Source organism: Caldanaerobius polysaccharolyticus DSM 13641 (assembly GCF_000427425.1).
Taxonomy (GTDB): Bacteria; Bacillota; Thermoanaerobacteria; order Thermoanaerobacterales; family Caldanaerobiaceae; genus Caldanaerobius; species Caldanaerobius polysaccharolyticus.
In genome coordinates this window covers 557240-614910 of the sequence record NZ_KE386495.1, presented here as the reverse complement: position 1 = coordinate 614910, position 57671 = coordinate 557240, and the positions used below count along the sequence as shown (strand labels likewise).

At 45.3% G+C, this 57671-nt stretch carries 60 protein-coding genes (1 of these 60 cut by a window edge); 56 read left to right on the top strand and 4 right to left on the bottom strand.

Features of this window, described 5'->3' with window-relative positions; genetic code table 11:
* The first annotated feature begins 48 nt into the window (after positions 1-48).
* From CALPO_RS0109465 to CALPO_RS14690, 6 genes are all read left to right on the top strand, one after another.
* Complete coding sequence (locus CALPO_RS0109465) at positions 49-1362, top strand: ABC transporter substrate-binding protein (protein WP_026487094.1); 1314 nt, start codon at positions 49-51, stop codon at positions 1360-1362.
* 63 nt (positions 1363-1425) lie between these two features.
* Positions 1426-2415 carry a carbohydrate ABC transporter permease gene (locus CALPO_RS0109460; RefSeq protein WP_026487093.1) on the top strand — a complete coding sequence of 330 codons (990 nt, stop codon included), beginning with the start codon at positions 1426-1428 and terminating at the stop codon, positions 2413-2415.
* Positions 2416-2427: 12 nt separating this feature from the next.
* The gene (locus tag CALPO_RS0109455; protein ID WP_456059076.1) at positions 2428-3297 is read left to right on the top strand and encodes a carbohydrate ABC transporter permease; all 870 of its coding nucleotides are present in this window, start codon (positions 2428-2430) and stop codon (positions 3295-3297) included.
* 24 nt (positions 3298-3321) lie between these two features.
* Positions 3322-4230 carry a glycoside hydrolase family 130 protein gene (locus CALPO_RS0109450; RefSeq protein ID WP_026487091.1) on the top strand — a complete coding sequence of 303 codons (909 nt, stop codon included), beginning with the start codon at positions 3322-3324 and terminating at the stop codon, positions 4228-4230.
* A gap of 16 nt (positions 4231-4246) precedes the next feature.
* On the top strand, positions 4247-5140 hold the full coding sequence (locus CALPO_RS0109445; RefSeq protein WP_026487090.1) for a glycoside hydrolase family 130 protein: 894 nt from the start codon (positions 4247-4249) through the stop codon (positions 5138-5140).
* Between the two features lie 135 nt (positions 5141-5275).
* Positions 5276-5428, top strand: a complete 153-nt coding sequence (locus CALPO_RS14690) for a Spo0E family sporulation regulatory protein-aspartic acid phosphatase (protein ID WP_156940171.1) — start codon at positions 5276-5278, stop codon at positions 5426-5428.
* 10 nt (positions 5429-5438) lie between these two features.
* Here the strand turns inward: CALPO_RS14690 and CALPO_RS0109435 are convergent, their stop codons facing one another.
* On the bottom strand, positions 5439-5924 hold the full coding sequence (locus CALPO_RS0109435; RefSeq protein WP_051585948.1) for an HD domain-containing protein: 486 nt from the start codon (positions 5922-5924) through the stop codon (positions 5439-5441).
* A 164-nt stretch (positions 5925-6088) separates the two neighbouring features.
* Here CALPO_RS0109435 and CALPO_RS14255 point away from each other — a divergent pair, with 164 nt between their 5' ends.
* The 41 genes from CALPO_RS14255 to CALPO_RS0109225 all read left to right on the top strand — a co-directional run bounded on the left by CALPO_RS14255 (position 6089) and on the right by CALPO_RS0109225 (position 48561).
* Positions 6089-8155, top strand: coding sequence for a SpoIIE family protein phosphatase (locus tag CALPO_RS14255; protein WP_051585947.1), 2067 nt, complete (start codon positions 6089-6091; stop codon positions 8153-8155).
* A 54-nt stretch (positions 8156-8209) separates the two neighbouring features.
* Positions 8210-8890, top strand: a complete 681-nt coding sequence (locus tag CALPO_RS0109420) for a vWA domain-containing protein (RefSeq protein ID WP_026487087.1) — start codon at positions 8210-8212, stop codon at positions 8888-8890.
* The gene (locus tag CALPO_RS0109415) at positions 8887-9750 is read left to right on the top strand and encodes a serine/threonine protein kinase (protein ID WP_026487086.1); all 864 of its coding nucleotides are present in this window, start codon (positions 8887-8889) and stop codon (positions 9748-9750) included. Before CALPO_RS0109420 ends, CALPO_RS0109415 begins: the two co-directional genes overlap by 4 nt.
* Before the next feature lie 20 nt (positions 9751-9770).
* Entirely contained in the window at positions 9771-11186 is a 1416-nt protein-coding gene (tilS, locus tag CALPO_RS0109410; protein ID WP_026487085.1) for a tRNA lysidine(34) synthetase TilS, read from the top strand.
* On the top strand, positions 11149-11691 hold the full coding sequence (gene hpt / locus CALPO_RS0109405) for a hypoxanthine phosphoribosyltransferase (protein ID WP_407638224.1): 543 nt from the start codon (positions 11149-11151) through the stop codon (positions 11689-11691). The genes tilS and hpt overlap by 38 nt, the downstream gene beginning before the upstream one ends.
* A gap of 72 nt (positions 11692-11763) precedes the next feature.
* Entirely contained in the window at positions 11764-13563 is a 1800-nt protein-coding gene (gene ftsH / locus CALPO_RS0109400; RefSeq protein ID WP_026487083.1) for an ATP-dependent zinc metalloprotease FtsH, read from the top strand.
* A 73-nt stretch (positions 13564-13636) separates the two neighbouring features.
* Positions 13637-14044 carry a thioesterase family protein gene (locus CALPO_RS0109395; RefSeq protein ID WP_245589937.1) on the top strand — a complete coding sequence of 136 codons (408 nt, stop codon included), beginning with the start codon at positions 13637-13639 and terminating at the stop codon, positions 14042-14044.
* A gap of 10 nt (positions 14045-14054) precedes the next feature.
* On the top strand, positions 14055-15725 hold the full coding sequence (locus CALPO_RS0109390) for a formate--tetrahydrofolate ligase (protein ID WP_026487081.1): 1671 nt from the start codon (positions 14055-14057) through the stop codon (positions 15723-15725).
* A gap of 15 nt (positions 15726-15740) precedes the next feature.
* Entirely contained in the window at positions 15741-16934 is a 1194-nt protein-coding gene (gene folP, locus CALPO_RS15140; RefSeq protein ID WP_245589936.1) for a dihydropteroate synthase, read from the top strand.
* Complete coding sequence (gene folK / locus CALPO_RS0109380) at positions 16925-17419, top strand: 2-amino-4-hydroxy-6-hydroxymethyldihydropteridine diphosphokinase (protein ID WP_026487079.1); 495 nt, start codon at positions 16925-16927, stop codon at positions 17417-17419. Before folP ends, folK begins: the two co-directional genes overlap by 10 nt.
* 71 nt (positions 17420-17490) lie before the next feature.
* A complete protein-coding gene (locus tag CALPO_RS0109375; RefSeq protein WP_026487078.1) occupies positions 17491-19041 on the top strand; it encodes an acyl-CoA carboxylase subunit beta in 1551 nt (516 codons plus the stop codon).
* An 11-nt stretch (positions 19042-19052) separates the two neighbouring features.
* Positions 19053-19403 (top strand): OadG family protein, encoded by a 351-nt coding sequence (locus CALPO_RS0109370; RefSeq protein WP_026487077.1) that lies wholly within the window; start codon positions 19053-19055, stop codon positions 19401-19403.
* Between the two features lie 14 nt (positions 19404-19417).
* Complete coding sequence (locus CALPO_RS0109365; RefSeq protein ID WP_026487076.1) at positions 19418-19825, top strand: biotin/lipoyl-containing protein; 408 nt, start codon at positions 19418-19420, stop codon at positions 19823-19825.
* A 21-nt stretch (positions 19826-19846) separates the two neighbouring features.
* Positions 19847-21013: a sodium ion-translocating decarboxylase subunit beta gene (locus CALPO_RS0109360; protein ID WP_026487075.1), complete on the top strand. Its 1167-nt coding sequence runs from the start codon at positions 19847-19849 to the stop codon at positions 21011-21013.
* 43 nt (positions 21014-21056) lie between these two features.
* Positions 21057-22319 (top strand): Nramp family divalent metal transporter, encoded by a 1263-nt coding sequence (locus CALPO_RS0109355; protein WP_026487074.1) that lies wholly within the window; start codon positions 21057-21059, stop codon positions 22317-22319.
* 143 nt (positions 22320-22462) lie between these two features.
* Positions 22463-22981, top strand: coding sequence for an ECF transporter S component (locus tag CALPO_RS0109350; protein WP_245589935.1), 519 nt, complete (start codon positions 22463-22465; stop codon positions 22979-22981).
* Positions 22982-23071: 90 nt separating this feature from the next.
* A complete protein-coding gene (locus CALPO_RS0109345) occupies positions 23072-24082 on the top strand; it encodes a biotin--[acetyl-CoA-carboxylase] ligase (RefSeq protein ID WP_026487072.1) in 1011 nt (336 codons plus the stop codon).
* Positions 24075-25013, top strand: a complete 939-nt coding sequence (locus tag CALPO_RS0109340; protein WP_026487071.1) for a P1 family peptidase — start codon at positions 24075-24077, stop codon at positions 25011-25013. The genes CALPO_RS0109345 and CALPO_RS0109340 overlap by 8 nt, the downstream gene beginning before the upstream one ends.
* Before the next feature lie 16 nt (positions 25014-25029).
* Positions 25030-25800 (top strand): type III pantothenate kinase, encoded by a 771-nt coding sequence (locus CALPO_RS0109335; protein ID WP_026487070.1) that lies wholly within the window; start codon positions 25030-25032, stop codon positions 25798-25800.
* 61 nt (positions 25801-25861) lie between these two features.
* The gene (gene loaP, locus CALPO_RS13715; RefSeq protein ID WP_051585946.1) at positions 25862-26440 is read left to right on the top strand and encodes an antiterminator LoaP; all 579 of its coding nucleotides are present in this window, start codon (positions 25862-25864) and stop codon (positions 26438-26440) included.
* Entirely contained in the window at positions 26437-27363 is a 927-nt protein-coding gene (locus CALPO_RS0109325; RefSeq protein WP_026487069.1) for an SDR family oxidoreductase, read from the top strand. Before loaP ends, CALPO_RS0109325 begins: the two co-directional genes overlap by 4 nt.
* A gap of 63 nt (positions 27364-27426) precedes the next feature.
* The gene (locus CALPO_RS13710) at positions 27427-28629 is read left to right on the top strand and encodes a trypsin-like peptidase domain-containing protein (protein ID WP_084295246.1); all 1203 of its coding nucleotides are present in this window, start codon (positions 27427-27429) and stop codon (positions 28627-28629) included.
* A gap of 98 nt (positions 28630-28727) precedes the next feature.
* Complete coding sequence (gene pth, locus CALPO_RS0109315; RefSeq protein ID WP_026487068.1) at positions 28728-29303, top strand: aminoacyl-tRNA hydrolase; 576 nt, start codon at positions 28728-28730, stop codon at positions 29301-29303.
* Positions 29294-29683 carry a hypothetical protein gene (locus CALPO_RS0109310; RefSeq protein WP_026487067.1) on the top strand — a complete coding sequence of 130 codons (390 nt, stop codon included), beginning with the start codon at positions 29294-29296 and terminating at the stop codon, positions 29681-29683. Before pth ends, CALPO_RS0109310 begins: the two co-directional genes overlap by 10 nt.
* A complete protein-coding gene (gene mfd, locus CALPO_RS0109305) occupies positions 29673-33176 on the top strand; it encodes a transcription-repair coupling factor (protein WP_026487066.1) in 3504 nt (1167 codons plus the stop codon). The genes CALPO_RS0109310 and mfd overlap by 11 nt, the downstream gene beginning before the upstream one ends.
* A gap of 102 nt (positions 33177-33278) precedes the next feature.
* Positions 33279-34274, top strand: coding sequence for a peptidylprolyl isomerase (locus tag CALPO_RS13705; protein WP_051585945.1), 996 nt, complete (start codon positions 33279-33281; stop codon positions 34272-34274).
* An 84-nt stretch (positions 34275-34358) separates the two neighbouring features.
* Positions 34359-34907 carry a stage V sporulation protein T gene (gene spoVT / locus CALPO_RS0109295; protein WP_026487065.1) on the top strand — a complete coding sequence of 183 codons (549 nt, stop codon included), beginning with the start codon at positions 34359-34361 and terminating at the stop codon, positions 34905-34907.
* 105 nt (positions 34908-35012) lie between these two features.
* Positions 35013-35906 (top strand): sporulation peptidase YabG, encoded by an 894-nt coding sequence (gene yabG, locus CALPO_RS0109290; protein ID WP_026487064.1) that lies wholly within the window; start codon positions 35013-35015, stop codon positions 35904-35906.
* 64 nt (positions 35907-35970) lie between these two features.
* Positions 35971-36240 carry a Veg family protein gene (locus CALPO_RS0109285; protein ID WP_035172516.1) on the top strand — a complete coding sequence of 90 codons (270 nt, stop codon included), beginning with the start codon at positions 35971-35973 and terminating at the stop codon, positions 36238-36240.
* A 94-nt stretch (positions 36241-36334) separates the two neighbouring features.
* Positions 36335-37879: a DUF3794 and LysM peptidoglycan-binding domain-containing protein gene (locus CALPO_RS0109280; protein ID WP_026487062.1), complete on the top strand. Its 1545-nt coding sequence runs from the start codon at positions 36335-36337 to the stop codon at positions 37877-37879.
* A 105-nt stretch (positions 37880-37984) separates the two neighbouring features.
* Positions 37985-38842, top strand: coding sequence for a 4-(cytidine 5'-diphospho)-2-C-methyl-D-erythritol kinase (gene ispE / locus CALPO_RS0109275; protein ID WP_026487061.1), 858 nt, complete (start codon positions 37985-37987; stop codon positions 38840-38842).
* On the top strand, positions 38835-39506 hold the full coding sequence (locus tag CALPO_RS0109270) for a GntR family transcriptional regulator (RefSeq protein ID WP_026487060.1): 672 nt from the start codon (positions 38835-38837) through the stop codon (positions 39504-39506). Before ispE ends, CALPO_RS0109270 begins: the two co-directional genes overlap by 8 nt.
* A 15-nt stretch (positions 39507-39521) precedes the next feature.
* A complete protein-coding gene (locus CALPO_RS0109265) occupies positions 39522-40262 on the top strand; it encodes a nucleotidyltransferase family protein (RefSeq protein WP_026487059.1) in 741 nt (246 codons plus the stop codon).
* A gap of 74 nt (positions 40263-40336) precedes the next feature.
* Complete coding sequence (locus CALPO_RS0109260; RefSeq protein ID WP_026487058.1) at positions 40337-40549, top strand: CLC_0170 family protein; 213 nt, start codon at positions 40337-40339, stop codon at positions 40547-40549.
* A gap of 6 nt (positions 40550-40555) precedes the next feature.
* A complete protein-coding gene (locus CALPO_RS0109255; RefSeq protein ID WP_026487057.1) occupies positions 40556-42139 on the top strand; it encodes a spore germination protein in 1584 nt (527 codons plus the stop codon).
* Positions 42126-43238, top strand: coding sequence for a GerAB/ArcD/ProY family transporter (locus CALPO_RS0109250; RefSeq protein ID WP_026487056.1), 1113 nt, complete (start codon positions 42126-42128; stop codon positions 43236-43238). Before CALPO_RS0109255 ends, CALPO_RS0109250 begins: the two co-directional genes overlap by 14 nt.
* Positions 43222-44367: a Ger(x)C family spore germination protein gene (locus CALPO_RS0109245; protein WP_026487055.1), complete on the top strand. Its 1146-nt coding sequence runs from the start codon at positions 43222-43224 to the stop codon at positions 44365-44367. The genes CALPO_RS0109250 and CALPO_RS0109245 overlap by 17 nt, the downstream gene beginning before the upstream one ends.
* A 59-nt stretch (positions 44368-44426) precedes the next feature.
* Positions 44427-45074: a stage II sporulation protein R gene (gene spoIIR, locus CALPO_RS0109240; protein WP_026487054.1), complete on the top strand. Its 648-nt coding sequence runs from the start codon at positions 44427-44429 to the stop codon at positions 45072-45074.
* A 129-nt stretch (positions 45075-45203) separates the two neighbouring features.
* Positions 45204-46670, top strand: a complete 1467-nt coding sequence (locus CALPO_RS0109235; protein ID WP_026487053.1) for an aminotransferase class I/II-fold pyridoxal phosphate-dependent enzyme — start codon at positions 45204-45206, stop codon at positions 46668-46670.
* Positions 46671-46875: 205 nt separating this feature from the next.
* The gene (locus tag CALPO_RS0109230) at positions 46876-48165 is read left to right on the top strand and encodes an ammonium transporter (RefSeq protein ID WP_407638230.1); all 1290 of its coding nucleotides are present in this window, start codon (positions 46876-46878) and stop codon (positions 48163-48165) included.
* A gap of 57 nt (positions 48166-48222) precedes the next feature.
* Positions 48223-48561: a P-II family nitrogen regulator gene (locus CALPO_RS0109225; protein WP_026487051.1), complete on the top strand. Its 339-nt coding sequence runs from the start codon at positions 48223-48225 to the stop codon at positions 48559-48561.
* A 35-nt stretch (positions 48562-48596) separates the two neighbouring features.
* On the opposite strand, the gene CALPO_RS0109220 is transcribed toward CALPO_RS0109225, so the two are convergent.
* From CALPO_RS0109220 to CALPO_RS14475, 3 genes are read right to left on the bottom strand one after another with little or no spacing between them, the layout of a single operon-like run.
* Positions 48597-49169 carry a manganese catalase family protein gene (locus CALPO_RS0109220; protein WP_026487050.1) on the bottom strand — a complete coding sequence of 191 codons (573 nt, stop codon included), beginning with the start codon at positions 49167-49169 and terminating at the stop codon, positions 48597-48599.
* Positions 49170-49186: 17 nt separating this feature from the next.
* On the bottom strand, positions 49187-49429 hold the full coding sequence (locus CALPO_RS0109215) for a spore coat protein CotJB (RefSeq protein ID WP_026487049.1): 243 nt from the start codon (positions 49427-49429) through the stop codon (positions 49187-49189).
* Complete coding sequence (locus tag CALPO_RS14475) at positions 49429-49590, bottom strand: spore coat associated protein CotJA (protein WP_084295243.1); 162 nt, start codon at positions 49588-49590, stop codon at positions 49429-49431. The genes CALPO_RS0109215 and CALPO_RS14475 overlap by 1 nt, the downstream gene beginning before the upstream one ends.
* 136 nt (positions 49591-49726) lie before the next feature.
* On the opposite strand from CALPO_RS14475, the gene CALPO_RS0109205 reads away from it, so the two are divergent.
* The 9 genes from CALPO_RS0109205 to CALPO_RS0109165 all read left to right on the top strand — a co-directional run.
* Positions 49727-50227, top strand: a complete 501-nt coding sequence (locus tag CALPO_RS0109205) for a cell wall hydrolase (protein ID WP_026487048.1) — start codon at positions 49727-49729, stop codon at positions 50225-50227.
* A 12-nt stretch (positions 50228-50239) separates the two neighbouring features.
* Positions 50240-51589 carry a germination protein YpeB gene (gene ypeB, locus CALPO_RS0109200; RefSeq protein ID WP_035172514.1) on the top strand — a complete coding sequence of 450 codons (1350 nt, stop codon included), beginning with the start codon at positions 50240-50242 and terminating at the stop codon, positions 51587-51589.
* A 40-nt stretch (positions 51590-51629) separates the two neighbouring features.
* Positions 51630-51824: a small, acid-soluble spore protein, alpha/beta type gene (locus tag CALPO_RS0109195; protein WP_026487046.1), complete on the top strand. Its 195-nt coding sequence runs from the start codon at positions 51630-51632 to the stop codon at positions 51822-51824.
* A gap of 134 nt (positions 51825-51958) precedes the next feature.
* Entirely contained in the window at positions 51959-53023 is a 1065-nt protein-coding gene (locus tag CALPO_RS0109190; RefSeq protein ID WP_026487045.1) for a D-alanine--D-alanine ligase family protein, read from the top strand.
* Entirely contained in the window at positions 53023-53826 is an 804-nt protein-coding gene (gene murI, locus CALPO_RS0109185) for a glutamate racemase (protein ID WP_026487044.1), read from the top strand. Before CALPO_RS0109190 ends, murI begins: the two co-directional genes overlap by 1 nt.
* A gap of 26 nt (positions 53827-53852) precedes the next feature.
* Positions 53853-54275, top strand: coding sequence for a DUF1934 domain-containing protein (locus CALPO_RS0109180; protein ID WP_026487043.1), 423 nt, complete (start codon positions 53853-53855; stop codon positions 54273-54275).
* On the top strand, positions 54275-55957 hold the full coding sequence (gene argS / locus CALPO_RS0109175; RefSeq protein ID WP_026487042.1) for an arginine--tRNA ligase: 1683 nt from the start codon (positions 54275-54277) through the stop codon (positions 55955-55957). The genes CALPO_RS0109180 and argS overlap by 1 nt, the downstream gene beginning before the upstream one ends.
* Positions 55958-55969: 12 nt before the next feature.
* Entirely contained in the window at positions 55970-56623 is a 654-nt protein-coding gene (locus CALPO_RS0109170; protein WP_026487041.1) for an MBL fold metallo-hydrolase, read from the top strand.
* Between the two features lie 40 nt (positions 56624-56663).
* A protein-coding gene (locus CALPO_RS0109165) for a S41 family peptidase (RefSeq protein ID WP_026487040.1) crosses the window boundary here: on the top strand, positions 56664-57671 show its 5' portion. It continues 402 nt past the right edge of the window; the window shows 1008 of its 1410 coding nt (coding positions 1-1008); its start codon is at positions 56664-56666; the stop codon falls past the right edge of the window.

The window sequence follows — 57671 nt, the reverse complement described above, 5'->3', positions numbered from 1 at the left end:
ATACGCGACTGCATTTCTGGGTTATTATAAATAAAAGGAGGGATTTTTGTGAAAAAATTTTTCTCATTGTTTGCGATTTTGTTGGCTTCTTTATTAATAATTTCGGGATGCTCAGGTGGATCATCAAAATCCCAGAACAATGTCAGTCAACAGAAAAAGGAAAAGGTTACTATTCGCCTTTCTACATGGGCTGGAGCCGATGAAGCAAAGGAGTTACAAGGAATTATAGACAAGTTAAATAAAAAATCAGATACCTATAAGATCGTGCAAGACTCTAATCCTGCAGATTACGATACGCGCTTGACAACGCAGCTTTCAGGGAGCAGTGGACCCGATTTGTTCTGGGTTAGTGCCCAAAGGGCGGCACAGCTTGCGGCAAGAGGAGCTATGATGGACATAACGGATAAGCTGGCGTCTTCTAAGGATCCAGCTGCTAAAGTCTCTGATTATTTTGATGTGGCTTTGCAGCCGTTTAAAGTGAACGATAGGATATATGGGCTCCCATGGATTGAACAACCTGTAGTGCTTTACGTGAATAAGGATTTATTTGATAAAGCAGGGGTTCCGTTGCCTGATGAGACGTGGAACTGGGATAAATTTGTGGAAGCAGCTAAAAAGTTGACTGTTGATCAGAACGGTAAGCATCCTGGAGAAAGTGGATTTGATGCTAAAAACGTAAAACAATGGGGATTTACTCTCAACGGATGGCCTCCTGTACAGATGTTTGTATGGCAAAACGGTGGAGATGTTATAGCACCTGATTTTAGTACATCGCCTATAGATACTCCTCAAGCTAAGGCAGCTTTCAAATTCTACGCTGATTTAGTAAATAGCCCTATGGTCCCATCACAACAGATAATAAAGGATCGCGGCTTTGATACCATGTTTAAAGACCAGCAAGTGGCGATGTTCATGGGTGGGGCTGCGGATAATCTTGAAAACAAAGTAAGCTTCAAATGTGTAGTAAGTGAAGTGCCGGCTGGTCCTACGGGTAAAAGGGCGACTCTAGTGGATGTTTTGGGAATGGGCATCAACGCTAAGACCAAGAATCCTGATGCAGCATTTCAGGCGTTTATTGACTTAACTGATGCCATTCATCAGTGGAAAGTTATGCCGCCAAGGAAGTCCATGGTTACTCTTGACAATATGAAAAAGCTCCATCCGGAAAGAGCAGAGGCTATGCCGGTTATCATAAAATCTATGTCCTACGGAAGACAGTACAGGTACTATGAGAACTATCCGGATTGGGATAATGTCTTTTGGACTCAGTTAATGGATCCGATTATCAATAACCATGGGGATCCTGATAAGCTGATTCCTGTTGTAAAGCCGCAGCTTGACGCTAAGTTGCCTAAAAAATAATTTGTAAAGTGGGATAAAGGAGGTGTTGCTTGCCTCCTTTATCTTAATGAAAGAGGTGAAGCTATGGAAGGTTTTGCTGGTACTTTTGAGCGATGGCTTATTACGCCTATAATTCTTTTGTTAATTGGAGTCGCGATATACGCTTTACTTCGACGCTTGGGCTGGAAACAAAGGGAAGCCATAGGCTTTGCCCTTATTTCTCCATGGGTCGTGGGATTTCTAATTTTTACTGCATTTCCGTTAATATATTCATTTTATTTGAGCTTTACAGACTACCGGCTTTTTGGCACGCCTAAGTGGGTAGGACTTGGCAATTACATCTTTCTCTTTACAAAGGATATAGAATTCTGGCCTTCTGTCCGCATTACTTTATTATATGCGTTTTTGACTTTACCCATAGGGGTAATTGGCTCATTGCTTGTGGCTATGCTTTTAAACAGAAAGATTAAAGGCATAGGGGTTTTCAGAACGATATACTATTTGCCTGCAGTTCTCCCTGATGTGGCAGTAGCTTTGCTATGGAGATGGTTGTTTAACAGCGAATCTGGCCTGATAAATTATATAGCAAAGCCTTTTTTGCTGCTGTTTGGGGTGCAAAAGCCTAACTGGTTTGGCGATCCTAAATTCGTATTGCCTGCGTTTATCATTATGAGCATATGGGGTATTTTCGGCACAAATACCGTAGTGTTTTTAGCTGCATTACAAGAAGTACCGCGGAGTTTGTATGAGGTGGCTGATTTGGACGGTGCAAGTCCTTTCAAGAAGTTCTGGAATGTCACTGTGCCCATGATATCTCCGGTTATATTGTTGCAGATCGTTATGGGGATGATCGGTGCCTTGCAGATATTCACTGTCGCCATGTTTGTGCGCCCCACCACGGCTGCAGGGAAGTTTATGAACCAACTGGTTTACGAGCGTGGTTTTACGCAGCTTCATATGGGAGAAGCGTCGGCCATTGCATGGGTGTTGTTTACGATAATTCTTGTGCTTACCCTCTTGGTGTTTAAGACGACACCTGCGTGGGTGCATTACGAGGGAGAAATTAAGAGATAGGAGGTGAGCATATTGGAGAACAGCTTTAAAATCAGTGGCTCTATAAAGAGAAATAGGGTTGCAACTACTGTTTTAAGTTATATAATAATTATAGCGATTGCGATTGTGATTTTAATACCTTTTTTCTGGATGCTATCCACTGCTTTAAAGACCAACGCTGATATTTTTCAATGGCCACCGGTATGGATTCCGAAACCGTTAAAGTGGAGAAATTTTATAGATGCATGGAACTCGGTACCATTTTCTAAATATCTTTTCAATACATTATTCATTGTGGCGCTAGGAATGACAGCAGAGATAATCAGCGAGACAGTTGTAGCTTACGGATTTGCTCGGTTTAAGTTTCCGGGCAGGGATATAATCTTTTTCATACTTTTGAGCACAATGATGTTGCCTTTCCACGTAACTTTAATACCTACTTTTATAATATGGAATAAATTGGGTTTAGTAGGCCAGTTTGACCCTCTGGTACTAAGGGCGTGGACGGCATGGGGACCGTTTTATATATTCCTGTTGCGCCAGTTTTTCATGGGTATTCCTACAGAATTGGATGATGCTGCAGAAATAGACGGCGCATCTCCTTTTCAGACATTTTACTATGTGTTGCTACCTCAGCTAAAGACAGCGCTGGTGGCTGTGAGCATATTTGCCTTTAAAGGCTACTGGAATGATTTCTTAGGTCCATTGATTTATCTCACTGATATGAATAAGTACACGATGAACTTAGGTATGTATTTCTTTATGGGAGGGGTAAATGAGGCGCCAAAGTGGAATTATTTAATGGCTATGTCCATAGTCATTGCTTTGCCGATTATAGTTTTGTTTTTCATTGCTCAGCGCTATTTTGTAGAAGGAATATCTTTTACAGGTTTAAAGGAATAATGTCTGCAGAAAGGAGTCGTAGGATTGTTTAAGCTCAAGAGGTTATCAGATAAACCGGTATTATCTCCAATAAAGGAACATGGTTGGGAAAGAGCAGCGGTTTTTAATGCAGCGGCGATTTATGAAGGTGGTAAATTCCACCTGTTCTACAGGGCATCTGACAATGAATTTGTCTTAAACACCGAAAAACCGGAAGAAATGTATAAATTTGTATCTTCTATTGGATACGCCGTAAGTGACGACGGCGTAAGTTTTGAAAGGTTAAGTGAGCCCATTATGGTAGGTGAGACAGAGCAGGAAGGGTGGGGAGTAGAGGACCCCAGGATAACTAAGGTGGATGACAGATACTACATGCTCTATACAGGCTTTGGAGGGAGGGATTGGACAGATTTTAGGATATGCATGGCCTGGTCTGATGATTTAAAGCATTGGGAAGGGCACAAGGTGGTGCTTGATGAGCCCAACAAAGACGCAGCGCTTTTACCGGAAAAGGTCAATGGGAAATACGTGCTTTTTCACAGGAGGATGCCTCATATATGGATTGCTTATTCAGAGGATTTAATAACCTGGACTGATCATAAAATCGTGATGTCCCCTATTCCCGGCACATGGGAGTCAAAAAAAATAGGTATAGCAGGGCCTCCTATAAAGAGAGAGGATGGGTGGCTGCTTATATACCACGGGGTTGACGATAATAACGTGTACAGGCTAGGTGCAGCCCTGCTTGATTTAAGAGATCCTTCAAAGGTAGTCGCAAGGCAGGCAGAGCCTATACTGGAGCCTGAACTAAAGTGGGAAAAGGAAGGCCTTGTGCCTAATGTGGTGTTTAGCTGTGGCGCAGTAGAGGCAGATGGCGTATACTATGTGTATTATGGAGGAGCTGACACCCATATAGGTGTGGCCGCTGTAGAAAAAAGCAAAGTGAAGTTTTAGGAGGAGCGGATATTTTGTGATAAAGTTAGAGAGATTGACGGATAAGCCGGTTTTACAGCCCCTAAAAGAGCATGAATGGGAGAGAGAGGCGGTATTTAACTGCGCCGCCATATACGACAATGGGCTATTCCACCTGATTTATAGAGCCACTGATCTTGGACCGCACAAGAAATACGGCAGATATATTTCAAGGTTTGGATACGCTGTGAGCAAAGACGGCATCAATTTTCTAAGGCTTGACAAGCCCATACTCAGCAACGACGTTCCCCAGGAGATGAGGGGATGCGAAGATCCCAGGATTGTAAAAATAGACGACACTTATTATATGACGTATACAGGATTTGGCGACAGGTATGAAGGGGATTACAGGATATGCCTGGCATCATCAAAAAACCTTATAGACTGGTATAGGCACGGGGTGCTGCTGGATGAACCTAACAAGGACGCGTCGTTGTTCCCCGAAAAGGTAAACGGCAAATACGTGATGTTTCACAGAAGATACCCCGATATATGGATCGCGTTTTCAGATGACCTGGTAAATTGGTATGATCATACTCCTGTATTAAAACCCGTGGAAGGGACGTGGGAGAGCTCGAGGGTAGGTATAGCGGGTCCGCCGATTAAGACAAAAGACGGGTGGTTTGCCATATACCATGCGGCTGATGATAAAAACGTGTACAGGTTGGGCGGCGCACTTTTGGATCTAAAAGATCCTAAAAAAGTTCTGGCAAGGCAGCCTGAACCCATACTGGAGCCTGAGCTGGAATGGGAAGTAAGCGGCTACATCCCCAATGTGGTATTCAGCTGTGGCCATGCATTAAAAGAAGATAAGCTGTACGTGTACTACGGGGGTGCGGATACGGTTATAGGTGTTGCGGGTATAGATATGAAGGATATAACTTTTGATTAGGCCTGAGGGCGCCATTCTCCGAGGTAGGCGAGAATGGCGCCCTCTTGTTTTTTAAAGTGTAAATAGTTACTATTTGTATCATACGCGTTTTTGATGTAAAATTGTATCTACTCTAGCTTTTAAGGAGTGATTTCGATGGATCAAAAGGAGAAAATAGAAATGACAAGAAAACTCCTTAGCAATGCTATAAGTATGAACGTGGACAAAGAGATTATACTCAGAATAAGCCGGATAATCGATAAGAGTATCATTGAGTACCTTCGCTCCGCTGCAAAGCGCAATATATAAGCAAAAAGCCTTAGCTTTTTCCATCAGCCTTTTGCAGCATTATTATCTCTTTATCTACCGGATTTTTATCATTGTGGTGCTCGATTAAGTAAACGCAGCGCTTTGAAAGGCCGATTTTTGCTGCTATTTTTCCACCTATAGCGGGGTGATTGTAATAGGTGTAGAGAAATGGCCACCTTTTGGATAACTTTACGGCCAGAGACTGGGCTAATTTATCCAGCAATACGGCGATAGCCTTTTTCATAGGCGTGAGTGAATTGCCCTTTCCTATATCGTGCATTAAAGCTGCGATAACCAAATCGGAAGAGGCGTCAGGGCTCATGTTAAGGATGTTGTAAGCTACATCTAGGGAATGCCTCTGCTCGTATAAAGGTAGCTTTAAAAAAATTTTTAGCTGCTTTTCATTGAGATATTTCGACAGAAATTTCCAGTCTTCATCGCTAATCTTTGCGGTGTAGTAGGTATAAAATTGCTTTCCCCTGTACAGGTAATTCAATCCCTCTCACTCCTGAAATCATATTTAAAAATTATTTTACCATATCGCTAGCACCGGTTTAATATTGTCGATAAAAGTTTTTTGTTATTGCCAAAAAAATACAGACAATTTCATGACATGGTGGTATAATCCAGACGAACAAACTTGTTAAAGGGGGATTTACAGTGGAACGCATAGAATTGCTTCCATACCAAAGGGTTTACACCCATAAAATTCATAAAATTAGAGAAAAGAAAAAATTAAACCTGCAGATAGACGCAGGAACGGCGATGGTCATTATGCTGGGCTTTTTGATTTCCAGATCACTGTTTTTTGATCAAACACTGCCCTTTGGGCTGGCATTTTACGCTGCAGCGTTGAAAAAAGAGAAAAAATACCTTATGCTTATCGTCCCTATCATTTTGAGCATTACGTTGGTAATGGGCGCGTTTAATGCCTTATATTACGCTTTTGCAGTGATGGCATTTACGGTGATTTATCCTTGGATTAAAGATCGTGATATTACAGTATATGCTGTTATTGCATCTGTATTACAGTTTGTTTCACTGGGTTTTGGTTTGGTAACCAGGTTTATTTTGTACGACTTGATCGTTTTTGTGCTAAGCGCGGCAGCGTGTTTTTCCATGACCTTTGTTTTTTATCAGTGCATACCTGCTGTGACCGGTATGAATAGAAGAGTGCTGTCAAGGGAAGAAGCGATAGCGTGCGCTATTACGGCCGGAATTGTTTTATCGGGGTTTTCAGGGATTAAAATAGGTGATTTTTCAGTGACCGCTATACTGGCAGCTCTTAGCGCGATGACAGTGGGTTTTGCTGGGGGCGCTGGTGCTGGCTGTTCTACCGGCCTTGTGGTGGGATTTATATCAAACTTAACCCGGTTAAATCCCATGCTTATGGCAGTATATGGCTTGGAAGGGTTATTTTCGGGTCTGTTTAACAAATTGGGGAAAACAGGTTCCATGATAGGCTTTGCCTTTAGTTACATACTCCTGTACATCTACATACCTGCAATAGGGGCTTATGTGACGCCGTTAGAGATGGCTGCATCTCTTTTGATGTTTGTGCTGTTGCCCAGGTCCTTTGTTTGCACCTTGCGTGAATATCTGGATAAAGCTGTAAATAAACATAAGGCATTGGCTGATTACAGCTTAAGGGCTAAAAAGATGTCCCTGGAGAGGATAAAGGAGATTTCGACTCTGATGGATGAAATATCTGTGAGCATGCAAGAATTTGCAGGGGACAACGGTGTGGAAGCTATGGTGCAACAGTTTAAAGGCATATCCCGTATCCTGAACAATTTAGCTGGCGATATGGAGGCAGAGGTGGAGTTTTTAGATGATTTAGAAGAAAGCATAAGGGTAGAGCTGGACAAGCTGGGTTTTGACGTAAAGGATGTGTACGCCATTAGAAAGGGCGAGAGGCTGGAAGTCAAGATCCTAAAGAAGGTATGCTATGGCGACAAGGAGTGTTTTAAACATATCATTCCCATCGTATCCCGATGTGTAGGCAGAAAGATGGTTCAGGTCTGTGGCAAGTGCGATATAGACCGAGATCTTAGGACATGTTGTCTGAAACTGGAAGAAGCCGATAGGTATAATGTGGTTACTGCGGTGGTTAGCACCTCTAAGGAATCGGTAAATGGTGATAATTTTAGCTTTTCCCAGCTTCCTTATGGACAGTATATGATTGCATTAAGCGATGGCATGGGAACAGGAGAAAAGGCCGCTCGCGAAAGCAAGTTGGCTTTGAGGCTGATAGAGAGGTTTATCAAAGCAGGTTTTGCTGAAGAAACCGCAGTAAAGTGTGTAAATTCCCTTATGGCGCTGAGAAATATGGATTGCTTTACCACTCTGGACATATGCCTTTTTGATAAATATACAGGGGATGCAGAATTTATAAAAATGGGTTCTTCATCTACGTTTATAAAAAAAGGGGAGAAGGTAGAGGTCATTCACTCCTGCGAGCTCCCTGTGGGTATATTAAGCGATGTAAGCGTGTCGGTTAAAAACAGTGCTTTAAAGGAAGGCGATATACTGGTAATGGTAACCGATGGAGTGCTGGATGCCAACGACCTTATAAAGAGAGAGCAATGGCTTAAACAGCTGCTTATGGAAATAGATGGGACGCCTCAGGAAATCGCCCAAAAGATATCTGACGAGACGCTGAAAATAACGGGTGGTAGAGTAAAAGACGATATGACCGTTATGGTGTCAAAAATAGTAGCAGTGTAACGCTGTATAGCGGTGGGTTTTAATGGCAATAATTACTAAAAAGGAGGTATTGCTATGCCGTTAAAACTCATGACCGTTGTGACTGATGGTAAATCCAACATAGGTGGAAGCCCTGTAGAAGCAGCGAGGGACGCGAAAAAGGCGGGGATAGTCGTCAATGCCATAGGGATAGTGGATAGCGACAGCTTAGGAGTTATGGAGGTCAAAGAGATCGCGCGGGCAGGCGGCGGTTTATACGAACTGACGCGAATAGAAGACCTGTCCGAGACCATGCAGGCGTTGACGCAGAGATCGGTTCAGATGACTATAGAGGAGATAGTCAACAGCCAGATAAAAAACATTATAGGCAAGGATTTAAAAGACATTAACCCTTTGGTGAGAAGCCAGGTAGCTGAATATGTGGAATCGCTGTCTGATGAGACCGATGTGGAGATGGTTATTCTCTTGGACACCAGTGGGAGTATGCTGTATAAAATCCAGGCCGCCAAGTCCAGCGTCATAGATCTGTTAAATACATTGAGCGGCAGAAAAGGGCGTTTTTCGGTGGCATTGTTGCAATTCCCTGGTCCTGACAGCATGGTAAAGGTGCTTTGCGATTTTACCTTTGATCCACTAAAGCTGAAGGAGATTGTGACGGCAGTGGGTACAGGAGGAAATACCCCTACGGCTATTGCCATAAGGGAGGCTGTATCCATGTTGGTAAAACAGCCGCAGTTGGAAGAGTACACGTTATGAGGTTGGAAAAGGGATGTGTTATAGAAGGCCGCTGGAACCGCAGAGCTTACGAGATCTTGAAGAAGTTGGGTGAAGGCGGCCTTGGAGCTGTTTTTTTGACCCGATGTATGGATGATGGCCAAAAGTACGCTATTAAAGTCTTTGACAATTTGATGAGTGCGGCCAGGGAATACAGGCTTTTTAAGGAGTTTTCTTATATGGAATACATACCGAGGGTGTACGAACTGGATGATATGCTTTCATATCAGGCCAGTTTTATTGTTATGGAGTACATTCAGGGAGATAACCTGAGGGATTTTTTAAAAGGTTGCGTTCTTGAAGCTAAAAGTATCATAGGTTTATCCGTAGTGTTTTTAAGGTTGTTTAAAGAGTTTCACAAAAAGGGGTATGTTTTTGCTGACATAAAACCTGAAAATATAATGGTAGATAGGGAGAAAAAGCTGTTGCGCTTTGTAGATGTAGGCGGTTTGACAAAGATGGGCTCAGGTGTTGTAGAATACACGCCGTGGTACGACAGGGCCTCCTGGGGTTGTGGCTTAAGAAGAGCGGATGAGACCTACGACCTTTTTGGCATTGGAATAATATTGCTGGAGCTTTTGTACGGCAAAAGACATCCACCAGATAAAAAGGCGTTGAAAAAGCTGCTGCTGGGTGCCAAAAATCGATCGTCAGGGCTTTTTTACATTATACAGATGTGCCTTAACGGGACGGATGTGGATAAAATCCTCAACTACGCGTATACCATTTACAGCAGAGGGGATTTCGCTGCAAAAGTCGATATGGCCTTGAACGTACTTCTGGTGATAGGCGTTGTCTTTCTTTTTTTATTCTTAATGATATGGTATAATAATATAATATAAAAGCGCCTGGGGGAAATACCGTGTTAGCCGAAGATACCATAAAGAAGTACAACATGATACGCCATGGTGACAAAATAATAGTTGCTGTATCAGGTGGTCCTGATTCTGTGTGTCTTTTACATGTCTTATTTAGAATGAGGGATAATTACGACCTCTCCCTTATCGTCGCTCATGTCAATCACTGTTTAAGGGGAACGCAGGCAGAAGAGGATATGCGATTCGTCCAGAAAATGGCTTGTGATTTGGGTCTTCCTTTTTACGCTAAAGTGGAGGATGTAGCGAAAATAGCGGCAGATACCGGTATGTCTGTAGAGCAGGCGGGGAGGCATGTCAGGTATGCGTTTTTTAGGCAGTTAAAAGAGCAGTTAAAAGCTGACAAGATCGCCGTGGCCCATAACATGGATGATCAGGCAGAGACGGTGCTTTTACACCTCTTGCGGGGTGCAGGAGTTCAAGGGCTGACCGGCATGAGCCCGGTTTCAGGAGATATAATAAGGCCTCTCATAGAAACCCCCCGCCGGGATATAGAGGCGTATATAGAGGAAAACGGCCTGGAGTACAGGGTTGACCATACCAATTTTCAAACCCATTATTTCAGAAACAGGATAAGGATTGAGCTGATCCCCTATTTAAAAGATCACTTTAATAAGAATATAGCAGAGGCATTGGTCCAGGCAGCGGACATCCTGAGGGAAGAAGATGCTTACGTTCAAAAAAATGTCTTGGAGATTTATAAAAAGATATGCTTTAAAGATAAAAGCGGTGTACAGGTAGAGCTCAGTGAGTTTGAAAGACAGGATTTAGCTGTTAAAAGGCGTCTTATACGCAAGATGGTTGAGGACGTCAAAGGGAATAATTTAAATTTGGAATTTAAGCACATAGAGTACATCATGGAGTTTATAAAAAGAGGACAAACCGGTGAGCGGGTGGATATACCAGGCGGTATATGCGTGGGTTTGCAGTACGGCAAGATCAGGGTTTTTTCTGTGGCACCTGTTTCAAAGGCACCCGATTTTTGTTATCCTCTTGTTATACCGGGTACAACGCGCATTTCGGAGTTGAATGCGAGCGTAAGGGCCGAAGTGGTCGCCGATATTCAACCTGACTTTAAAAACAGGTACAGGGCATACCTGGATTACGATCAAATTCCTGACAACCTTGTGGTCAGGTCCCGCAGACCTGGAGATTATATAATTCCTTTTGGGATGAACGGGCACAAGAAATTGAAAGAGTACTTTATTGACGCCAAGGTGCCCTCAGAAGTGCGCGATAAAATACCCCTTGTGGCTTCAGGTAGTGAGATCGTTTGGATCGTTGGGCACAGGATCAACGGCAAATATAAAGTAACTGATAAAACCAGGAGATTTTTGGTATTAATTTATGAAGGAGGCTATAACGATGCTGGAGAAGGATATTTCGGAAATATTAATAGATGAACAAAGGCTGAAGGAAAGGATAAAAGAATTGGGTCATGCTATCACCCGCGATTACCAAGGCAAAGAGCCTGTGCTTGTGGGTGTCCTGAAAGGCGCGATTATGTTCATATCGGACCTTATAAGGTATATTGACCTGCCCGTGACGTTGGATTTTATGGCTATATCCAGTTACGGAGCTTCTACCCATTCATCAGGGGTGGTAAAGATCATAAAAGACCTGGATAGCAGTATACAGGACAAGGACGTCATTATCGTGGAGGACATCATAGACAGCGGCCTTACGCTGAGCTATTTAAGGAAATACCTCATGGGAAGATCCCCCAAAAGCATAAGGATATGCACGCTTCTGGATAAACCTGAGAGGAGAAAGAGCGATGTAGAAGTGGAGTATGTGGGATTTAACATACCTGATAAATTCGTGGTCGGGTATGGGCTGGACTATGCAGAGAAGTACAGAAACCTTCCCTATATAGGAGTGTTAAAACCAGAGGTATACAATGACTGACTTGATTTGTTTTTTGTAAATTTATATGCTAAAATATCCTTGTTATAGTTTGATGAGGGGAGGCAAAGGCGTTTGAGTAAGTTCCTTAAAAGTGCCAGTTTTTATATCCTGATATTGATAGCTATATACGCCATGGTCCAGCTATGGGGTACTGCGGCTCCAGAACAGCCGTTGAAGTACAATTATACTCAGCTGGTACAGCAGATTAGGAATAATAATGTCAGCGAAATCACCATTATAGATAAGAATGTTACTGGCATGTTAAAAGATGGCACGAAGTTTCAAAGCTATATACTGGATACTACCAGTTTTAGCCAGTTTTTGCAGCCGTATATAGATAAAGGCCTTGTGGTCAACCCGCAGCCTGTCTCTGAGCCGCCGTGGTGGTTGCAGTTGTTGCCTACGGTTGCGTTTATAGTTTTGTTTATAATCTTCTGGCTCATTTTTATTCAGCAATCCCAGGGCGGCGGAAGCAGGGTGATGTCCTTTGGGAAAAGCAGGGCCAGAATGCTCAATGAGGACAAGAGAAGGGTTACATTTAACGATGTAGCCGGAGCTGATGAAGAAAAAGAAGAACTTAAGGAGATCGTGGAGTTTTTAAAGTCGCCGAGAAAATTTATAGAATTGGGAGCAAGGATACCCAAAGGCGTACTGTTGGTAGGTCCCCCTGGTACAGGAAAGACGCTTCTGGCCCGCGCTGTGGCTGGAGAGGCAGGTGTGCCTTTTTTTAGCATAAGCGGTTCTGATTTCGTGGAGATGTTTGTGGGCGTAGGCGCTGCCAGGGTGAGAGATCTTTTTGAGCAGGCCAAAAAGAATTCACCTTGTATAGTATTTATAGATGAAATTGATGCCGTAGGTCGTCACAGGGGCGCAGGTTTGGGAGGAGGGCACGACGAGAGGGAACAGACGTTAAACCATCTGCTGGTAGAGATGGATGGATTTAACGTCAATGAAGGGATTATAATCCTCGCCGCAACCAATAGGCCTGACATATTGGATCCTGCACTCTTGAGGCCGGGCAGGTTTGATAGACAGGTAGTAGTTGGCATACCCGATGTGAAGGGGCGAGAAGAGATATTAAAAGTACATTCCAGGAACAAACCCCTGGCTCCTGATGTAGATTTAAAGGTGCTGGCTAAAAGAACGCCGGGATTTACAGGAGCTGACCTGGAAAACCTCATGAACGAAGGGGCTTTGCTTAGCGCGCGCAGAGGGAAAAAGCAGATATCCATGGCAGAACTGGAAGAATCCATCACCAAAGTGCTGGCAGGCCCTGAAAAGAAGAGCAGGGTAATAACTGAAGAGGATAAAAAGCTTACGGCTTATCACGAAGCGGGCCATGCTGTTGTGGCAAAACTGCTACCCCATGCAGATCCTGTCCATGAGGTTTCCATTATTCCCAGGGGAAGAGCAGGTGGGTATACCATGAGCCTGCCGGAGAAGGATAAGTATTATATATCCAAATCTGAGATGCTGGACGAGATAGTACAGCTTTTAGGAGGCAGAGCTGCTGAAAAGCTGGTTCTCAATGATATAAGCACAGGTGCCCAGAATGACCTGGAAAGAGCCACTAAGATCGCCAGAGAGATGGTGACTGAGTACGGCATGAGTGAAAAGCTAGGACCCATGATATACGGATCTGATAGAGATGAGATATTCATAGGTCGGGATCTGGGTAGAGCTCGCAATTACAGTGAAGAGGTGGCTGCGGAGATCGACAGCGAGATGAGGCGCATTATAGAGGAATGCTACAGTAGAGCCGAGAATTTGCTGAGAGAAAATATAAATAAGCTCCACAGAGTCGCTCAGGCTTTGATAGAGAGAGAAAAGCTGAATAAAGAAGAATTTGAAGAAGTATTCGCCAGTGCGTAAAAGGGTTTAAAACCCTGTTTTTTTTTGATTTTATCTGCTATAATGGGTTTGACAAAAAAGTAGTAGAAAGGTCGTGGGATTATTGGAGTACGGTGTAAAAGTGGGTTTGAGTTCTACTATAGAGACTATTGTAGAGGAAAAGGATCTGGCAGTATCTTACGGTAGCGGTAGCGTCAGGGTATTGGCGACCCCTGCCATGATATCGTTAATGGAAAAAGCGGCCATGTCCGCGGTAGAGCTTCACCTGCCAGGGGACAAGGCTACGGTAGGTACTCAAATTGCGGTGACCCATATAAAAGCTACGCCTGTGGGAATGAGGGTAAGGGTATACGCCGAATTGGTAAAAATCGAGGATAGAAAGCTGTCGTTTAAAGTAGAGGCGTATGATGAACTGGAAAAAATAGGTGAGGGCACCCATGAGAGGTATATAATTGACGTGAATAAGTTCATGGAAAGGTGCAAAAGCAAGCTGAAGAAGTAGAGGTGAGGTCATGCTTAGCGATATAGAGATCGCGCAAAACGCGGAAATTAAACCTATTAAGGAGATAGCAGAGTCGCTGGGTATAGGCGAGGACTACATAGAGTATTACGGCAGGTATAAAGCCAAAATATCCTTGGATTTATTTAGAAAAATTAAAGACAGGCCAGATGGTAGACTGATATTGGTCACGTCTATAAATCCTACGCCGGCAGGGGAAGGCAAGTCCACTATGGCCATAGGTTTGGGACAGGCTTTGGCCAGGCTGCATAAAAAGGTTGTCATCGCTTTAAGGGAGCCGTCCCTAGGGCCATGTATGGGGCTTAAAGGAGGGGCTACCGGGGGAGGCTATTCCCAGGTAGTTCCCATGGAAGACATAAACCTACACTTTACGGGGGATATCCACGCCATATCGGCGGCTCACAATCTGCTTTCGGCTATGATAGACAATCACATTCACCAGGGCAATGCCCTCAGGATAGACCCAAGGCGCGTGGTTTGGAGGCGGGCTGTGGATATAAACGACAGGGCACTGAGGGAAATCGTGGTAGGCCTTGGGGGTAAAAAAAACGGCTATCCTAGGGAGGATGGCTTTATCATAACGGTGGCTTCAGAGGTAATGGCGGTATTATGCCTTGCCGAAGACATGGCCGATTTAAAGAAGCGGTTGGGGGATATGGTAGTAGCTTATGACTTAGACGGTAATCCTGTGACGGCTAGGGACTTAAGAGCTGATGGAGCAATGGCTGCCCTCCTCAAGGATGCCATAAAGCCCAACCTCGTTCAGACCCTGGAAGGCGTTCCTGCCATCATCCACGGTGGTCCTTTTGCTAATATTGCCCACGGTTGTAATAGCCTTATTGCCACCAAGATGGCGTTGAAGTTGGGAGATTACGTGGTGACAGAAGCGGGTTTTGGTGCTGATCTAGGTGCCGAGAAATTCATGGACATAAAGTGCAGGATAGGCGGAATCAGGCCTGATGCTGTGGTAGTTGTGGCCACTATAAGGGCCTTAAAGATGCACGGAGGGGTTAAAAAAAGCGAGCTATCAGGTGAAAATCTGGATGCTTTGCGCAGGGGTTTTGAAAACCTTAAAAGGCATGTGGAAAACATAAGGAAATACGGTGTCCCTGCAGTGGTGGCCATAAACGCCTTTAAGGAAGATACCCCTGATGAGGTAAGGCTTTTGACGAGTTTATGCGGTGAAATTGGCGTTAAGGCTGTTTTCGCTGATGTGTGGTCGAAGGGTGGCGAGGGGGGCATCGAGATGGCGCAGGAGATTTTAAAGGTCCTTCAAAGCCATAAAAGCCATTATAAGCCCCTTTACGATTTAGACCTTTCTATAGAGGAAAAGATAGAAAAGATCACAAAGGAAATATACGGAGGAGCCGGTGTGGTGTTTACCGCTGAAGCCGCAAAGGCTATAAAGAAGATAAAGGAATTGGGTTTTGATAAATTGCCTGTGTGTATTGCCAAGACCCAATATTCCTTTTCTGATAATCCCCGTCTATTGGGTGCTCCTACGGGTTTTGAGGTTACTGTGCGAGAAGTGCACCTGTCAGCAGGAGCTGGGTTTATAGTGGCGGTAATGGGCGACATAATGCTCATGCCGGGATTGCCAAAGCATCCTGCTGCTGAGAACATAGATGTAGACCAAGAGGGGAAGATAACCGGCTTGTTTTAAGGAGGAGGTTGTGACGTGGAATGCCAGTTGATGTCGACAAGAGATAAAGAGGAGATGCTGTACGAGCTTAAAAAGATAGGGGTAAGCGAGGGAGCATTGGATATACTGGCATCTAAAATGGACCATGTGGTGATAAAAGTCAAGGGCATTAGAGCTGGAGCTGCCAACATATTGAAGCAGGAGATGCTGTCACTAGGCGGGGATGTAGCTGTGCACAGGGGTTGCGTTAACTGCTCTGTGGAGCACACTGACGCCATAGTGATGGGAAATATAAAACAGTATAAGTCGCTTATAGACAAGCTCAGCCTACAGCCCTATCTGGGGTTGGACCACATTGCCCGCATACTGAAGGATATACTCGATGCCCGTGAAAGCAAGCCTGTGGCAATACAGACCCCTCGATATAGACTGCCCCTTGGGGAAAAGACGTACATAATGGGTATATTAAATGTAACTCCCGATTCTTTTTCTGACGGCGGTAAATATTGGGACATAGAGAAGGCTGTAGAGAGGGCAAAGATCATGGTGGACGAAGGCGCTGATATAATCGACGTGGGGGGTGAATCCACAAGACCTGGTTACACGCCTGTTTCGCTGGAGGAAGAGATGCGCAGGGTGCTGCCGGTGGTAGAAAAGCTGGTAAAGGAGGTCAGAGTGCCTGTATCGGTGGACACCACAAAGGCGGAGGTGGCAAAGCGAGCGCTGGAACTGGGCGCTGATATTATAAATGACCAGTGGGGGCTGCAAAAAGACGAGAAAATGGCTGAAGTGGTGGCGGAGTACGATGTGCCGGTGGTGGTGATGTTTAATAAAGAGGACAGGCAATACGACGACATGGTGAGCGAGCACCTGGCTTTTTTGCGCCGCTCTGTAGAGCTGGCTGTGAAGGCAGGATTAAACAGAGAAAAAGTCATAATAGACCCGGGTATAGGCTTTGGCAAATCCCCTGAACAAAACCTGTACATCATGAAACACCTTTCAGAGTTTAGAAGCCTGGGACTTCCTATTCTCTTAGGCACATCCCGCAAATCCATGATTGGCCATGTGCTGGACCTTCCGGTCGACGAAAGGGTAGAAGGGACGGCCGCCACGGTAGCTTACGGTATAACTCAAGGGGTGGATATCGTGAGAGTACACGATGTAAAGGAGATGGCGCGAGTCGCCAGGATGACAGATGCCATGGTGAGGGGCGATAAGGTTTGCCGATAGCGTACCTTGGCCTGGGTTCTAATATGGGAAACAGGTTTAAATTTTTAAAATGTGCTGTAGAAAATTTAAATAAAGCTGGTGTAGGCGTGCTGAAGAGCTCTTCGGTTTATGAGACCAGCCCTGTGGGGTACACAGATCAGCCGGATTTTTTAAATGCCGTCTTGAAAGTCAGGACCTTTTATTCCCCTTACCAACTGCTGAGTGTTGTGCAGAATGTAGAAAAAGACCTGGGAAGGAAAAGGGATATAAGGTGGGGGCCTAGGACCATTGACATAGACATCCTGCTTTACGATAACATATCTATCAGAGAAGAACATCTGACTATTCCTCATCCTGAAATGTTAAAAAGGGCTTTTGTTCTGGTGCCATTGCGAGAGATTTGTCCTGACATAGCGCTGTTTGGCCATACGGTGGATCACTATATCCAATCGTTAAAAGAGCAAAGTATAAGGAGAGTGCCCGGCTTGCTTCTATTGCAAGTATGATGGTATAATGATTACAATGGAGAAATTCGGGTTAATGCCTTACTATAATATGGCAGAATGGAGGTATTAAATTGAGTGTCGAGCAAAAGATAGAAGAGCTCCGGCTCAAGAGGGAAAATATCGAAAAGGGCGGCGGTGAGGAGAGGATTCAAAAGCAGCACAGCGCAGGTAAATTTACTGCCAGAGAGCGCCTTTCCATGTTGTTTGATGAAGGATCTTTTGTAGAGCTGGATGCCTTTGTCCAACATAGGAGTACAGATTTTAATATGGCCAATACAAAGGCCCCGGCAGATGGCGTGGTTACCGGTTACGGGACGGTAAACGGCCGGCTGGTGTATGCTTATGCCCAGGATTTTACGGTGATAGGCGGTTCTTTAGGGGAAATGCACGCCAAGAAGATCTGCAAGGTGCTGGATCTCGCTATGAAGACAGGAGCTCCTGTGGTAGGTATAAACGATTCCGGTGGCGCCAGGATTCAAGAAGGCGTAGACGCTCTGTCAGGATATGGCAGCATATTCTACAGAAACACCATGGCGTCGGGAGTTATACCCCAGATAACCGTCATCATGGGGCCCTGCGCAGGAGGTGCTGTGTATTCACCGGCATTGACAGATTTTATCGTCATGGTAGACAAGACGAGCCAGATGTTTATAACAGGTCCTCAGGTAATAAAGGCAGTAACGGGAGAGGATGTCACCGCCGAACAATTGGGCGGAGCAGTTACCCACAATACCAAAAGCGGCGTGGCCCATCTTATAGGCTCTGACGAAAAGGACGCCATAGCTTTGGTTAAAAAGCTTTTAAGTTATCTACCACCTAATAATTTGGAAGATGCGCCTTATCAGGTTACCGACGACGATTTAAACAGGGTAGAAGAATCTTTAAATGATATACTTCCAGACAGCCCCAATAAGCCCTATGATATGAAGGAAATCATAACGAAGATAGTGGATGGAGGAGACTTTTTTGAAATCCAGCCTTATTTTGCCCAGAATATCATGGTGGGGTTTGCCAGGTTAAACGGCAAGACGGTGGGTATTGTGGCCAATCAACCGCAGGTGGCGGCTGGATGCCTTGATATAAACGCGTCGGATAAGGCAGCGAGGTTTATAAGGACGTGTGATGCGTTTAACATCCCCCTTTTAAATCTGGTAGATGTTCCGGGATTTTTACCAGGCACCGATCAGGAATACGGCGGCATTATAAGGCATGGTGCGAAAATGCTGTATGCATATTCTGAGGCCTCAGTACCTAAGGTGACCATGATCATAAGGAAAGCTTACGGTGGAGCATACATAGCCATGTGCAGCAAGGAGCTGGGTGCTGACGTGGTATACGCCTGGCCTACAGCGGAGATAGCGGTTATGGGGCCAGAAGGAGCGGCTAACATCGTGTTCAGAAAAGAAATAGAGGATTCACCAGATCCCATTGCAACAAGGCAGCAGAAGATAGAAGAGTATAGATCGGAGTTTGCCAACCCTTACAGGGCAGCTGCCAGAGGTTATGTAGACGATGTCATAATCCCCGCAGAATCCAGGCCCAGGTTAATCGCTGCCTTTGAGATGCTGGCAGGCAAGAGAGAGACCAGGCCGCCTAAAAAACACGGCAATATGCCTTTGTAGAGGTGGTATGTGTGAGTTTTATTCAGCTATTAGGAGAAAATGCGCTTATAACCGTACTGGGCATGGGGATTGTATTTGCTGTGCTGATTATACTTTGCCTTGTCATACTGCTCTTTAAATACGCTTTTGTGGGCAATGAAAGGCATGTGGAGAAACCCAAGGTGAATGATAGGCAGGATGAAAAAGATGCTAAAGAGCAGGGTAATGATATGGATGAGGAGCTCATAGCTGTTATATCCGCTGCTATTGCCTCATATGGTAAAAGCGATTTTAAATTGAAAATAAGGTCTTTGAGAAAGACTGGACAGGCGCCAACGTGGGCCAAAGCTGGCAGAAATGACATTATCAATTCAAGAATATGATGGGAGGTATACGCGTGAAAAAATTTAATGTCACTGTAAACGGCAATACGTACGAAGTCATAGTAGAGGAGGTTAAATCCGATAAGGGAGAAGAGACAATAACGCCAAAAGTGGAAGTGCCTGCTGGGCAGGTGGAAAATCCGATTGCAAAATCCGTATCTAAAAGTGAACAAACTCCTGTGCAACCTAAAAAAGAAGTACCCTCCGGCGGGTTTAAGGTCAATGCTCCTATGCCTGGAACCATATTGGATGTGAAGGTTAAAGAAGGGCAGGCCGTGAAAAAAGGCGATGTGGTAATGATCCTTGAGGCCATGAAGATGGAAAACGAGATAATAGCGCCCCAGGATGGCACCGTAATATCCATTCAGGTTTCAAAAGGAGCTTCTGTGAACACAGGTGATGTGCTCCTGGTGTTGAAGTAATTCCGGGAGAAGGTGAAAACCATGGTACAAGCGTTAGTGAATCTGTGGAGTCAAAGCGGCTTTGCAGCCCTTACATGGAAGCATATGATTATGATAGCTATAGCGCTGGTGCTTATTTACCTGGCTATCGGGAAAAAATATGAGCCGCTTTTGCTCCTGCCTATATCATTCGGTATGTTGCTGGCCAATCTCCCGCTAAGTGGCCTGATGGAGCCTCCTTCTTATGCGCTCGGCAGGGATGGAATCCCTGTGCTAAAGAGCGTAGGCGGTCTGCTGTACTATCTGTATCAGGGGGACTTTCTGGGGATTTTTCCTCCGCTGATCTTTTTAGGAGTCGGCGCCATGACAGACTTTGGCCCCTTAATTGCCAATCCTGCCAGTATAATCATGGGTGCAGCAGCCCAGCTGGGTGTGTTTATAACCTTTAATGTGGCGTCGATTTTCCTCGGGTATACATTAAAAGAGGCGGCTTCTATAGGCATCATAGGCGGTGCTGACGGACCTACCGCTATATACCTGAGCACTAAACTTGCCCCTAATCTCCTTGGGCCTATAGCGGTTGCTGCTTACTCTTATATGGCTTTGGTACCGATTATACAGCCGCCTATTATGAGGCTTTTGACGACGCAAAAAGAGCGGGAGATCATGATGGAACAATTAAGACCCGTCTCCAGGACTGAAAAGATCGTGTTTCCCATTGTGGTGACAATACTGGTGTCCCTTATACTGCCTCCTGCAGCGCCTCTTATAGGCATGCTGATGATGGGCAATTTGTTTAGAGAATCAGGGGTTGTGGACAGGCTGTCAAAAACCGCTCAAAATGAGCTCAATAACATTATCGTCATATTTTTGGGCACGTCCGTAGGGGCTACAGCCAGTGCGGAGAGGTTTTTAAATGCCAAGACATTGGGTATTGTAGTTTTGGGATTGGTGGCTTTTGGGGTGTCTACAGCCGGTGGCGTGATCCTGGGCAAGATAATGAACTGGCTATCCAGGGGTAAGATCAACCCCCTTATAGGTTCGGCAGGGGTTTCGGCGGTTCCCATGGCGGCCAGGGTGTCTCAGGTGGAAGCCCAAAAGGCCAGACCTGGTAACTTCGTGCTGATGCACGCTATGGGGCCCAATGTGGCAGGGGTCATAGGGACGGCGGTGGCAGCAGGCGTATTTCTTTCAATGTTAGGCAGTTGAACATAAAGCGCCCTGCGGGACTTTGTAAATTAAGGTGATGCGCATGTGGAATTTCCTCAAGAAAACCCATAAGCCGCGCCTTATGGCTTTTGAATTTTTAAGGTACATAGGTCCGGGCTTTCTGGTAACTGTTGGGTTTATAGACCCGGGGAATTGGGCATCTAACGTGTCGGCAGGCTCGTACTATGGTTATGAACTTTTATGGATTATAACCCTGTCTACTGTCATGCTGATTATACTGCAGCACAATGCAGCCCATCTGGGCATTTCCACGGGTTACTGCCTGTCTGAAGCTACTGCTATGTATATAAATCCCGTTGTCGCTAGAGTTATACTGGCATCTGCTATGCTGGCGGCGGTGTCCACTGCTCTGGCTGAAATCGTGGGAGCCGGGATAGCCCTGCACATGCTCTTTGGCTTACCGGTGAAAGTGGGGGCGGTAATGGTAGTGGCTTTGGTCAGCTGGCTTCTCTACTCAAACTCCTATAAAAAGATAGAGAGGCTTATCATAGGTTTTGTCTCCCTTATAGGGATCTCCTTTGTATTTGAATTAAGCCTTGTGCACATAGATTGGAATAAGGCGGCTTTAAGCTGGGTTATGCCCCGCGTGCCTTCAGGGGCTTTGCCCATTGTCATGAGCTTGATGGGGGCGGTGGTTATGCCTCACAACATGTACCTTCATTCAGAGGTGATCCAGAGCAGGCAGTGGAACCTTAAGGATGAAGAGACTATAAGGCATCAGCTTAAGTACGAATTTATGGACACGCTGTTTTCAATGGTAGCCGGCTGGGCCATAAACAGCGCCATGATACTTCTCGCCGCGTCCACTTTTTTCGCTAGAGGAGTTAAAGTAACAGCCCTTGACCAGGCTCAGGAGACCTTGAGGCCATTGCTGGGGGATATGGCTTTGGTCGTCTTCGCGTTGGCTCTCTTGTTATCAGGGATATCTTCCAGTGTTACGGCGGGCATGGCCGGAGGATCTATTTTTGCCGGCCTCTACCGAGAGCCTTATAATATATACGACAGGCATACAAAAGTAGGGGTGGGCATCACTTTTGCCCTGGCAGCGGCTGTCGCATTTTTAATAAAGAATCCCTTCAGCGGATTGATAGTGTCCCAGCTTTTTTTAAGCGTTCAGCTGCCGCTGACTGTTTTCACGCAGATTTATCTGACATCGTCGCAGAGGGTAATGGGTAAGTATGCTAACAGCGCGTTGGACAAAATTCTCCTGTGGACCGTGGGTTCGATAGTCACTTACTTTAACGTGATGTTGCTTATTGATACTTTAAGGTCGTTATTTGTTTAGTCACGGTTGAATGATTTAGGCGTAAAATGTATAATATATTTGCCGGTATCGATGTGAGCCGGACAGGACGAGGCGTAAATTGGAGTGCTTTCAATTTAAGATCGTCCGGTATCCTGAAAGGAACTGGAACGGAGGTGAATCAGGTGATCAAGAGCAATGCCAGGGCACTGGCAAAGACCAAGCAGCTGACCACGGCGGGTCTGTTGTCGGCATTGTCTATCGTGTTGAGCATGACGCCACTGGGATATATACCCTTGGGTATTGCGTCGGCTACCACGATGCACATTCCAGCTATCATAGGCGGTGTGCTGGAAGGACCGTATGTAGGTGCTGCTATAGGGTTGATCTTCGGACTTACCAGCTTTTTGAGGTCTACCACACCGCTGTTTGCAGATCCCAGGGTTGCTATTATTCCCAGGATCTTTATAGGAGTCGTGGCATATGTGGTATACAGGTGGTCTAAGAATACGCCTTTGGCAGCTGCGGCGGGAACCTTTACCAATACCGCAGGGGTGCTGACCATGGCGGTGGCTTTTAAGTACCTTACGCCGCAGGTGGCTTGGGGCATCGCCTTGAAAAACGGGATTTTTGAGGTAATAGTAGCCATGCTCCTGACGACAACTATAGTTAAAGCTATAAAGCGCATGAGAAACAGCGGTTGATATTGAGATAAGCAGGCTTTAAGCCTGCTCTTATAATATATCCAGCTTTTTGAGTTTTTTGATAAAAAGCGCAGGGAGAAGGAATGTATTATGGCACAAGAGACAAACCTATTGCTCAGGATATTAAAAGAGAACAAAGGCGCTTACGTTTCGGGACAGCAGATCTGCGATAGGATGGGCGTATCCAGAACTGCCGTATGGAAACACGTCAACGTTCTGAGAGAGATGGGTTACGTCATAGAATCTGCTACAAAAAAGGGATACATGCTGATTAAAGAGCCTGATATACTCATTTACGATGAGGTAGAACCTTACCTTAAGACAAAGTACATAGGTAGAAATTACTTTTACTTTAACACAGTGGGGTCTACCAATACACAGGCAAAGGCTCTCCCGGAAAACACTCCTGAAGGCGCCGTTGTGGTGGCAGAAGAGCAAACGGCAGGTAGAGGCAGGACAGGCAGGGCATGGGTATCGCCGAAGGGTCAAGGTATCTGGATGTCGCTGTATTTAAAACCCGATATAACGCCTCAAGAAGCACCGCGCTTGACCCATGTAGCAGCGCTGGCTGTAGCTAGAGCTATAAAAAGCGCAGTGGGGATTAACGCTGGCATTAAGTGGCCTAACGACATAATAATGGACGGCAGAAAAGTTTGCGGTATATTGACAGAGTTAAGCGCGGAAATCGATGCTGTGAATTCCGTGGTGGTGGGGATAGGGATAAACGTGAATAATGAAAGATTTCCTGAGGGATTAAAGGATGTAGCTACATCCTTATTGATTGAGAGAAAAAAGACCATGCCAAACCAGAACGATGGCGTTGTGGACAGGAAGGCACTGCTGGCTGAGGTGTTGAACAATTTTGAAAAACTTTACGAGGGTTTTTTAAAAGGTGATTTTCCGGATATAATTAAGGACTGCAAAAAGCTATCTGTTACCATTGGCAGGCCGGTAAGGGTGATGGAAAAAGGCGGTGGGTTTGACGCTTTGGCGGTGGATATCGATGATAGGGGAGCACTTATTGTAAAGAAGCAGGATGGCAGCACTGAAGCGGTAATTGCCGGCGAGGTGTCGGTGAGAGGGGTGCTCGGGTATGTTTAATGCCATAACCGATGTAGAAGGCATAAAAGTAGGCCACGCTTCTGACTACAAGGCCATGACGGGATGTACTGTGGTGCTGTGCGAGAGAGGTGCTGTAGGCGGCGTAGATGTCAGGGGATCAGCTCCTGGCACCAGGGAGACAGACCTTTTGCGGCCTGCCAACCTGGTGCAGCACGTCCACGGCGTTCTCCTGGCAGGGGGTAGCGCCTTTGGGCTAAATGCCGCAGCGGGAGTCATGCGGTATTTAGAGGAAAAAGGCATAGGCTTTGATACTGCTTACGCTAAAGTTCCCATAGTTCCAGCAGCGGTGATATACGATTTGGGCATAGGAGATCCCAAAAGGAGACCTGATGAAGCGATGGGGTACAGGGCGTGTGTCGATGCGTCAGAAGGGGACGTGCCTCAAGGCACTGTGGGAGCTGGCACAGGGGCTACAATAGGCAAGATACTAGGCATGAAATGTGCAGACAAAGGAGGTGTAGGGACTGCCTCCATATCCCTGGGAGGTATAACCGTGGGGGCTATTGTAGTGGTAAATGCCCTTGGGGATGTATACGATGAAGGTACTATAATCGCAGGGGCCAGGGGAGAGAGGGGCTTTATAAACACGGCAGAATACCTTTTAAAATTTGGGGCTGTATGGGATTTAAAAGACATATCCGGCGAACTGAAAGGGTGTAACACCACTATCGGTGTTGTGGCCACAGATGGAGCGCTTACAAAGGAACAGGCAAATAAACTGGCATCTATATCCCATGACGGCCTTGCCATGGCCATAAAACCTGTTCACACCATGAGCGATGGCGACACCATGTTTGCATTGTCTACAGGGACAAAAGCCCCTGTTTCAGATAAAATGTTTATGTCCATATGCGCGGCAGCGGTAGAGGCTGTCAGGCGATCGGTGATAAACGCTGTGAAATTTGCTTAGAAGGCGGGGTGTTTTTATGTTGTTGGCATTTGATATAGGCAATACCAATATCGTGTTTGGCGTGTATCAGGGCAAAAAACTGCTTCATTTTTGGAGGATCTCAACTGATAGAGGAAAGACCTCTGATGAGTTTGGTATACTCATAAAAAGCCTTTTTGCAGATAGGGGGCTTTCACTGGAAGACGTTGATGCGGTGATAGTGTCATCAGTGGTACCTCCTATCATGCATACCTTTGAGGCTACTGTCATTAAATACATGCATAAAAGGCCAATGATAGTGGGTCCAGGCATAAAGACAGGGCTTAATATAAGGTACTATAATCCCCGGGAGGTCGGAGCTGACAGGATTGTAAACGCGGTGGCCGCTTACGAGCTTTACGGAGGGCCTGTGATTATCGTTGATTTTGGCACTGCTACGACTTTTTGCGCTGTCACCGAGCGATGTGAGTATCTGGGAGGTGCTATAGCCCCGGGTATACTGATATCCGCTGAGGCCCTTTTTCAGAGAGCAGCCAAACTTCCCAGGGTAGAATTGGTAAAACCTGATAGCATCATAGGAAGGTCTACGGTTGAAGCCATGCAGGCGGGGATTGTGTACGGCTACGTGGGCCTGGTGGACAGCATTGTGGAGAGGATGAAAAAAGAGCTGAGCAAAGATAAAGAGCCCTTTGTGGTGGCTACAGGGGGGCTGGCCAGAATGGTAGCCGAAGAGTCTAAAACTATAAATGAGGTGAATAACCTGCTTACGCTGGAAGGCCTCAGGATGATATACGAACGCAACGCTTGAGACAGTTATCGACACACAGTGACATATTCATGTGGTATAATAAAAGAAAGGCAGTAAGACAATGGGAGAGGAGGCCTGGGATTTTCCAGGGTCTATTATGAAGAACTGGTACGTGGTATACACCAAGAGCGGCAATGAACTCAACGTTAAGCAGGCGTTAAACAGGCGATTTGCTGGTAATGATATAAGCATACTGGTTCCCAGGAGAAAACTCGTAGAGAGAAAAAAGGGGAAACAAGTGGTGGTTTTAAAGACCGTTTTCCCCGGCTACGTGTTTGTTTACCTCCATATGAATAACGTCAATTACTATAGGATAGCAGAAACACCCGGTATAATCGGCGTGTTAAAAAATGACTGCTATCCTATTCCTGTTCCTGACGATGAGATGAAGGTCGTTTTGTCTCTCACGGAGAGATCGGAAATTATCGACTATTCCACGATAATATACATAGGTGGCCTGGTACAGGTTGTGGATGGCCCCCTCAAGGGACTGGAAGGGCATATTGTGGACGTAGACAGCAGAAAGCAGAGGGCCCGGGTCAGGATTGACATAATGGGAGAACCCAGGATTGTACAGCTGGGCATCCATCAGCTGAAAAGCAGTGTTTATTGCACAGGTAAAGGAGTTGAGTGTTTATGAAGGTTTTGGTGACAGGGGGAGCTGGTTTTATCGGCTCTAATTTAGTGGACCTGCTCATAGAGAGAGGATGCGACGTAGTGGTGTTGGATTCATTGATCACAGGAAAAGAGGAGAATGTCCACAAAGCTGCCCGCTTTTATAGAGCAGATGTGAGAGACCGTAGCATAGAGGAGGTCTTTGAGAGAGAAAAGCCCGATTACGTCATCCACCATGCCGCTCAGATCCGCGTTCAAAAATCTATAGAGGACCCATTGTACGACGCTTCTGTCAACATTTTGGGGACAGTAAACCTCCTACAGCAGTGCGTGCGTTACGGCGTAAAGAAATTTATATACGCGTCTTCTGCCGCGGTTTACGGGAATCCTCTGTACCTGGGGATAGATGAGTCCCACAGGGTACAACCTCTTTCTTTTTACGGCGTGGCCAAGCATACGGTGGAGCACTACCTTTATGTGTATAAAGAGCTATATGGATTAAATTACACTGTGCTGAGATATGCCAATGTCTATGGGCCAAGACAAGATTATACAGGGGAAGGCGGCGTTGTAGCTGTTTTCATTGACAGGCTTCTGCACGGCAAAAAGCCTATTATATACGGAGATGGTGAGCAAACCAGGGACTTTATATACGTCAAAGATGTAGCAGAGGCTAATTACAGGGCGTTGAAAGCAGGGGATGGAGAGATATTGAATATAAGCACAAATAAATGTGTGACCATCAACTACCTGTTTAGTCTATTGAAGGAACTCACCATGTCAAATCAAGAACCCCAGTATCAGCCGCCGAGAAAAGGCGATATAATGAACAGTTATCTGGACAACAAAAGGGCAAAGGAAGTACTGTCATGGCAACCTCGGTATAGGTTGGAGCAGGGTTTAAAGGAAACGGTGGAATATTATAATAATATTTTTACAGTTCGTTAATAATTTTGTCAAAAATACCTACTATAATGATAGCAAAAGGAAGAAAAAAAGGAGGTATTTTTGATGTTTAATGATTTTGACAATGAAAGGTATACCGAGATCATGGCAGAGGTAAGGCCCGTTAAAAAGAAAAAGGGCTTCATCAGATACTTTTTGACGGCGTTAATCGGAGCTATTATAGGGGGACTGGTAGTGGTTTACGCTGCGCCTCAGATTATGCCTTCTAATCAAACCACCAAGACAGCTATAATACAGCCTAACTTTCAGCCTGTAAGCCTGCAGTTAAATGGCGGTACCAATCCATGGGATTTGGTAGTGCAGGTGGCCAAACAGGTCTCTCCTTCGGTGGTTGGTATAACCAATAGCGTACAGGCTTCCAATGGTCTTCGCAGCCAGCTGGTTGAGCGAGGCAGCGGCTCGGGCATAATAATAAGTTCTGACGGGTATATCGTCACCAATAACCACGTCATCGACGGGGCCAGCGTCATAACGGTTAAGACTACCGAGGGCAAACAATACACGGCTAAGCTGGTTGGAGCTGATGCCAGAACAGATCTGGCTGTGTTAAAAATAAATGCTACAGGGCTTCCAGCCGCTAAGCTGGGGGATTCCTCCAAGGTGCAGGTAGGAGAGCTGGCAGTGGCCATAGGCAATCCGCTGGGTGACGCGTTTGCAGATACGGTTACAGCCGGTGTGATCTCGGGGCTTAATCGAAAGCTGGATACCGATGTAGAGAGCCTACCGCTTATCCAGACGGATGCGGCTATAAACCCAGGCAATAGCGGCGGGCCGTTGGTAAATTACAAGGGAGAGGTCATAGGTATTAACAGCGTTAAGCTTACCAGTACAGGTTCTCAGTCAGATCCCTTTGGGTTGTTTGAGAGCCAGGGTACGAATGTAGAAGGCATGGGTTTTGCTATCTCTATCGATGCTGCTAAGCCTATCATAGAAAACCTCATCAAGTATGGCAAGATACAGCGGCCTATGATAGGCATTGTAGGAGCTACGGTAACCAGCCAGCTTGCTAAAGCGTATAATATTCCCCAGGGAGTGTACGTACAGGACGTGCAACCAGGATCGCCTGCTGAGATGGTAGGTTTAAGCCCTGGTGATGTGATTACAGCGGTTGATGGGACTACTGTAAAGACCATACAGCAGCTTCAAAGCGTAATAGAAAAGCATAAAGTAGGAGATATAGTGACGGTAACAGTTTGGAGGGATGGAAGGACTTTAAATCTCAGGATCAAGCTGATACAATCTCAATAGCGCTTGCGTTTATTTGCATTAATTTTAATTACACTGTATAATATAAGTACTGGATGAGGACATGAAAAGAAGCAGTAAAGCGTTGCAGGAGGTCTTAAATGTATTTAATCGTAGGATTGGGCAATCCGGGTTCCCAGTACCAAGGGACCCGTCACAATGTGGGCTTTGATGTAGTAGACAGGCTGTCAGAAAGATGGTCTGTGGAGATAAAGCACATAAGGTACAAAGGCATTGTAGGCGAAGGCTGCTTTAATGGAGAAAAAGTGATATTGCTTAAGCCATCTACTTATATGAATGAAAGCGGAAGGTCTGTAGTTGACGCGGTAAGAGACATGAGCTTGCCTCTTTGCAGGCTCATTGTAGTATATGACGATGTGGACCTGGATGTAGGTAGAATCAGGGTGAGAGCCAAAGGAAGTGCTGGAGGCCACAACGGCATGAAGTCTATCATATACCACCTGGGAAGTGAGGAATTTCCACGGGTGAGGGTTGGAATAGGGATGCCTTCGGGTGATAAGGACATGGTGGGCCATGTGCTAGGGCGATTTTCGGATGAAGAGCGCAAGATAGTGGATTGCGCTGTGGATAGGGCCTGTGATGCTATAGAAACCATTATATCTGATTCCGTTTACCAAGCCATGAACAAGTTTAACGGGTTGAAAACATGGGGTTGATAGCAGGTGTATTGGCTGCTGGTGCAGCTTATGTGGTAAACCTTGTGGCATCCAGGTTTGTAGGCAGGTATTCGGTGGTGTTTGTCGCCCCTCTGGTAGAGGAGTTTTTAAAGACTTATCTTGCTGTGTTTCTAAGAGGCGATATTGTACTCAGCCACACCGCTTTTGGTGTGGCTGAAGGCGTTTGGGATTATTTTAACGCAGGCAAAAAAGCAAACGCTCGGTCAGCGGCTTTGAGCGTGATTACCCATGGGCTTTTGGGTTATGGAACATTTAAGGCGTGTGCGTACGTAGATATAATATATGCGGTAGCTCTGGCTGCTTTGATGCACTCCGTATGGAACATCATTATGATGGGAGGTAAAAGACTTGTGGATTGAGCCACTGAAGGAATTAAATGAATTTCAGCTGTTGTGGAACAACGTAAACGATGGAAATACCCCTGTCCTGGCAACGGGACTTACTGAAACCCAGCGGGTACACGTAGCCTATGCTTTACACCGCATGACAGGCAAGAGGTTGTTGTACGTGGTGCCCCACGACCTTCAAGCCAGAAAAGTGGCAGGAGATTTTGCGCTTTTTGCTGATAACGTGGAATACTTCCCATCAAAAGATACCGTGTTTTATAAAGTCGAGGCCAAAAGCAATGAAATCACGGGGAAAAGGCTCTCTGTGATAGAAAAACTTTTATACGGCGATGACTTAATCGTGGTGACCTCTATAGAGGCATTGCTCAGCAGATTGGCGCCGCCGGAGAATTTGAAAAAAGCCCTTAAAACGCTAAGAGTGGGAGATGTGGTGGATTTAAGTGAACTTTCATCTCTGCTGGTGAGCATGGGATATGAAAGGGTGGATATGATCGAAGGTAAAGGGCAATTCAGTGTCAGAGGCGGGATCATAGATTTTTTCCCGGTAACTGAAGAAAAGCCCTATCGAATAGAGCTATTTGACGACGAGATCGATTCCATAAGGATTTTTGATATCATTTCCCAGCGCACCGAACAGGTGGTAGATAGCGTCAGGCTGTTTTGCGCCAGAGAACTGGTGATAACTCAAGAGGTTGTAAAGAGAGCCACGACAACTATGGCGAAAGAACTGGCCAGTCAGGAGGATAAGCTCAAGGCCATGGCCCCTGATGCGGCAAAGAGGTTATCGGATAAAATCAATGAGTACATCGAATGCTTTGAAAATAATATAGCTTTTTCAGATATAGATATTTTCCTCAACTATTTATTTCCTTATGCCGCTACGCTTCTGGACTATATAGGAGAGGCATTGATTGTTTTGGACGAACCTGATATGGTCAGACAAGCGGCTGAGAGCGTAAGGTTTGAGTTTGAGGAAAATTTCAAGGCCCTGCTGGAAAGAGGCGAGGTTCTTCCTGGCCAGTCTTCTCTGATGGCACCCTACGAAGAAATAGCGGCGAGGTTGCAATCAGGCCCTATGGTTATTTACAATCCCTTTATGAAATCCTTGAGTGGCTTCAGCCCTAAAGGTTTTGTAAGCTTTACTGCAAGAGCAATGCATCCTTTTCACTATAAAATAGACATGCTGGTAGAAGAGTTAAACCTGTGGCGAAAGATGGGTTATAGGGTGGTATTGCTCTCGGGAGGGCAGAACAGGGGGATTTCCCTTTGCGATAGCCTGGCAGGAGAAGGCATAGAATGCCATTACAAGGATACCGCCGAAGGGGAGATCCAGAAGGGCGAAGTAGTGGTGTTCCCTGGCACCCTGAGCAAAGGTTTTGAATACCCTGACATAAAGTTTGCTGTGGTAAGCGACGAGGAGATTTTTGGAGCGTCCAGGAAGAAAAAGAGTTTTGCCGCAAAAAAGGAGAACAGGATAAAAAGCTATGCTGAGTTGAAGCCAGGGGATTTCGTGGTCCACGTAAATCACGGCATCGGAAGGTATGTGGGCATGAACAAGATACAGGTAGATGGCATTACCAGAGACTACCTGTACATTCAGTACGCCGGGGGAGACAAACTGTACGTGCCCGCGGATCAGCTGGACATGATACAGAAGTATATAGGGTCCGAAGATGCTCCGCCAAAGCTCAACCGATTGGGAGGAAATGAGTGGGCCAGGACTAAAAACAGGGTGAAACAGTCCATAAAGGATATAGCATCTGAACTGATAAAGCTGTACGCGGAGCGAAGTGCGGCGAAAGGTTACGCGTATCCTGAGGATACCCCGTGGCAGAAACAGTTTGAAGAGCAATTCCCTTATGAAGAGACTCCTGATCAGCTAAAGGCCATCCAGGAAGTCAAAGCCGATATGGAGTCAGACAAGGTCATGGATAGGCTGCTGTGCGGCGATGTAGGGTACGGCAAGACCGAGGTGGCTATAAGGGCTGCCTTTAAAGCGGCCATCAGCGGCAAACAGGTGGCGGTGCTGTGCCCTACTACTATACTGGCAGAGCAGCACTACAACACTTTTACCAAGAGGTTTAAGGATTTCCCTATAAAAGTGGATATGCTCAGTCGCTTCAGATCAAAAGAGCAGCAAAAAGAGACCATAAAGGGCATAAAAAACGGCACTGTAGACGTGGTCATAGGTACCCACAGGCTTTTGCAAAACGACATCTCGTTTCACGATCTGGGATTGCTCATTATAGATGAGGAGCAGAGATTTGGCGTAAGGCACAAAGAGCGCATAAAGCAATTGAAGAAGGACGTGGACGTGCTCACGCTTACGGCCACCCCTATACCCAGGACTCTTTATATGTCCCTCTTGAACATAAGGGATATGAGCTTACTGGAGACCCCTCCGGGAGAGAGGTTTCCCGTCCAGACCTATGTGGTGGAGTACAACGACGCTCTCATCAGGGACGCCATTTTAAAGGAGCTCAACAGGGGTGGACAGGTTTATTTTGTGTACAATAGGGTCGCCAGCATTAACAACATGGCTGCATACCTGGCGCAACTGGTGCCCGAAGCCAGCATAGCCGTGGCCCATGGTCAGATGAGTGAAAGGCAGCTGGAGAACATCATGCTTAAATTTTATGAAGGTCAGTACGACGTTCTTCTCTCTACCACTATAATAGAGACAGGACTGGATATACCCAATGTGAACACTATTATCGTGTATGACGCTGATCATTTTGGCCTATCCCAGCTGTATCAGCTGAGAGGCCGTGTGGGAAGATCCAACAGATTGGCGTATGCTTATTTCACGTACAGAAAGGATAAAGTCCTGTCGCAGGAAGCGGAAAAAAGGCTGGAAGCGATAAAGGAATTTACAGAATTTGGTTCGGGATTTAAGCTGGCTCTAAGGGATCTGGAGATCAGGGGAGCAGGGAATATATTAGGTGCGGAGCAGCATGGTCACATGATCACAGTGGGATACGACATGTACATGAGGCTGATGGAGGAGACAATAAAAGAGCTCAAGGGAGAACCTGTGGAGAAGGAAGTAGAGGTAAGCGTAGACCTGGACGTAAACGCTTATATCGATGAGAACTATATAGCCGATGAGAAGCAAAAGCTAGAGATGTACAAGAAGATAGCCGCCATAAACAGCAAAGATGACGTCATAGATGTGGAGGATGAGCTGTTGGACAGGTTTGGCGATGTGCCACAGCCTACCAGAAACCTTATAGCTATTGCGTATATAAAGTACCTTGCCCGGTGCAACGGCATCATATCTGTGGTGCAAAGAGGAGACACCGTCGCGCTTTACCCAAAGGATCAGCTGTACCTGCCGGATTTTTTAGTAAAGGAGTACAGAGGCAAACTGATGTACAGTGCCGGTGAAAAACCGCATATTTCGCTGAAAGTGTCTCAAAAGCCTTCTGTTATGCTGAAAGAGCTGCAGGAGTTTTTGCTTAAGTTAAAAAACCTTCAGGACCAACCAGTTGCTGTGGCCCAATAATTTGTAACATATGTGAAATTGTATTTGTGATGGGAGTAATATATAATTATTGTATACTTAAACGCGAGCGTAAATGTAAAATGTTAGAAGGAGTGGGTGTATTTGATAAAAAAAGCAGCTTTTCTATTTATCGCGGCTGCTGTTATTCTGTCGCTATTGACTGGATGCGTTTCCAATAACGTCGTAGCCACAGTAAATGGGGAGCCGATTACAAGAGCTGAATTTCAGGAAGAGTTAAATGCCCAGGTGGACAGCATTGAAAAAAGCCAGGGCAAGCAGGACTGGAATGCCACGTATCAAGGGCAAAAACTGGGGGATTCCTTGAAGACCATGGTTTTGGAATCCCTGATATTGCAAAAGGTGCAGCTTCAACAGGCTAAAAAAGAGGGGATAAGCGTTACCGACAAAGAAGTGGAGAAAAAGGTTAACGATCAGGTGAGTATGTATGAAACTTACGCCGGAGGGAAAGACAATTTTAATAAGATATTAAAAGACCAGAAGCTGGATAGAAATAAGCTGGTCGCCCAATTAAAAGATACGTACAGAAAATTGCTTACAATACAAAAGCTGGAGCAAAAAGTAACAGCCGATGTTACTGTTACCGAACAAGAGGAGAAGAAGTATTACGACGAACACAAGTTGGAGTTTAAACCAGACACGGTTACCGCAAGCCACATACTGGTCAGCGACAAAAAGACTGCAGATGAGATAGAGCAGAAACTAAAAAAGGGAGCGGACTTTGCACAGCTGGCCAAGCAGTACTCTATTGACACCCAGACCAAAGACAAAGGAGGAGATCTTGGCACATTTACTTATGGCACTATGGATCCCACTTTTGAAAAGGCTGCGTTTGCGTTGAAACCCGGTGAGATAAGCCAGCCTGTAGAGACCCAATTTGGCTATCATATTATAAAGGTAACAGATAAAAAAATTCAGCCTCAGAAGACCTTTGACCAGGTAAAAGGCGAGATAAAGGACAAGTTATTGGCTCAAAAGAGGGATGATGAATATCGAAAGCTTGTGGACCAGTGGAGGAAAAACGCCAAGATAAAGAAAAACCAGAGGGTGATAAATAGCGTAAAAATCGGAAATAAATGATGCGCCTTCTTTTGGAATAAATTCTAGTAAAAGATAAATACTAATGGTAAATCGAATAATTATTTCTCAAAGGAGGTTGCGATGTTGAAAGCAACGGGAATAGTAAGGCGTATAGATGACCTCGGAAGAGTAGTTATTCCAAAGGAAATAAGGCGCACCTTGAGGATACGGGAGGGCGATCCGCTGGAGATATTTACCGATAGGGAAGGCGAGATCATACTAAAAAAGTATTCGCCTATTGGAGAGCTGAGCGATTTCGCGCAGCAATACGCTGAGTCCCTGTATCAATCTACAAAGCGCCCTGTATACATTGCAGACAACGACTCTATAATTGCTGTGGCAGGAGCGCCTAAAAAAGAGTTTATAGATAGGTCCATAAGCCCCGAGCTGGAAAAGCTCATGATGGTAAGGAAAAGCGTGGTGCTGGGCAATGGAGGCGAAGGCGATACCATAAAGATATGCGAAGGTGAAACAGAGCCTTTTTCCCAGGTCATTGCCCCCATTATGTCCAGAGGAGAGTGCATAGGGGCGGTTATCATAGAGTCCAGAGAGGCAGGAGAGCCCCTTGGAGAACTGGAGTTGAAACTGGCAGAAACAGGTGCTTCCTTTTTAGGTAAACAGATGGAGGATTAAAGAAGCAGTAAAACTGCTTCTTTTTTAATGTCAGGATAGTCCCAAAGTCCATATATTATTATTGAGAAACCACACCATTAAAAGCCAGAATAAGGGGGAGGCTGTATGAGGGAATTTCGTATAGGGGATTTGGTGACGAGAAAATCCTACAACAGCGATATACTTTTTAGGATATGCGATATCCTCAGCGTAAAAGGAGTAAAAAACTATATTTTGAGGGGAGTCAATGTGAGGATAATGGCAGACGCCCCTGAAGAAGACCTGGAGCCGCAGCCCATGACCAGGATGAACGAATTTGATCAAGAATTTTCTAGACAAGCTGAGGAGATGATAAACAAGATATTAAAAGAGCGGGATGTACCTCAGTGCACTCGTCGGCGCAGGAGAAGTCGAAAAAAAAAATGTGCTGATGGTTCCAGGGGAGAGGAGGTTTTTTCAAAACCCGGCAAGGTATTGCACATAGACGGGGACAATGAGTACCTCAATATATGCCTTGACACTTACAGGCAGCTAAACGTGGATGTTGTTGGCGTGAACGTGGAGGAGAAAAGACAACCTGATGTGGTTTTTGATTTGCTGAGGTCTTATACACCTGATATATTGGTTTTGACTGGACATGACGGCATAATAAAGCACAGGAACGACTTTAACGATTTAAACAGTTACCGCAATTCCAAGTATTTTGTGGAGGCCGTGAAGAAAGCCAGGGAGTTTGAGCCCTCGCTGGACGATTTGGTGATATTTGCAGGTGCCTGCCAATCCCATTATGAGGCGCTTATACAGGCGGGGGCCAATTACGCCAGCTCCCCAAGAAGGGTGTTAATACACGCCCTAGATCCTGTTTTTATATGCGAAAAAATCGCCTATACGAGTATTGACAGCGTAATATCCCCAAAGGACATCATAGCCAATACCATAACGGGGATTAACGGCATCGGCGGTTTGCAGACCAGGGGTAAGTACAGAAATGGGTTTCCCAAGAGCCAATTGATTGTTTAAATTTTAAAAAGTTTGACTTTTTAAAAAACGTGTGATAAAATATATAGAGCATAAAAGTGAGGTGATGTCGGTGGCGGATAAAAGTGCTCTCATCGCCATAAAGAGAGATATAGATAACCATATTGGCGAAAGGGTCCAGCTAAAGACCAATGGAGGTCGCAAGAAAACCGTAATAAGGGAGGGTATTCTGGAAAAGACATATCCCAGCATATTTGTAGTGAGGTTGGACGCACCAGGTATGTGCAGGAGGGTGACTTTTAGCTATTCCGATATATTGACGGAGACCATAGAGCTCACGTTGGTAAATGACAATAGAAAGATAGCGTGTATGTAAAAAATAGGCCAGTTTGAAACTGGTCTTTAATTTTTGTCATATTTTTTAATCCAACGCCATACTATATAACAGTATGCAATGGGAGGGTAAAGATATGGCGCTGGAATTGCTAAAAGAGAACATGGTGGTGGAACAGGTTGTAGGTGAGAATAGATATCAGGCTTTAATTTCCCACGATATAGTTATCGGAGATAACAGGCCCGACGTAGATAAGATACTTTCGGTATCAGCTCGCAATAACATAATAAGACAGGAAACGATCCAGGGCAAGGCTGTGATTGAAGGAATGCTTGATTGCAGCGTGTTGTATACAGGAGATACAGACAAGCTGATAGAGTGCGTTGAGGCCCATATACCTTATACCCAGTACGTGGACGTAAAAGGAGCGGAGGCCAAGATGATATGCGAGGTCTCTGATACCGTTGAGAGCGCTGATGCCGCTATAGTCAACGCCCGAAAGATTTCCCTCAATGTCTTGGTGGATTTAAACGTGAAGGTATTGGAGAGAAAAAGTGTAGACGTTATAGAAGATATAACGGGACTTCCTGATATGCAGATCCTTCGAGAAAACATAAAGATAAGCAATACGCTGGGGGAAGGGACATCCCAGGACATAATAAGGGAAGAGCTGGAACTACCACAAAATAAGCTGGATATATCTGAAATCATTAAAGCTGGCATAGATGTAGTCGTAGAGAAAGTGGTAGTGACGTCAGGAAAGGTTACGGCTGAAGGATATGTTTCACTGGACGTAATGTATTATACCGGTGAATCTGTGCATCCGCTGGAAAAGGCAGTATATGAATTGCCCTTTGCGCAGGAAACGGATGTGCAAGGCGCTGAAGAGGGTATGTCTTCCGAGGTCAGGTTTTACGTGGATGACACCAGTTTTAGGGTGGCAGAGGATGCAGAAGGAAAAAACAGGATAATAAACGCAGAAATTCTCTTAAAGTGTGTGGCAAAAGTCTATCGAGAGGATGAGCGGGAAGTTATTGTAGATGCGTACAGCCCTATGAGAGCTACGCGCTTGTCTAAAAGCGCCTACAGGTGCAGAGAACTCGTTGGACGGGAAAACTCCCAGGTAGAGGTAAAGGACACGTTGACGCTGATACAGCCTGCTACCAGCATGTACGATGTCAGTATAAGGCCTGTCATAATAGACTACTCAGTGTCCGATGGCAAAGTAGTGTCCCACGGCGTCTTGCAGGTCGCTGCTGTATACATGACATCTACAGGGGACACGGTGGTGACAGGGGAGATCCAGGAGATACCTTTTAACGTGGTGACAGATGTGCCAGGTGCTACAAAGGATGCAGTAGCCTATGTAGGGATTATAGGAAGTAAGTCCGCTTACGAACTCAAGACATCCAGGCAGTTGGAGTTAAAATCCTTGCTGGACGTAGAGGTTACGGTGTACGCAGATCGGGAGATACAGCTGGTCACAGGAGTAGAGGAACTGGATGTGGTTCAGCCTGAAAGGCCCAGTATAACGGTTTACATGGTTCAAAAAGGCGATGAGCTGTGGGATATAGCCAAAAAGTACCGTACCACAGTGGACGACATACTGGAACACAACAATGTGCAGCGGGAAGACATAAAATCTGGATTAAAGCTGATAATACCAAAGAAATTCCTATAGCATTTGTTGATCGAGTATTCCCTCGCGGAATACTTTTTTGTATACACTTTTTTAAAAATGTGTTGTATAATATATACAAGAAAATCCCGGTGTAAGGTGTTGATATTGAGGATAAAAGCATATGCTAAAATCAACCTTTCCTTAAATGTGTTGGGCAAAAGAAGCGATGGCTATCATAATATTGAGACAGTGATGCAGAGCATCGATTTATGGGATGCTTTGGAAATAAAAAAGGAAGGCACAAGGATAGAAGTGACCTGTGATGGCGTCAAACTACCCTGCGATAAGAGAAATACCGCTTACAAGGCAGCGGATATAATGATTAAGAAATTTGGATTGGAAGGCGGCATCAAAATTCACATCCATAAGCGCATACCTGTAGCCGCTGGCCTTGGAGGCGGAAGTGCTGATGCTGCTGCTGTGATAAAAGGCATAAACGCGCTGTACAGGCTGAATTTAAAAGGCGAGGATCTGCAGGCATTGGGGCTGGAAGTGGGAGCTGATGTGCCTTTCTGCGTGAGAGGTGGTACGGCTTTCGCAGGCGGTGTAGGAGAGAAGCTCGTGCCATTGAAGACACCTCCATTTCATATAGTATTAGTAAAGCCTGATGCATCTGCGTCCACCGAGGTTGTATACCAGTTGTATGACCAACTGGTGGATCCTTTGCACCCCGATGTTTTAGGGCAGGTAAAAGCGATCCAGGACGGCGATTTGAAGAGAATATGTGAATTGGCTTCCAATGGGCTGGAAGCCGTGACGATGAAGATTTGTCCTAAGGTCAAAGAGATAAAAGAGGCTTTGATGGATACAGGGTGTGAGACAGCCCTTATGAGCGGCAGTGGAACGGCTGTTTATGGTGTATACATGGATGAAAAGAGCGCCCGGAAGGCGTATGAAGCGCTGAGCCGCGTTTATACGGCTTTTTTAGCAAAAACTATTGACGAGGAGAGTGCAAATGGATAGCGGGATGTTTCAACTGGAAAACTACAAACCATTGAGGGAATTGGTGTTTGAGCACATAAAACATGCCATTATAACAGGCGAGTTAAAACCCGGTGAAAGACTTATGGAAGTGCAGCTGGCGGAAAAATTAGGCGTAAGTCGCACTCCGGTGAGAGAGGCTATACGCAAACTGGAACTGGAGGGCCTCGTGGTCATGGTTCCCCGCAAAGGCGCCTTTGTGTCTGATGTCTCGCTTAAAGATATAATCGACGTGTTTGAAGTAAGGGAGACATTGGAAGGTCTGGCATCTTATCTGGCGGCAGAAAGGATAACCAAAGAAGAGATCGAAAACCTCAATGAAATTTTGAAAAAGACCAAAGAGAACGTAGAAAAAGGGGACAGTCGGGGTATAATAGAATGTGATGTGAAGTTTCACGATGCGGTGTTTAATGCTTCTAGAAATGAAAAGCTTATTCAGATAATGGCCAATCTACAGGAGCACATACACCGCTTCAGGATTATATATGTGAATATGGCTGAAAGGGCAAATAAACTGGTGGAGGAACATGGGGAACTCCTGCAGGCAATAAAGACTGGCAATGCTCAACAGGCGAAAAAGCTGGCTATAAAGCATGTAGAGAATATACAGAATGAGGTAATAAAAGAATTGAGCCAGGATAAATAAGGAGGTCTTGTTATTATGTTAAATGCCATTGTACTGGCGGGCAGCGGTGATGGCGATAAACTTCCTGATAAACCTCTTTTAAAGATAAAGGACAAACCCATGATACTGTACGTTACCGATGCCCTTAAGGCATCGGGGATAATCGACAGAATAGTAGTAGTTGGTAACGCTGCCGGTCTTTCACCCCTTTTTGAAGGAGACGATTGCTGCACTGTATTAGATGGGGGTGGGAATATGCTGGACAACCTGTTGTTGGGTGTCAGGTACCTGGGCGACCAGGATAGAGTGCTGGTTTTGACCTCGGATATACCTATGATAACTCCTGAGGCTATCATCGACTTTGTAGAAAAGGCAAAAGCCATCGGTGGGGATTTTTGCTATCCCATAGTAAAAAAAGAGGTGAACAAGGAGAAGTTTCCTAAAGCCAGGCGCACGTATGCCAGGTTGCGGGAAGGAACGTTTACCGGTGGAAATATAATATATATGAATCCCCGCATTATAGACAATCTCATGGACATGGCCTATGAGGTCATAGAAAACCGCAAGAGGCCTATAAAGCTCGTGAGGATGTTGGGCTGGTCTTTTACGATGAAATTCTTGTTGGGTAGGCTTACGATACCCAAAGTAGAAGAGCGGGTCTCAAAGATGCTGGGCATTGATGCCAGGGCTGTCATATCAGAATATCCGGAGATAGGGAATGATGTGGATAAGCCCTCTGACGTGGAGATGGCGGAAAATTACATTAAATCAGCCTGAAAACACCGAAAGGTGTTTTTTTTTTGCGCATAAAATTCGCATTGGATGTCCAATCTAATTTAGGGTGATATTAATTGAACGCCGTTTTAAAGTACGTGGGCATGAGATTTGACCTGTATGCACTTGTGTTGATGACGGGAATAGGGCTTTTTTTAGTGTTTGTGGATGGTGAAAACTTAAGGAGAAAAAAATTAAAAAAAGACGCGAGCATAGCCCAAAAGATGGGATATTTTTATATCGTCTTTGCTGTTGCGATGTACATAATCAGGAGTTTAGGTTTAAGGTGATTGCCGATGGATTTTATAAAGAGGCTTATAGGGAAAGACAACAGCGGAAAAAACGGAGATCGGCGCCTTTCCAAAGATCTCAATGAAAATGTAGCTCTTTTTAAAGAGGCGTTTAAAGATTGCGACGACGTCGTGTACAGAGACTTTGCTATTGGGGAAAACCAGAAATTTAAGATGACATTGATTTACATCGACGGTATGGCCAACAAAGACCTTATAAATAACCATGTGATGAAATCCTTGATGTTAGACGCCAGGCAAGCCAGGCCAAGGACAAAGGATATTAAAGATATACTTGAGCTGATAAAGAATACCTCGCTGTCAGCTGCTGATATTAAAGAAGTACAGAACGTTGAAAAGATCATAGTATATGTGCTTTCGGGACTTACCGTTTTGCTGCTGGACGGTTATGACAGGGGTATCGTTTTAGAGACCAGAGGGTGGCAAATGCGGTCGATCTCACAGCCCGAAGCCGAAATGACCATAAGAGGGTCTCAGGAAGGTTTTGTGGAGACATTGAGGGTAAACACAGCACTGGTGAGGCGCAGGATAAGGGATAGCAAGCTTAAACTAAAGTCTGTTCAGGTGGGGTCTCGTTCCAAAACCGATGTAGTTATAGGATATATTGAGGGCATAGTGGACGAAGATGTGTTGAATGAGGTGAAAAAGCGCCTTAACACCATAAAAATCGACGCCGTGCTGGAAAGTGGGTACATAGAACAACTAATTGAGGACTGCTGGTATTCGCCTTTTCCTCAGCTGGAGATGACCCAGAGGCCGGATAAGGTGGCGGCAGCGCTGTATGAAGGAAGGGTAGCCCTTCTGGTGGACAATAGCCCCTTTGCGCTGTTGATTCCTGCAACCATCAGCGTTTTAACCCAATCCCCTGACGATTATTACATGCGGTGGCCTATTGCCAGCGTGATAAGGCTGTTGAGGTTTTTGAGTATATTGATTGAGCTGTATCTGCCCGCTCTGTATATCGCTGTAACGTCGTACAACCCTGGGATGATACCTACCACCCTTGCGCTGTATATAGCAGCTACTAGGGTCACAGTGCCTTTTCCTTCATTTGTAGAGGCGTTTATGATGATGGGGGTACTGGAGATACTGAGAGAAGGAGGAATAAGGCTCCCTACACCTGTATCTCAGACGTTGGGCGTTGTAGGGGCTATTGTCATAGGGTCGGCGGTGGTACAGGCCGGAATCGCCAGTCCTTTTATGGTCATCGTGGTAGCTATTACAGCTATGGCTTCCTTTGTTATACCCAATTACAGCTTGAGCCTGAGCCTGCGGATGATGACATTTGGATTTATGCTGCTGGCCACTGTGTTGGGGCTTTACGGCATATATATAGGGACTATTTTGCTTCTATCTCACATGGTGATATTAAAGAGCTTTGGAGTGCCTTATATCGCCTCCTTTATGAGCTATACCTCAAGAGATCTGGCGGATATTGTTGTGAAATTGCCATTGCCATTTATGAAGTACAGGCCCGTTTATTTACAGCAAAAAGATAAGGTGAGGATTGACGATGAAAGGGATGAGAAGGTGAGAAGCGCGGAGGCGAATCAGGATGATGAAAAATGATGACAAGATAACATCCGTTCAATTGGCGGCCACACTGATAGTACAGATGCTGGGCATAGCCAGCCTCAGCTTTCCCCGGGACGTGGCAGCGCGAGCTGGTGCCAGCGGATGGGTGCTGGTGGTGTTGGGGGCATTGGTGGCTATGGTGTTTTCTGTTATAGTCACAGGGCTAGGGAGGATGTATATAAATGACACATTTGTAGAGTACAGCAAAAAAATCGTGGGGGGTTTTTTAGGGAATATCCTCTCTCTGATTATGGTCATTTACTTTGCGTTTTTTACAGCGGTTCAGGTGAGGATTTTTGCTGAGGTGCTAAAGATGTTTTTGTTGTACTATACCCCGTTGGAAATCGTCATAATGACGATGCTTCTGACCAGTGTGTACATAGTAAGGCACGGCATAGAGCCTATAGCCCGGTTGAGTGAAATCATGTTGCCCGTGTTTATCATTATTATGGCGCTGATTTTGCTGCCTACGCTAAAGGATGCGGACCTCAGCAACCTTTTGCCTTTTATGAAGTTTTCTCCTGGGGCTTTTATAGACGGTGTCGTGTATTCGGCTTTTTTCTTTATGGGCTTTGAGTCCATGCTGTTTTTGATTCCCTTTCTCAAAAAACCCCATGAAAGCACAAGGTATACCTTTTACGCTATAGGGGTTGCCGCGGCCATTAACCTTACACTGGTCCTGTTGACCACTGCCGTTTTTGGAGCCAAGGAGGAAATTCACCTGGTATGGCCTGTGATATCCCTTGCTAAGATAATCAGTATTCCTGGTTTTTTTATAGAGAATCTGGAAGGTATCATGATAGGCATATGGACGCTGTCGGTTTTTACCACCATCGCTACGATTCTTTACATAATGTCGCTGGGCTTCAGCAGAGTGGTGAGGGCCCATGAGTACAACTACGCGGTTATAGCATTGTTGCCGGTCATATACATTGTCGCCATGTCGCCTGCGGATTTGGTTCAGACTTTTGAGGTGTTCAGAGCTGTCAGCGTGTACGTAGCGGCTATACTGACAGTGGCGGTGCCGTTGATTCTGTTGCTTATCGCAAAGATTAAGAATTCGAGAGGCGATAGAAATGCAAAAGAGGCATAAGGTGCTTTGCGCACTGCTTATTTTTGCGGTGGCGTTTGCTGCTACGGGTTGTTGGGATAAGGTAGAGATAGATAAAAGGGCGTTTGTGCTTACCATGGGCGTTGACAAGGTAGAGGGGAGCGGTAAAAATATAGAGGTGTTCTTTTCGTTCCCTAACTTAAAGTCCTATATAAGCACGCCGATGGGAGGCGGGGGCAAAGGCACTCCCAAATTTACAATTAGCGGCAGAGGAGATAGCATTTTTGACATAGCTCGATCTGTGGAAACCAGGTTAAATGACAGGCTGTACTTTGGCCATACCAAAGTGGTGATATTTGGAGAAAATATCCTTAAAGACCCTATGCTCTTCAGGCAGGTTTTGGACGAGCTGGAGAGGTACCACGAGTTTAGTAGAAAAGTAAACGTGGTTTGCGTAAAAGGGGACGTAAAAGATGTCATGGAGATAACGCCTCAATATGAGCCCGTACTGGGGGTTTTTATCGACGGGGTATTTTCCAATAAGAATATCACCTCTAACATCAGGACAGGGGATATAGGGAAAATAATCATAGGGTTTCACAACACCGGTGGCGATGGCCTTATCCCCTTGATGTCTTATTCCAAAAAAGACGTGGAGATAGCGGGTGCGGCTGTTATAAAAAAATTCAGGATTGTAGGTGAGCTCAATGGCCTCGAGAACGGCGCTGTAGAAATAATGCAAAATCAGATGCAAGGTGGAAGCGTGGTGGTAAAAAGAAAAGGGGTCAATGTATCTATACAGATATATAGCGCCAGGACATCCAGGAGATTGGCGGTTCAAAACGGCAAAATATACCTTATACTCAACAGCGTGTTTGAGGGTGACGTAAGCGGCGATATACTGGATAGAATGGATGAGGTGATGACAGAGCAGTTTGTGAGGGATGTCCAGACTCTTGCAGAGCAAAAAATAAAGGAGAACGTAAATCACACTGTAGCCAAGCTGAAAAATTACAGGGTTGATGTCATAGGCGCCGGTGACCTCCTGAGCAAATATTACCCTTCTATATGGGAAAAGGTCAAAGACAACTGGGATGATGGCTATTTCCCGGAGGTAAACGTGGTGATACACCCCAAGGTATTCCTCAGGAGAAACGGATTGGTGAGGTAGTATAAAAATCGGGATGGTTGTCAATAATTATTTTAGCGATAGTAACCGGGGGGATTAAGATGAAAAAGCTGGCGCTGGTATTGATGTTAACGATAATAGTAACGATAGGTTTTCAGTACAGCTCCTATAGGGCAGAAAAGGCGGATATAGCTAACAGGCTAATAAGGCTTCACGTAATAGCAAACAGCGACTCAGCCGTTGACCAAGCTGTAAAGCTCAAGGTAAGGGATGCCATCATAAAGGCTATGGATCCAAAGTTCGAAGGAAATTACAGCCTGGATAAGGCGAAGAAGACTATAGAGAGCAATTTAGGTTACATAGAGCGCATAGCTAATAAAGTACTTAAAGACAACGGCATGAATTACAGGGCAAAGGTTCAATTTGGCAGGTTTGATTTTCCCATCAAGAGCTACGGCCCGATAGTTCTTCCGCCAGGCAATTACCAGGCGCTAAGGGTAGTTTTAGGCAATGGCAAGGGGAAAAACTGGTGGTGTGTCATGTTTCCACCTCTGTGCTTTACGGATATTACCCATGGGTTGACCAGTGCTCAGGCGGAGGAAAATTTAAATAAGGTGCTCACCAAGGAACAACTGAATATGATAGATGAAGAAAAAAACCACCAGGTGGTTTTCAGGTTTAAAATTTACGAGGTCATAGAACAGACTATTAACGCCTTTGCCAATTCTATTAGATTTGCATTAAAGTAAGACGGGCTGAATGCCTGTCTTATTTATTTTTATACACTTTTTAGCCCTAAAATAAATAAAAAAAAGTATTGCAATTACACAAAAGTTGTGCTGTAATTAATACGTTATTTAAAGGAAAGGGGCGGATACATGTACAGACTTGATCAAAATAAGACGCCGTTATTTGATGCCCTCAAGAGGTATCGGGAAAGACAGACGGTAGCCTTTCACGTGCCGGGACATAAACACGGCAAAGGACTTAAAGAGTTTACAGATTACGTAGGAGAAAACCTGATGTGGATAGATGTCAACGGCATGGAAGACCTGGATAATGTGTGCAATCCGGTGGGAGTCATAAAAGAAACCCAGGAGCTGGCTGCCGATGCTTTTGACGCTGATTACGCTTATTTCTTAGTAAATGGGACCAGCAGTGGCGTACAAGCCATGATTATGGCCGCCTGTGAGCCCGGCGATGAAATAATAATACCCAGAAATGCCCACAAGTCTACCATCGGCGGTATCATTTTAAGCGGCGCTATACCCGTATACGTGCAACCTGAGATAAACAGAGAGTTGGGCATAGCCATGGGTATGAGTGTGTCCAGTGTGAAAGCTGCTATTGAGGCACATCCTTACGCTAAGGCTGTTTTTGTCATAAATCCTACTTATTATGGGGTGGCGTCGGATCTGGAATCAATTATAAAAATTGCCCATCAAAACGATATGATGGTCCTGGTGGATGAGGCCCATGGCGCTCACATGGGGTTTCATCCGGAATTCCCCGTAAGCGCCATGAGAGCTGGTGCGGATATGAGCGCTGTGAGTATGCATAAGACAGGGGGTTCCATGACCCAGAGCTCTTTGCTCTTGCTTAAAGGGGATAGACTGGATCCCGGGTATGTCAAATCGGTTTTAAATCTAACCCAGACCACCAGTGCTTCTTACGTCCTTATGGCATCGCTGGATGTAGCGAGAAAACAGCTGGCTACAAGAGGATATGAGATGCTCACAGAGGTGTTGCGGTTGGCCAGGGAAGCCAGGGACAAGATAAACCAGATACCAGGGCTCAGGGCTTTTGGCAAGGAGGTGACGGGTACGCCAGGCAGCTTCGCCTTTGACGAAACCAAGCTGGGCGTGAACGTCATGGGGCTTGGCCTTACGGGTTTTGAGGTGGAATCCCTTCTGAGAAAGAAATACGATATACAGGTGGAGATGGCGGACCTCTACAATATACTGGCCATAGTAAGCCTTGGAGACGATGAAACATCTATAGCTAAACTGGTAGACGGTTTAAGGGGCATCGCGTCAGAACACATAGGCCATGAGATTAAAAACGCTACGAGAAGCCCTATTATGCCTGATCTCATAGTGTCGCCCAGGGACGCTTACTACAGCAGAAAGAAGGTGGTGAAACTGGAAGATGCGGAAGGGGAGATAAGCGGAGAGATGGTAATGGCATATCCCCCTGGCATACCGGTGATTTGCCCCGGCGAGAGGATAACCGCGGAGATCATAGACTATATAAAGGCTTTAAAAAGCGAAAAGTGCCAGCTTCAGGGTACGGAAGATCCCTATGCCAATTACATTAAGGTGCTGGGACAAGACTATTATGAATGATTATGTATTGACAAAGTTAAAAAAGATTGTTAAAATTAAGAACAAGAACTTATAATATATAGATATATATAGAATAAAGGAAAAAGCAAAGGCGCTTTTTAAAAGTGTCTTTGCTTTTTTTAATTTTAGACATTTTTTAAAATCTAAATATTTTAAGGAGGTTTCATAAATGAGTAGACCTAAGTTAACTTTTGTTCTCATTATTATGTTATTCTTTATTCTATTCTCATTTAATGCTGCGTATGCTGCAGATCAAATTACTCCTGATAAAATTGCAGTTGCGGTAGATAATGTATGGGTATTGATAACAGCATTTTTGGTATTTTTCATGCAGGCTGGTTTTGCAATGGTTGAAGCCGGTTTTACAAGGGCAAAAAATGCAAGCAATATTGTCATGAAAAATCTTATGGATTTTGCGATTGGCTCGGTTATTTTTTGGCTTATAGGCTTTGCTATAATGTTTGGTAAAGATGTGGGTGGTTTTATTGGAACATCAGGATTTTTCTTTAGTGATTCTTTCAAACACCTAGGGCTTAAAATTCCTCTAACATCATTTTTAATATTTCAAACAGTATTTGCGGCAACGTCTGCAACAATTGTTTCTGGTGCTATGGCAGAAAGAACAAAGTTTTCTGCGTATTGTATTTATAGTGCGGTTATTTCTCTTATCATCTATCCGGTGGTAGGACATTGGGCTTGGGGCGGTGGCTGGTTGAGTAAATTAGGTTTTGTTGATTTTGCAGGTTCAACAGTTGTCCATTCTGTTGGCGGCTGGGCCGCTTTGATTGGTGCTATGATGCTTGGGCCAAGAATTGGGAAATACACTAAAGATGGAAAGATCAATGCAATACCTGGCCATAGCATCACGTTAGCAGCGTTGGGAACATTTATTTTGTGGTTTGGCTGGTTTGGATTTAACCCAGGTAGTACTCTTTCTGGTTTGGATGAGAAAATTGGGGATATTGCTGTCAATACCAATCTAGCGGCGGCAATGGGTGCAGTTATGGCAATGATTTTTACATGGGTGAAATATAAAAAACCTGATGTCAGTATGACATTAAACGGATCATTGGCGGGTTTGGTTGGAATAACGGCAGGTGCTGCGGCGGTAAATACATTTGGTGCTGCGATAATAGGTGGTTTGTCAGGTATTTTGGTTGTAGTGGCTGTTGAGTTTATCGACAAAAGACTTAAAATAGATGACCCGGTAGGTGCAATTTCAGTACATGGAGTATGTGGCGCGTTTGGTACGTTGATGGTTGGTTTTTTTGCAACTGGCACTGGGCTATTCTATGGCGGAGGTATTAGACAATTTTTAATCCAGCTTATGGGTGTTGCGGCTACATTTGTATGGACTACATTGACAGTTTTGATACTTTTTAGTATAATCAAAGCAACCATTGGTTTGAGGGTTTCCGAAGAAGAAGAGATAGAAGGACTGGATATTGTAGAACATGGCGCAACAGCATATGGTGACTTTGTAATTAAATCTTAGGTCGTAAAGTGATTAGAATGATTACCAACCTGATCCTAAAAAGGGGTGTGAAATGGTGTGAAAAAAATTGAATGTATTGTCAGGGCTGAAAAGCTTGAAGAGCTCAAGGACACATTAAATAGTTTGGGAGTAAAAGGTATGACTGTATCCCAGGTTATGGGATGTGGTTTGCAAAAGGGTAAAACAGAATACTATCGTGGAGTTGAAATTAACATAAATCTTCTTCCCAAAATAAAATTAGAGCTTGTTGTAAAAGATTCAGAAGTGGATAAAATTATAGAGGCAGTTATTAAAGTGGCTCGATCGGGCAATATCGGCGATGGAAAAATATTTGTGTACGAAATAGCTGAAGCCATAAGGATAAGGACAGGGGAAAGAGGAGATGCTGCGGTATAAAAAGAGAGGCTGCTTTACGCAGCTTCTCTTTTTCTTTAATAGAACTTTTTTCTCTCCAATTCTTCTTGCACCAGGTCCAGTGTCTCTCCAAAGCGCTGGAAGTGGACTATTTCCCTTTCTCTCAAAAACCTTAAGGTATCTTTCACGCATGGATCGTCGGTGAGGTTTATAAGGTGTTCGTAAGTAGACCTGGCCTTTTCTTCTGCTGCCATATCTTCGTGAAGATCAGCTATAGGGTCTCCTTTTGCCTGTATATATGTGGCCGTCCAGGGCATCCCCGTGGTGTCAGAATAAAATAAAGCCCTGTCGTGTTCAGTGTAGTGTTCGCCCAGGCCATGTCTCTTTAACTCCTCCACGGGTACTCCTTTTAGGAGCTTGTAGACGAGAGTTGCTATTATCTCCAAGTGAGCCAGTTCTTCAGTTCCTATATCCGTCAGAGTGGCGATGGATTGCCCTGTAGGCATGGTATACCTCTGATTTAAATACCTGAGGGCAGCTGCCAGCTCTCCGTCAGGTCCTCCGTATTGGGCTATGAGGAATTTTGCCATCTTCACATCGGGCTTGCATACATTAGCGGGATATTCTAGCTTTTTCTCGTACACCCACATGTTCGTCCCTCCTTATATCAATATTCGATCTGCCACGGCCAGGGCTCGTTGATGTACTGCCATGGGTAGGCGCTGGGGCTAAAGCCGTAGGCGATAAATGGACCGTGCCTTTGTTCATAGGACTGTTTTAGCGCGTTCAACTGCTGCGTTATTATATTGTAGTGAGCCAGGGCGTTTTGATCGTGGGGGTGAGTGTCCAGGTAGAGGGTGAGTTCTATGGCCATAAAGCTCAGTTCCTGAATTTTTTTCAGCATATCCATTAGCCATCACCCCTCTTTTTTTCTTCAACGTAAGGCATATCCAGCTCAGGGAACATCGTTCCCCTTTTTAGAGCCTGCTCAGGGCTATAGCTTTTTGTATATGTCTGAAAAGGCACATAAGCATGGGCCAGTTTCCATCCGTGTTGCATATACCTGTCCATATGCTATCCTCCTGACATTAAAGTATTTCAGTAATAGCATATTCACGAGCTATATTATTGTGAATCGCATAAAAATGTTATTTAAAGAAGAGAATAAATATAAAATTATATAAAAGTTTAAGGAGGATGAAGATGTATGGCATTGGGCAAAAAGCGCATGATAGCATTGGCATTGATCCTTGTGCTGACGCTGGCATGTTATATGTTTTACATAAATAACAAGACCTGGAGGGTGCGGGATTTTATTGAGACAACAGGATATGCTCAGTCCAGGGGTTATTCTGACAGGGGAGATGTCTGGCTGCTGGCGAGGTTGGTAAACGGCGAAGCCAGGGGAGAGCCTTACATAGGTAAGGTAGCTGTAGCAGCAGTGGTGTTAAACAGGGTCATGAATCCTTCCTTCCCTAAGTCCATACCTGCGGTGATATATCAACCTGGAGCCTTTGAATCGGTGTCCAACGGCCAGATATGGACGGACATATCTCCTGATAGCCTGAGGGCTGCAGAGGACGCCATGGCAGGCTGGGATCCCACAGGTGGAGCGGTTTTTTTCTGGAATCCCAGTAAGCCTGTCAACCCGTGGATGTGGAGCAGGGTTATAATGACCCAGATAGGCGACCACGTTTTTGCCAAGTGAGGAGGTATATGTATGAGCAGATGGACAAGGAGAATCGCGGGGCTGGCGGTATTGCTGATTCTGGCAGCTATCGCGTGGTACCAGTATTCAGATAAGATGTTTTACTATAGGTATCTGGAAGGGCAGTACCAGAGGTCCTTTTACGAGCTGGTGGATCACGTCCAAAGCGTGCAGTCAAACCTGGCCAAGCTTATGGTGGCTGATTCCACCAGCCAAAATATAAATCTCCTTTCGGATACGTGGAGGCAGGCTTATGCGGCTCAGGCTAATTTGAGCCAGCTTCCCCTAGGGGCAATTTCTACTATAAATACATCTAAGTTTTTGTCACAGGTGGGGGATTACGCCAGCACCCTGATGAAAAAACAGGCTTCGGGGCAAAAGCTGGACTCAAAAGACGTAAAGAATATAAAAGACCTTCACGCAAGGGCTGCAGATATAACTGCAGAGCTTCAAAAGCTTAGAAACGATGTAGCTGTGCGAGGATGGGCGTTTTCAGGGAACATAAAGCGGGCTATGATGCCTTTTACATCTACAAACAACAGGGACATAGTAAACACAGGTATAGCTAATGTAGAAAAGCAGGTGGCCAGCTATCCTCAACTGATATACGACGGCCCCTTTTCCGCTCACCTGGAAAACGTGCCGCCCAAGGGTTTGACAGGCCCTGATGTGACCCAAAGCCAGGCCAGGACCAGCGCCGTGGACTTTATAGGGTCAGGAAATGTGAGATCTGTGGATGCGTATAGAGCCAATAACTCTACATTTGCCTCGTACGGCTTTGTGGTGCACACCGCGGGCAGCGCAGGGGATGGCATCGCCGTAAATGTCAGCAAAAAGGGTGGCCACGTGATATGGATGCTCAACCAGAGGGCTATCGGCAAGGCGAGCCTGGCCTTGCCTCAAGCGGAGAAAAAGGCCTTGGATTTTCTGACAAAAAGAGGTTTTAAAAACATGGCGTCTGCTTATTCAGAAAAGTACGAAAATACGGCTATATTTAACTTTGTGCCTCTTCAGAGCGGTGCTATAATCTACCCTGATATGGTAAAGGTCAAAGTTGCCCTGGACAACGGGGAAGTGGTGGGATTTGATGCCAAAGGCTATTACATGAACCACAGAGACAGGGATTTAAAGCCGCCTAAACTAACAGAAGAAGAAGCTATGAAAAAGCTCAGCAGAAATTTGAAGGTACAGTCTTCCAGGCTTGCGGTAATACCCCTTGAGAATAAAGTAGAAGTTTTGACGTACGAATTTAAGGGGACGCATGCTGGCGATACCTTTTATGTGTACATCGACGCCAGCACAGGAAAAGAGGTAAAGGTGTTACAGCAGGTAAAGACGTATAAAGGCGACCTTACCATGTGATAATAAGTGTGGGCCTAATTTAACGATGGGGGGTTTTAATGTGTCGAGGCGCCGAAGTATCATGTCAGACGCGTTGAAATACGAGCTGGCAAAAGAACTTGGCGTTGAAGACATCGTTCGAACCGAAGGCTGGGGGGCGGTATCGTCGCGAAATTGCGGTAACCTTGTAAAACTGGCTATAGAGAGAGCAGAAAGAGCTCTTGCCCAGCAGCAACAGGTTGGATACGATAGATAGTTAAAACCACCATGCCCACAAAGATAGCGGATTTTAATTCCGCTATTTTTGTTTGTTCTTTTAAAAAAGCTATTGAATAAAATCAAGTATAGACTTAAAATCTATATAGTTGGGAGAGTTGGGAGGGGATATATATGGGAAAATTAAACGTAGCAGTGTTATTCGGAGGAAAATCCGGTGAGCATGAAATATCCATAATGTCTGCCATGTCAGTGATCAAGAATTTGTCTAAAGAGAAGTACAACATAATCCCTCTTGGGATAGATAAAGACGGACAGTGGTATTTATATAAAGGCGATACTGAGAATATAAGGCCAGGTGAGTGGGTTAAATACGCTGAAAAGGCATTTATTCCACCCGATCCGTCGGTAAAGGGGATTATGGTGATCAAGGATGATAGCCATGTCACGTTGAGCATAGATGTGGTTTTTCCTGTGTTGCACGGGCCCAACGGAGAAGACGGTACTGTCCAGGGCCTTCTGGAATTGGCCGGGCTACCTTATGTGGGTTCTGGGGTTGTAGGCTCTGCGTGTGCCATGGATAAGGCTGTGGCCAATTCCCTTTTTTTGCAGGCGGGGTTGCCCCACGCCGACTTTATATCGCTGAGGAGCAGCGAGGCAGAAAAGGCGGTCGACGATATAGAGAAAAGATTCGGTTATCCGTGCTTTATAAAGCCTGCCAATATGGGCTCCAGTGTAGGTATAACCAAAGCGCATAACAGGGAAGAATTGGTTTTTGGCTTGAAAGAAGCGGGCAAATATGATAAAAAAATAATTGTCGAGGAGTTTATAAACGCCAGGGAGATGGAATGCGCTGTGCTGGGCGATGACGAGCTCATCGTATCATACCCTGGTGAGATAATACCGTCAAAAGAGTTTTACGATTACGAAGCCAAATACCTGGATGGGGATAATTCCAGGCTGCTTATACCTGCTGAACTCAGCGATCGTAAAGTAGCTGAGATAAGGGAACTGGCTGCCAGGGCCTTCAGGGCGGTAAATGCCGAGGGTATGGCGAGAGTGGATTTCCTTGTAGACAGAGAGACCCTTGAGGTTTACGTAAACGAGGTCAATACCATTCCCGGTTTTACCAGAATAAGCATGTACCCCAAGCTCATGGATTATTCGGGTATACCTTACAGTCAGCTGCTGGATAAGCTAATAGAACTGGCGATAAAGAGACGGGAGACGGATAGATAATGGATTTAAGGCCGATAGGAGTATTTGACTCAGGCGTGGGAGGCATGACCGTTGTAAAAGAGCTCATGGACGTGCTGAAAGAAGAGAGCCTGGTTTACTTTGGGGATACAGCGAGGGTGCCCTATGGCAGCAAATCAAAGCAGACTGTTACCAAGTATTCCTTTCAGAACACGCGATTTCTGCTCAGCCAGGGCGTAAAGGCGGTAGTTATCGCGTGCAATACCGCCAGCGCCACCAGCCTTGAAGATGTGAGGGCCCAATTTGATATACCTGTTTTTGGAGTCATAGAGCCTGGGGCCGTGGCTGCTGTAAATGCCAGCAGGAACAAAAAAGTGGGCATAATAGGAACAGAGAGGACAATTTTATCCGGCGCTTATGAAAAAGCTATAAAGGCGCTGGACCCTTCTATAGATATAAAGAGCGTGGCCTGCCCCCTTTTCGTGCCGCTAGTGGAAGAAGGGTGGGCTGATACTGAAGTGGCTTACATGGTGGCAAGAGAGTATTTAAAGCCTTTGAAAGAAAGCGGAGTGGATACATTGGTTTTAGGTTGTACCCATTATCCGCTTCTTATGAATACTATATCAAAGGTTATGGGGGATGTGACGCTGGTCAACCCGGCTCGGGAGACCGCTTTAATGGTTAAAGAGAGATTAAGCGAGATGGGGTTGTGCGCTCAAAGACAGGCCGTACCTGAGTACAGGTACTTTGTCAGCGACAACCCGGAGAAATTTGAGGAAATTGGAAAAAATTTTTTAAAAAGGCCTGTATCGGGTATTAAACTGGTTGACATAGAACAGTATTGATGAGAAAATAATGGAAAGGGAGTTTTATGAACAAGAAAGCCATAATAACCATAAGAGGCGTTCATCAGGTGGAAGACAGCAAAGACACCATAGAGCTTATCACGGAAGGGAATTTCTATAAGAAAGGCAATAACTACTACATTCATTACGACGAATCGCAGCTTTCGGGTATGGAAGGCACCAGCACCACTATAAAAATTGAGCCTGAAAAAGTGGTCATGTTCAGGCACGGGAACAATGGGGCCAGGATGGTGTTTGAGGAGGATAAAAAACACGTGGCAGAATACAGCACCCCTTACGGTGAGATGGACATAAATGTCATCTCAAAAAAATTGCGCGTAGATTTTACCGATACCAGCGGAGAACTGTACGTGGAATACCTTCTGGATGTGGATGACAGGATAGTGTCCACCAATAAAATCCATGTAACTGTCAGGGAGGTAAATTGATGAAAAACCTTATAATGGAAATAAAGAACGGGCTTGTGAACTCCATAAAAAGAGCTGTAAACAAAGCCGCTTTTGACGGTGTGATTTCCTCTGATGAGGTTCCTGAGATAGAAATTGAAGTGCCCAGGGATAAAAATTTTGGCGACTTCTCCACCAACGTGGCCATGCGCATTGCCAGCGTGCTAAAGAAAAATCCAAGGCATATAGCTGAGGCCATTGCCAAATATATCGACGAAGAAAAGGTCGAAAAAGTAGACGTGGCGGGACCTGGGTTTATAAACTTTTACCTCAAGAGGGATTGGGTATACGATGTGGTGCCTGTTATTTTAAAGGAAGGGCCTGATTACGGCAGATGCGATATAGGCAAAGGGGAAAAAGTTCAGGTAGAGTACGTCAGCGCCAATCCCACAGGTCCTATGCACATGGGAAACGCCAGAGGCGGCGCCATTGGCGATGCCATAGCCAGTGTGCTTGAAGCCACAGGACACGATGTCACCAGGGAATTTTACATAAACGATGCGGGCAACCAGATTGAAAATTTTGCATTATCGCTGGAAGCCAGGTACCTTGAGCTGTTCGGCAGACCTGCTCAGATACCTGAGAACGGTTACCACGGCGAAGACATCGTAGAGCGGGCTAAAGAATTTAAAGATATGTTTGGCGACAGGTACCTCGATGCGCCACCTGAGGAGCGTAGAAAGGCATTGTGTGACTACGCTTTAAAGAAAAATGTGCAAAAGCTGAAATCAGACCTTGAGGCATATGGCATTAATTACGACGTCTGGTTTTCAGAACAATCTCTTTACGACAGCGGTAAAGTAGACGACGTGATAAAGACGCTAAAAGCCAATGGCAGCACTTACGAGAAAGACGGCGCTTTGTGGTTTAAGGCGTCGGAGTACGGGGCACCTAAAGACGAGGTACTGGTGAGGTCTAACGGTATTCCCACATATCTGGCCTCTGATATTGCCTACCACAGAGATAAGTTTGTAGATAGGGGTTTTGAAAGGGTCATAACAGTGCTGGGCGCAGACCACCACGGCCATATGGCCAGAATGCATGCTGCGATGAAAGCACTGGGCATAGATCCAGGCAGGCTTAAATTCATCATCTTGCAACTGGTAAGGTTGGTTAGAGGCAAAGAAGTGGTGAAGATGTCCAAGAGGACAGGCAAAGCCATATCCCTCATCGACCTGATAGATGAAGTAGGAAAGGACGCTGCCAGGTTTTTCTTTACCATGAGGTCTGCCGACAGTCAGATGGACTTTGACCTGGACCTGGCTGTGGAAAAGTCCAACGACAATCCCGTATATTACGTTCAGTATGCCCATGCCCGTATCTGCAGCATGGAAAGCATACTGAAGCAGGAAGGGGTAGAGCTGGAAAGCGTTGAAAAAATCGACTTCAGCCTTTTAAAGCAAGAAGTGGAGTGGGAACTTATGAGAAAGCTGGCGGATTACCCTGAAGAGGTAGTGCTGGCAGCTCAAAACCTGGAGCCACACAGGATCACCCGCTATCTCTTGGATCTGGCCGGATTGTTTCACAATTTCTACAACACCTGCAGGGTAAAAGGAGAGGAACAGCCTCTTTTGCAAGCCAGATTTGCCCTTGCCCTTGCTGTCAAGACGGTTATAAAAAACGGCCTGGATCTTTTGAAGATTACAGCGCCCGAGAGAATGTGAGGAGGGTAAGTTATGAAAATTAAGCATATCGCTCACTCGTGTTTTTACATTGAGGCAGACGGTAAGAGGATCGTGACGGATCCTTTTGATAGCTCGCTAGGCTTTTCTATGCCCGAGATTTACGCTGACATCGTGACGTCAAGCCATGGCCATTTTGACCATAATTACATTGAAGGGATAAAAGGAAACCCTGAGTCTGTGACCACCTCTGGAGATCACAACGTCAAGGGCGTGGACATCGTGGGAGTACAGGTGTTTCACGATAAGGAAAAGGGTGCCATAAGAGGTATAAACAATGTATACGTGTTTAAGGGGCTGGAAGGCATCAACGTGTGCCATATGGGCGACTTAGGCCACATCTTATCCTTTGACGACCTGCAGGCTATAGGGCCTGTGGATGTGCTCATGATACCTGTAGGCGGCTACTTCACCATAGAACCGGACGAGGCGGTTTACGTAACCAAGCAGATAAACCCCAAGATAGTTATACCTATGCACTACAGCTCTGAAGAGACCAAAAAGCACAAGGAGTATAATCTTCCGATAAAGCCCGTAGACGAATTTTTAAATCTCATCGGAGACGCCCAGTTTATGGACGAATTGGTGATTTCAAAAGGCGTATTGCCAGAAAAGATGCAGGTAGTTGTGCTGAAAGAACAGGTATAGCGGCAATAAAGCCGCTTTTTATATGTAAAGGGGTGCTTTTATGAAAAAGTATTTGTTGTCAATACTGGTAATAGCGTTTATGATCATGTCGACGGTAACTGGATATGCTCAAGCCAATACTTCTGCTGCCGCATCCGGTTATGGCGACAGCATTTCGTTTATAAACGATGTGATGGGGTTCATACAAGACTACTATCCCTACGATGTGAGCTCTGATAAGCTTACTGTTGCTGCTGTAAAGGGTATGCTTCAGAGCCTGGACCCCTACAGCGATTACTTTACGCCTGACGAACTGATTCAGTTTGAAAATCAGACCTCAGGCACCTACACGGGTATAGGGATACAGATAGAGCAGAAGGGCACCTATATATCGGTGATTTCGGTTTTTAAGGATTCGCCGGCGGAAAAAGCCGGGATGAAAGTAGGGGACTACATAGTCAGCATTGACGGCAAAAGCGTGTCGGGGATGACGCTGGACCAGGCGGCAGCGCTTTTAAGGGGACAGGAGGGCACCAAAGTAAAGCTGATGGTACAACGCCCGGGTGTCAACAGCCTTTTGACCTTTGAGGTTATAAGGAGCAAGATAAAAATAAACCCTGTGGAGTACAAGGTCGTAGACGGTGTGGGATATATAAGGCTAAGTGAATTTAACGAAAATGCCGGGGAATTTATGGGCAAAGCGGTGCAGGACCTTAAAGCCAGGGGGATAAAGGCAGTGGTGTTGGATTTGAGGGATAATCCAGGAGGGCTGCTTTCATCGGCTGTAGACGTGGCCAGGTATTTTGTGCCCTCGGGCAAAATCGTCTCGGTGGTTTATAAAAATGCGCCCTCTGAGGTGTACTATTCTTATTTGACCAGCGTGCCTTTTAAGCTGGCGGTTTTAATAAACGGCAATACGGCCAGTGCCGCTGAGATCCTGGCAGGGGCCATACAAGACAGGAAAGCAGGAATTCTTATTGGCACGAGAACCTTTGGCAAAGGCGTTGTCCAGACCGTGATTTCGCTAGATGACGGCAGCGCTATAAAGATGACTATTGCCAGGTATTTA

Bases quoted from the DNA above. Each gene is read 5' to 3' on its own strand.
- CALPO_RS0109460 (WP_026487093.1), top strand. From the start codon at position 1,426: ATGGAAGGTTTTGCTGGTACTTTTGAGCGATGGCTTATTACGCCTATA.
- CALPO_RS14690 (WP_156940171.1), top strand. From the start codon at position 5,276: ATGGATCAAAAGGAGAAAATAGAAATGACAAGAAAACTCCTTAGCAAT.
- CALPO_RS0109420 (WP_026487087.1), top strand. From the start codon at position 8,210: ATGCCGTTAAAACTCATGACCGTTGTGACTGATGGTAAATCCAACATA.
- CALPO_RS0109415 (WP_026487086.1), top strand. From the start codon at position 8,887: ATGAGGTTGGAAAAGGGATGTGTTATAGAAGGCCGCTGGAACCGCAGA.
- hpt (WP_407638224.1), top strand. From the start codon at position 11,149: ATGCTGGAGAAGGATATTTCGGAAATATTAATAGATGAACAAAGGCTG.
- CALPO_RS0109390 (WP_026487081.1), top strand. From the start codon at position 14,055: ATGCTTAGCGATATAGAGATCGCGCAAAACGCGGAAATTAAACCTATT.
- CALPO_RS0109360 (WP_026487075.1), top strand. From the start codon at position 19,847: ATGGTACAAGCGTTAGTGAATCTGTGGAGTCAAAGCGGCTTTGCAGCC.
- CALPO_RS0109355 (WP_026487074.1), top strand. From the start codon at position 21,057: ATGTGGAATTTCCTCAAGAAAACCCATAAGCCGCGCCTTATGGCTTTT.
- CALPO_RS0109345 (WP_026487072.1), top strand. From the start codon at position 23,072: ATGGCACAAGAGACAAACCTATTGCTCAGGATATTAAAAGAGAACAAA.
- CALPO_RS0109340 (WP_026487071.1), top strand. From the start codon at position 24,075: ATGTTTAATGCCATAACCGATGTAGAAGGCATAAAAGTAGGCCACGCT.
- CALPO_RS0109335 (WP_026487070.1), top strand. From the start codon at position 25,030: ATGTTGTTGGCATTTGATATAGGCAATACCAATATCGTGTTTGGCGTG.
- loaP (WP_051585946.1), top strand. From the start codon at position 25,862: ATGGGAGAGGAGGCCTGGGATTTTCCAGGGTCTATTATGAAGAACTGG.
- CALPO_RS0109325 (WP_026487069.1), top strand. From the start codon at position 26,437: ATGAAGGTTTTGGTGACAGGGGGAGCTGGTTTTATCGGCTCTAATTTA.
- CALPO_RS13710 (WP_084295246.1), top strand. From the start codon at position 27,427: ATGTTTAATGATTTTGACAATGAAAGGTATACCGAGATCATGGCAGAG.
- pth (WP_026487068.1), top strand. From the start codon at position 28,728: ATGTATTTAATCGTAGGATTGGGCAATCCGGGTTCCCAGTACCAAGGG.
- CALPO_RS0109310 (WP_026487067.1), top strand. From the start codon at position 29,294: ATGGGGTTGATAGCAGGTGTATTGGCTGCTGGTGCAGCTTATGTGGTA.
- yabG (WP_026487064.1), top strand. From the start codon at position 35,013: ATGAGGGAATTTCGTATAGGGGATTTGGTGACGAGAAAATCCTACAAC.
- CALPO_RS0109285 (WP_035172516.1), top strand. From the start codon at position 35,971: ATGTCGGTGGCGGATAAAAGTGCTCTCATCGCCATAAAGAGAGATATA.
- CALPO_RS0109280 (WP_026487062.1), top strand. From the start codon at position 36,335: ATGGCGCTGGAATTGCTAAAAGAGAACATGGTGGTGGAACAGGTTGTA.
- CALPO_RS0109270 (WP_026487060.1), top strand. From the start codon at position 38,835: ATGGATAGCGGGATGTTTCAACTGGAAAACTACAAACCATTGAGGGAA.
- CALPO_RS0109265 (WP_026487059.1), top strand. From the start codon at position 39,522: ATGTTAAATGCCATTGTACTGGCGGGCAGCGGTGATGGCGATAAACTT.
- CALPO_RS0109255 (WP_026487057.1), top strand. From the start codon at position 40,556: ATGGATTTTATAAAGAGGCTTATAGGGAAAGACAACAGCGGAAAAAAC.
- CALPO_RS0109250 (WP_026487056.1), top strand. From the start codon at position 42,126: ATGATGAAAAATGATGACAAGATAACATCCGTTCAATTGGCGGCCACA.
- CALPO_RS0109245 (WP_026487055.1), top strand. From the start codon at position 43,222: ATGCAAAAGAGGCATAAGGTGCTTTGCGCACTGCTTATTTTTGCGGTG.
- spoIIR (WP_026487054.1), top strand. From the start codon at position 44,427: ATGAAAAAGCTGGCGCTGGTATTGATGTTAACGATAATAGTAACGATA.
- CALPO_RS0109235 (WP_026487053.1), top strand. From the start codon at position 45,204: ATGTACAGACTTGATCAAAATAAGACGCCGTTATTTGATGCCCTCAAG.
- CALPO_RS0109230 (WP_407638230.1), top strand. From the start codon at position 46,876: ATGTTATTCTTTATTCTATTCTCATTTAATGCTGCGTATGCTGCAGAT.
- CALPO_RS0109220 (WP_026487050.1), bottom strand. From the start codon at position 49,169: ATGTGGGTGTACGAGAAAAAGCTAGAATATCCCGCTAATGTATGCAAG.
- CALPO_RS0109215 (WP_026487049.1), bottom strand. From the start codon at position 49,429: ATGGATATGCTGAAAAAAATTCAGGAACTGAGCTTTATGGCCATAGAA.
- CALPO_RS14475 (WP_084295243.1), bottom strand. From the start codon at position 49,590: ATGGACAGGTATATGCAACACGGATGGAAACTGGCCCATGCTTATGTG.
- CALPO_RS0109205 (WP_026487048.1), top strand. From the start codon at position 49,727: ATGGCATTGGGCAAAAAGCGCATGATAGCATTGGCATTGATCCTTGTG.
- ypeB (WP_035172514.1), top strand. From the start codon at position 50,240: ATGAGCAGATGGACAAGGAGAATCGCGGGGCTGGCGGTATTGCTGATT.
- CALPO_RS0109190 (WP_026487045.1), top strand. From the start codon at position 51,959: ATGGGAAAATTAAACGTAGCAGTGTTATTCGGAGGAAAATCCGGTGAG.
- murI (WP_026487044.1), top strand. From the start codon at position 53,023: ATGGATTTAAGGCCGATAGGAGTATTTGACTCAGGCGTGGGAGGCATG.
- CALPO_RS0109180 (WP_026487043.1), top strand. From the start codon at position 53,853: ATGAACAAGAAAGCCATAATAACCATAAGAGGCGTTCATCAGGTGGAA.
- argS (WP_026487042.1), top strand. From the start codon at position 54,275: ATGAAAAACCTTATAATGGAAATAAAGAACGGGCTTGTGAACTCCATA.
- CALPO_RS0109170 (WP_026487041.1), top strand. From the start codon at position 55,970: ATGAAAATTAAGCATATCGCTCACTCGTGTTTTTACATTGAGGCAGAC.